The organism is Pedobacter sp. AK013 (assembly GCF_014205835.1).
Taxonomy (GTDB): Bacteria; Bacteroidota; Bacteroidia; order Sphingobacteriales; family Sphingobacteriaceae; genus Pedobacter.
In genome coordinates, this window is the sequence record NZ_JACHCQ010000018.1 from 57,672 (window position 1) to 115,342 (window position 57,671).

General features: G+C 37.4%; 40 protein-coding genes and 2 tRNA genes (2 of these 42 cut by a window edge). 36 read left to right on the plus strand and 6 right to left on the minus strand.

Annotation, left to right across the window (positions count from 1 at the left end; genetic code table 11):
• Window positions 1–1,905 carry the 3' portion of a TonB-dependent receptor gene (locus HDC90_RS13390; RefSeq protein WP_184467139.1) on the plus strand. It extends 531 nt beyond the left edge of the window, so the window shows 1,905 of its 2,436 coding nt (coding positions 532–2,436); its start codon lies beyond the left edge, outside the window; it ends in the stop codon at window positions 1,903–1,905.
• A gap of 132 nt (window positions 1,906–2,037) precedes the next feature.
• On the opposite strand, the gene HDC90_RS13395 is transcribed toward HDC90_RS13390, so the two are convergent.
• Window positions 2,038–3,258: a metallophosphoesterase gene (locus HDC90_RS13395; RefSeq protein ID WP_184467141.1), complete on the minus strand. Its 1,221-nt coding sequence runs from the start codon at window positions 3,256–3,258 to the stop codon at window positions 2,038–2,040.
• A gap of 276 nt (window positions 3,259–3,534) precedes the next feature.
• On the opposite strand from HDC90_RS13395, the gene HDC90_RS13400 reads away from it, so the two are divergent.
• The 13 genes from HDC90_RS13400 to HDC90_RS13460 all read left to right on the plus strand — a co-directional run bounded on the left by HDC90_RS13400 (window position 3,535) and on the right by HDC90_RS13460 (window position 20,391).
• Window positions 3,535–3,981: an Rrf2 family transcriptional regulator gene (locus tag HDC90_RS13400; protein WP_184467143.1), complete on the plus strand. Its 447-nt coding sequence runs from the start codon at window positions 3,535–3,537 to the stop codon at window positions 3,979–3,981.
• 483 nt (window positions 3,982–4,464) lie between these two features.
• Complete coding sequence (locus HDC90_RS13405) at window positions 4,465–6,555, plus strand: HEPN domain-containing protein (protein WP_184467145.1); 2,091 nt, start codon at window positions 4,465–4,467, stop codon at window positions 6,553–6,555.
• Window positions 6,556–6,649: 94 nt separating this feature from the next.
• Window positions 6,650–7,420: a uroporphyrinogen-III C-methyltransferase gene (gene cobA / locus HDC90_RS13410; protein ID WP_184467147.1), complete on the plus strand. Its 771-nt coding sequence runs from the start codon at window positions 6,650–6,652 to the stop codon at window positions 7,418–7,420.
• Complete coding sequence (locus tag HDC90_RS13415; protein ID WP_184467149.1) at window positions 7,404–8,915, plus strand: TSUP family transporter; 1,512 nt, start codon at window positions 7,404–7,406, stop codon at window positions 8,913–8,915. The genes cobA (HDC90_RS13410) and HDC90_RS13415 overlap by 17 nt, the downstream gene beginning before the upstream one ends.
• A gap of 2 nt (window positions 8,916–8,917) precedes the next feature.
• Window positions 8,918–9,619, plus strand: a complete 702-nt coding sequence (locus tag HDC90_RS13420) for a phosphoadenylyl-sulfate reductase (protein ID WP_184467151.1) — start codon at window positions 8,918–8,920, stop codon at window positions 9,617–9,619.
• Window positions 9,620–9,871: 252 nt separating this feature from the next.
• Window positions 9,872–10,777 (plus strand): sulfate adenylyltransferase subunit CysD, encoded by a 906-nt coding sequence (cysD, locus tag HDC90_RS13425; protein WP_184467153.1) that lies wholly within the window; start codon window positions 9,872–9,874, stop codon window positions 10,775–10,777.
• A 98-nt stretch (window positions 10,778–10,875) separates the two neighbouring features.
• Window positions 10,876–12,126 carry a sulfate adenylyltransferase subunit 1 gene (locus tag HDC90_RS13430; protein ID WP_184467155.1) on the plus strand — a complete coding sequence of 417 codons (1,251 nt, stop codon included), beginning with the start codon at window positions 10,876–10,878 and terminating at the stop codon, window positions 12,124–12,126.
• Between the two features lie 377 nt (window positions 12,127–12,503).
• Window positions 12,504–13,514: a bestrophin family protein gene (locus tag HDC90_RS13435; RefSeq protein WP_184467157.1), complete on the plus strand. Its 1,011-nt coding sequence runs from the start codon at window positions 12,504–12,506 to the stop codon at window positions 13,512–13,514.
• A 75-nt stretch (window positions 13,515–13,589) separates the two neighbouring features.
• Complete coding sequence (locus HDC90_RS13440) at window positions 13,590–14,054, plus strand: hypothetical protein (protein WP_184467159.1); 465 nt, start codon at window positions 13,590–13,592, stop codon at window positions 14,052–14,054.
• 175 nt (window positions 14,055–14,229) lie between these two features.
• On the plus strand, window positions 14,230–15,024 hold the full coding sequence (gene cobA / locus HDC90_RS13445; RefSeq protein ID WP_184467161.1) for a uroporphyrinogen-III C-methyltransferase: 795 nt from the start codon (window positions 14,230–14,232) through the stop codon (window positions 15,022–15,024).
• Between the two features lie 357 nt (window positions 15,025–15,381).
• A complete protein-coding gene (locus HDC90_RS13450) occupies window positions 15,382–16,794 on the plus strand; it encodes a glycogen synthase (protein WP_184467163.1) in 1,413 nt (470 codons plus the stop codon).
• 8 nt (window positions 16,795–16,802) lie between these two features.
• A complete protein-coding gene (locus tag HDC90_RS13455) occupies window positions 16,803–18,071 on the plus strand; it encodes a glucose-1-phosphate adenylyltransferase (RefSeq protein ID WP_184467165.1) in 1,269 nt (422 codons plus the stop codon).
• Window positions 18,072–18,606: 535 nt separating this feature from the next.
• Window positions 18,607–20,391 carry a glycoside hydrolase family 15 protein gene (locus HDC90_RS13460; protein ID WP_184467167.1) on the plus strand — a complete coding sequence of 595 codons (1,785 nt, stop codon included), beginning with the start codon at window positions 18,607–18,609 and terminating at the stop codon, window positions 20,389–20,391.
• Window positions 20,392–20,641: 250 nt separating this feature from the next.
• On the opposite strand, the gene HDC90_RS13465 is transcribed toward HDC90_RS13460, so the two are convergent.
• From HDC90_RS13465 to HDC90_RS13475, 3 genes are all read right to left on the minus strand, one after another.
• Complete coding sequence (locus tag HDC90_RS13465) at window positions 20,642–22,831, minus strand: bifunctional alpha,alpha-trehalose-phosphate synthase (UDP-forming)/trehalose-phosphatase (RefSeq protein ID WP_184467169.1); 2,190 nt, start codon at window positions 22,829–22,831, stop codon at window positions 20,642–20,644.
• 84 nt (window positions 22,832–22,915) lie between these two features.
• The gene (locus HDC90_RS13470; protein WP_184467170.1) at window positions 22,916–24,268 is read right to left on the minus strand and encodes a PAS domain-containing sensor histidine kinase; all 1,353 of its coding nucleotides are present in this window, start codon (window positions 24,266–24,268) and stop codon (window positions 22,916–22,918) included.
• 67 nt (window positions 24,269–24,335) lie between these two features.
• On the minus strand, window positions 24,336–25,706 hold the full coding sequence (locus HDC90_RS13475; RefSeq protein ID WP_184467172.1) for a sigma-54 dependent transcriptional regulator: 1,371 nt from the start codon (window positions 25,704–25,706) through the stop codon (window positions 24,336–24,338).
• A 242-nt stretch (window positions 25,707–25,948) separates the two neighbouring features.
• Here HDC90_RS13475 and HDC90_RS13480 point away from each other — a divergent pair, with 242 nt between their 5' ends.
• The 19 genes from HDC90_RS13480 (at window position 25,949) to HDC90_RS13570 (ending at window position 53,732) form a co-directional block, all read left to right on the plus strand.
• Window positions 25,949–27,193 (plus strand): efflux RND transporter periplasmic adaptor subunit, encoded by a 1,245-nt coding sequence (locus tag HDC90_RS13480; RefSeq protein ID WP_184467174.1) that lies wholly within the window; start codon window positions 25,949–25,951, stop codon window positions 27,191–27,193.
• Between the two features lie 250 nt (window positions 27,194–27,443).
• The gene (locus HDC90_RS13485; protein WP_055903687.1) at window positions 27,444–28,142 is read left to right on the plus strand and encodes an ABC transporter ATP-binding protein; all 699 of its coding nucleotides are present in this window, start codon (window positions 27,444–27,446) and stop codon (window positions 28,140–28,142) included.
• Between the two features lie 218 nt (window positions 28,143–28,360).
• Window positions 28,361–30,727 (plus strand): ABC transporter permease, encoded by a 2,367-nt coding sequence (locus tag HDC90_RS13490; RefSeq protein ID WP_184467176.1) that lies wholly within the window; start codon window positions 28,361–28,363, stop codon window positions 30,725–30,727.
• A 74-nt stretch (window positions 30,728–30,801) separates the two neighbouring features.
• Window positions 30,802–33,162 (plus strand): ABC transporter permease, encoded by a 2,361-nt coding sequence (locus HDC90_RS13495; protein ID WP_184467178.1) that lies wholly within the window; start codon window positions 30,802–30,804, stop codon window positions 33,160–33,162.
• A 153-nt stretch (window positions 33,163–33,315) separates the two neighbouring features.
• Window positions 33,316–35,688, plus strand: a complete 2,373-nt coding sequence (locus HDC90_RS13500) for an ABC transporter permease (RefSeq protein WP_184467180.1) — start codon at window positions 33,316–33,318, stop codon at window positions 35,686–35,688.
• A gap of 69 nt (window positions 35,689–35,757) precedes the next feature.
• The gene (locus HDC90_RS13505; protein ID WP_184467182.1) at window positions 35,758–38,139 is read left to right on the plus strand and encodes an ABC transporter permease; all 2,382 of its coding nucleotides are present in this window, start codon (window positions 35,758–35,760) and stop codon (window positions 38,137–38,139) included.
• Window positions 38,140–38,288: 149 nt separating this feature from the next.
• Window positions 38,289–40,688, plus strand: coding sequence for an ABC transporter permease (locus HDC90_RS13510; RefSeq protein WP_184467184.1), 2,400 nt, complete (start codon window positions 38,289–38,291; stop codon window positions 40,686–40,688).
• A 75-nt stretch (window positions 40,689–40,763) separates the two neighbouring features.
• Complete coding sequence (locus HDC90_RS13515) at window positions 40,764–43,160, plus strand: ABC transporter permease (protein ID WP_184467186.1); 2,397 nt, start codon at window positions 40,764–40,766, stop codon at window positions 43,158–43,160.
• Window positions 43,161–43,236: 76 nt separating this feature from the next.
• On the plus strand, window positions 43,237–45,660 hold the full coding sequence (locus HDC90_RS13520; RefSeq protein ID WP_184467188.1) for an ABC transporter permease: 2,424 nt from the start codon (window positions 43,237–43,239) through the stop codon (window positions 45,658–45,660).
• A 173-nt stretch (window positions 45,661–45,833) separates the two neighbouring features.
• Entirely contained in the window at window positions 45,834–46,517 is a 684-nt protein-coding gene (locus HDC90_RS13525; RefSeq protein WP_184467190.1) for an ABC transporter ATP-binding protein, read from the plus strand.
• A 55-nt stretch (window positions 46,518–46,572) separates the two neighbouring features.
• On the plus strand, window positions 46,573–47,376 hold the full coding sequence (locus HDC90_RS13530) for a helical backbone metal receptor (protein WP_184467192.1): 804 nt from the start codon (window positions 46,573–46,575) through the stop codon (window positions 47,374–47,376).
• A 76-nt stretch (window positions 47,377–47,452) separates the two neighbouring features.
• A complete protein-coding gene (locus HDC90_RS13535) occupies window positions 47,453–47,755 on the plus strand; it encodes a hypothetical protein (protein WP_184467194.1) in 303 nt (100 codons plus the stop codon).
• Between the two features lie 264 nt (window positions 47,756–48,019).
• Window positions 48,020–48,101 (plus strand) — tRNA-Leu (locus HDC90_RS13540).
• Between the two features lie 660 nt (window positions 48,102–48,761).
• Window positions 48,762–48,843, plus strand: a tRNA-Leu gene (locus tag HDC90_RS13545).
• A 175-nt stretch (window positions 48,844–49,018) separates the two neighbouring features.
• A complete protein-coding gene (gene tig / locus HDC90_RS13550) occupies window positions 49,019–50,368 on the plus strand; it encodes a trigger factor (RefSeq protein ID WP_184467195.1) in 1,350 nt (449 codons plus the stop codon).
• A gap of 60 nt (window positions 50,369–50,428) precedes the next feature.
• The gene (locus HDC90_RS13555) at window positions 50,429–50,788 is read left to right on the plus strand and encodes a four helix bundle protein (protein ID WP_184467197.1); all 360 of its coding nucleotides are present in this window, start codon (window positions 50,429–50,431) and stop codon (window positions 50,786–50,788) included.
• Between the two features lie 57 nt (window positions 50,789–50,845).
• Entirely contained in the window at window positions 50,846–51,553 is a 708-nt protein-coding gene (gene clpP / locus HDC90_RS13560) for an ATP-dependent Clp endopeptidase proteolytic subunit ClpP (RefSeq protein WP_057932889.1), read from the plus strand.
• Entirely contained in the window at window positions 51,507–52,775 is a 1,269-nt protein-coding gene (clpX, locus tag HDC90_RS13565) for an ATP-dependent Clp protease ATP-binding subunit ClpX (RefSeq protein ID WP_370576629.1), read from the plus strand. The genes clpP and clpX overlap by 47 nt, the downstream gene beginning before the upstream one ends.
• A 93-nt stretch (window positions 52,776–52,868) precedes the next feature.
• Window positions 52,869–53,732, plus strand: a complete 864-nt coding sequence (locus HDC90_RS13570; protein WP_184467201.1) for an AMP nucleosidase — start codon at window positions 52,869–52,871, stop codon at window positions 53,730–53,732.
• 309 nt (window positions 53,733–54,041) lie between these two features.
• Here the strand turns inward: HDC90_RS13570 and HDC90_RS13575 are convergent, their stop codons facing one another.
• Complete coding sequence (locus HDC90_RS13575; RefSeq protein ID WP_010601359.1) at window positions 54,042–54,902, minus strand: RNA polymerase sigma factor RpoD/SigA; 861 nt, start codon at window positions 54,900–54,902, stop codon at window positions 54,042–54,044.
• A 452-nt stretch (window positions 54,903–55,354) separates the two neighbouring features.
• On the opposite strand from HDC90_RS13575, the gene HDC90_RS13580 reads away from it, so the two are divergent.
• From HDC90_RS13580 to HDC90_RS13590, 3 genes are read left to right on the plus strand one after another with little or no spacing between them, the layout of a single operon-like run.
• Entirely contained in the window at window positions 55,355–55,912 is a 558-nt protein-coding gene (locus HDC90_RS13580; protein ID WP_184467203.1) for a hypothetical protein, read from the plus strand.
• Between the two features lie 3 nt (window positions 55,913–55,915).
• Entirely contained in the window at window positions 55,916–56,524 is a 609-nt protein-coding gene (locus tag HDC90_RS13585; protein ID WP_184467205.1) for a DUF2975 domain-containing protein, read from the plus strand.
• A 4-nt stretch (window positions 56,525–56,528) separates the two neighbouring features.
• Window positions 56,529–56,735, plus strand: a complete 207-nt coding sequence (locus HDC90_RS13590; RefSeq protein ID WP_184467207.1) for a helix-turn-helix transcriptional regulator — start codon at window positions 56,529–56,531, stop codon at window positions 56,733–56,735.
• Between the two features lie 541 nt (window positions 56,736–57,276).
• Here the strand turns inward: HDC90_RS13590 and sucC are convergent.
• A protein-coding gene (sucC, locus tag HDC90_RS13595) for an ADP-forming succinate--CoA ligase subunit beta (RefSeq protein ID WP_184467209.1) crosses the window boundary here: on the minus strand, window positions 57,277–57,671 show its 3' end. Its footprint extends 805 nt past the window's final position; the window shows 395 of its 1,200 coding nt (coding positions 806–1,200); the start codon falls outside the window, past its right edge; it ends in the stop codon at window positions 57,277–57,279.

A 57,671-nucleotide genomic window follows, 5' to 3' on the forward strand; every position in this document is an offset into this window, starting at 1 on the left:
TCGTTAAACAGTACCCGTGGTGTAAGCCGCCAGTTCGAATCGATAGATCCTTTCAACATCGAAAGAATTGAAGTTTTATCTGGCGCAAGTGCTGTTTATGGTGGTGGTGCAACAGGTGGTATCATCAATATCATTACCAAGAAAGGACAAGACAGCCAGCCAAGTTTTACTACCCAGGTAGGTGTACGTAGTGGACTGAAAGAAAAAAGTGATCATGATGTGCGTGTAGCACAGGCCATTTCGGGCGGTAGCAAAGATTGGAATGGCCGTATCGGCATGGCTTTTCAAAAAAACAATGCAGCTTATGGCACAGATGGAAAACAGATTTTTACCGATATTACGCAAACAGATTTACAGTATAACCAATCGTTCGATTTTTTCGGAAGTACCGAATTTAAATTGACTGATTACCAAAAACTATTTGTGAATGGCCAATATTACAACTCAGGCTACCGTGGCGATAAAGACCTGTTTTTAGGAACAAATTATGCTGGATTATTAGCGAATCCGGGTCTTTTAGAGATGAGAAACGGTTACTCATCGGATGTTGATCCCAAAACAAGCAGGGCAAATATCAATGCCAACTATCAGGCAAGTGAGATTTTGGGCGGACAAACACTTTATGTACAGGCTGCTGCAAGGAGCGAACAATTTAGCTTTCACCCCTTTCCTGGAACAGCGGCAATACCTGGTGTACTTTACAGCGGGTCGTCAATCCAAAATACAAATTACAGCGCCTTAAAACTGGTTTTGAATAAAGATTGGAACCGATTAAGTCTTACCTATGGTATCGATGCCGATAACGAAAATTTTAATGCGCAGCAAGCCTTGTTCGATAGGACAAAAGCTGCAACATCTGGCGGTTTAAACAATGCTACAGTAACCACTATTACCCGTTATCCCAACTTTAGGGTAAATGGTTTATCGGGTTTTTTACAGGCTCAGGTTAAAATAGCCAATTTTCTAACTTTATCAGGAGGTGTGCGTCAACAACGTATGTTTGTTAAAGTTGGCGATTTTGTGGGTACTACCGCTGCTGTGCCTTTGGCTTACGGGGTGGGTAAAACCGCTACTGCTATTGCAGGTGGAGAAAACCATTATGATGTGAACCTATTAAATGGTGGTTTGGTATTTAAAATCAACACCGCCCAACAAGCTTGGGTTAATTTTTCGCAAGGATTTAACTTGGCCGATCCGGCAAAATATTACGGACAAGGTGCTTATACATTGGCAGGTACCAACTGGAATTTGGGTAACTCCATCAATGTTGCAAGTTCTCCTTTAACGGGTATCAAAACAGAACAGTACGAAGCTGGTTACCGTTACCGTACCGGTGTATTTAATGCACAGGTAGCTGGTTTTTATGCCTTATCTGATAAAAACGTAAAAACCAATAGCACTTTCAACATTGAGGTTTATGATGAAAATGTTAGGAATTTAGGTGTTGAAGGCTCATTGTCATTAAACCTGAAAAATGGTTTCGAAGCTGGTGTAAACGGTCTGTATATTAAAACACAGAAACAAAATGCGGATGGTACATGGTCATTACAGGACGTAACTGTTGCAAGTCCGTCTAAAATTGCAGGTTATTTGGGTTATAACGGAAAAGTTTTTGGAATAAAAGCACAGGCTTTCCATTCATTTGATTCGAAAGGTTATGCTACAATCGGAAATGCTGTTGTACAAAACGAGTTAAAGGGTTTTACTACTGTTGATTTATTAGGTTCTGTGAAATTATTTACCGGAAGTTTATCATTTGGTGTACAAAACCTGTTGAACAAAAACTACCAGACTATCTGGAGTCAACGTTCGCAATTTTTATACCAATCGTTAGCTAAAAAAGAGACCTTTTATTATGCCGGCCGCGGCCGCACGTATAATTTAACATATACGCTTAATTATTAAGTGGTTCGTCATTCCCAATTTGATTGGGGATCGTAATGCTATAGCTGGACTTGTAGCTTGCATTAAGATTCCCGCCTGCGCGGGAATGACGATCGCGTAAATAACAAATGCCCCAATATGGGCATTTGTTATTTACTTTCTCTTCAATGCTATAACCGTAATTTCCGGCCAGATACCAATCCGCCCTGAAAAGCCAAGGAAGCCGAAGCCTCTATTTACATTCAGATATCTTCCATTTTCAGTTTTAATGCCTGCCCAATGTTTGTAACGGTATTTCACCGGACTCCATTTAATGCCAAAGGCTTCGATACCGAATTGCATGCCGTGTGTATGCCCCGCCAGCGATAGTTGAATTTTTGAAGGATAATTTTTTACCTGTGCATCCCAATGAGAAGGATCGTGCGATAACAGTATTTTAAAATCGTCGACATTTGTATTTTGCAAAGCTTTACTTAAGTCTCCACGTTCTCCAAAACCAATTCCCCAGTTTTCTATTCCGGCCAGTATAATTTTCTCGCCATTTTTGTGCAACTCAACATGTTCATCCAATAAAAGCTTAAAGCCAAGTTCTTGATGATAAGTTTTTAACCGATCTAGGTTCTGTATTTTATCTGCTTCTGTAGGCCATTTGATATAATCGCCATAATCGTGGTTACCCAAAACCGAAAATTGTCCAAACGGAGCTTTAATCTGTGAAAAATGGCCGATGTAGGGCACAATTTCGGAGGCTGCATTATTTACCAGATCGCCTGTAAAAACAAACAGATCACTTTTTTGCGCATTAATCAGGTCAATTCCTTTTTGTACTGCTTTAGGGTTGGTAAAACTTCCGGCATGTACATCCGATATCTGCGTTAGGGTAAAACCATCAAAACTGGCAGGCAGATCATCAAAATATAAAGTGTGTTTAATTACGCGGTAAGCATATTTCCCTTGCGTAATGCCATAAGCAAACAAGGCGATAGTTAAACAGAACATCACAAATGCAAAATATACCCAGTGATTGTTACGGCCTAAAATGTGAAAACCTTCGGGCTGAAAATTAGTCGACAAGCCAATTAGCAAGCGGTAAATATCGCCGAGAAGGAGGAAAAAAGCGAATACAAGCTCTGCACTAAAAACAATTAAAAAAGCATGACTGATAATCTGGAAAAACCTGTTCATTCCCTGGATTCGCATCTGCTGTATGGCATAGAGTAAAGCAAAAGTTAGCCCCACAATAAAAACCCAGAAAATAGGACTGAGCCAGGTAGATTGATTGATGGCGCCCAGACCAGATAAAACATAAGCATTAAGGGCCAAAAATATGATTGCAACTGTGATGAGCGGCAATAGATTGAGTTTTCTTTTCATTATTGAAATCTGTAATTCAGAATATGGGTAAAAATAGATTTTTAACGTTGATAAATGTTGTTCTGTTTTGTGTTGTGGTTATTTTTACGCTGGTTTGATTAATGCCACAATACAGCACCACCTCCTGCTGAACTCGTTTTAGCGTCTTTTACGGTAGGAAAGACCCTGATCCCGAAGTTTCGGGGCAGGATGATGGCCGTTTATGCAATTTGTTGTTCAATCAACTTCCTGTTGCGTATTTTATAATTTACTTTCTTTTATTAGCTTTGTGAGAATATGCTGTCCAAAAAAACAAAGTATGCCATAAAAGCGCTTGTTGCGCTTGGTAAAAATTTAGATAAACCACCAATGCAAATTTCTAAAATTGCAGAGGAGGAGCATATCCCGAAAAAATTCTTGGAGCAAATTCTGCTCGATCTGCGTAACGCTGGCTTTTTATACAGTAAAAAAGGTGCAGGTGGTGGGTATAGCTTAAACAAAAAGCCTGAAGAGATTTTATTGGTACATGTAATGCGGGTAACTGATGGGCCTATTGCAATGGTTCCCTGTGCAAGTTTAAATTTCTATCACAAATGTGATGAGTGCATAGATGAGAAAACATGCGGAATCAGAAGCGCTTTTATCGATGTAAGGGATGCTACGCTAAAGGTTTTAACCGAAACCAGCATTGCAGATGTAATCGGCCGTGAAGATAACCTGAAAATCGGTATCGTTAATTTATAATATTTATTTTCTACATCTAATGCGTCATGCTGAATTTATTTTAGCATCTATTATGATAGGTCTTAAGCCGCTCATGTTTTAAAATATTAATCCCAAATTCGTTTATTGAGTTTGGGATTTTTTTTGCAGATAGCAGCTTTCTGTTTCAATTTACAATTTTCAATTGCCGGTTTTTAGCTAAATAATTAAATAATTAAAGAATTTAATTCATAGATTTCTCTCCCGATTTAACATCTTGACTGTACTTCAGTCGAAATGACGTTTCTTTTATGTAAAATTTTTTATAATAAATTACGACTATTCCTATATACTTTATATATTTGGCGTATGAATTTCAATTTTATACCTAACAAGTTAATCGCTATGCAAATGATGTGCTGTTGTAAAACGCAATAATAGAGGCCTACAGATAATTTTAAGTATAAAATATGGAATGCTTCTCGGTAATAGGGAAGCATTTTTAGAATAAAGCTAACAACACATATGCAAAGTTTCAGAACAGAACTCGAAAATCCGATTGTCGAGCAGGACATTATCGATTTAGAGAATAAGATTAAAGCTTTTAGAGATGGGACCATCCACGACGAAAAGTTTAGAAGCCTCCGTTTAGCACGCGGTGTTTACGGTCAAAGACAGCCTGGTGTACAAATGGTACGTATTAAACTGCCATTTGGTAAGATAACTTTTAAACAGTTATTGCGTATTGCCGATATTGCTGATGAGTACGGAAGTGGAAATTTACACTTAACTACCCGCCAGGATATTCAAATTCACTATGTGAGTTTAGACCGCACACCAGAACTTTGGGCTAAATTAGAGCAGGATGATATTACGCTTCGTGAGGCTTGTGGAAATACGGTACGTAATGTAACCGCTTCTCCAAATTCTGGAATCGATGCGGAAGAACCTTTTGATGTTTCGCCTTATGCTCAAGCGGTATTTGCTTACTTTTTGCGTAACCCGATCTGCCAGGAAATGGGTAGGAAGATTAAAATCTCCTTTTCTTCGAGTGATCGAGATACTGCGTTTAGCTACATTCACGATTTAGGTTTTATTCCTAAAATTAACGAAAAAGGCGAGCGCGGATTTAAAGTTTTGTTTGCTGGTGGTTTAGGTGCACAGCCTTTCCTTGCAAACGCCGTTCACGAATTTTTGCCCGAAGACCAGTTAATTCCTTTTACCGAATCTGTTCTTCGCGTATTCGACCGTTATGGCGAACGTACCAACCGTAACAAAGCACGGTTAAAATACCTGGTTCAAAAACTGGGTTTAGAAGAAGTTTTACGTTTGGTTGCCGAAGAGCGTATTGCCAACAAAGTAAAAACCTTTAAAATAGATCTTAATACTGTACCACAGCCACTCTTACCTTTAGAACAAGAATATCCTGCGGTAGAAATATTAAACGAAGCTCATTACAAACATTGGTTAGCCACCAATGTAATTGAGCAAAAACAGGCCGGATTTTATGGCGTTTACGTAAAAGTTCAGGTGGGCGATATTAAAACAGATAAAGCAAGGGCATTTGTTGATGCCATCAGGTTATATGTAGCTGATGAAATCAGGATTACGCAGAACCAGGGATTGCTGCTAAAGTTTGTGCGTAAGGAAGCATTGCCTTCATTGTATGCAGCGCTAAATAAAATTGGTTTTACCACCGCCGGATTTGATAGTTTGGCTGATATTACCACGTGTCCTGGTACCGATACCTGCAATTTGGGTATTTCCAACTCAATGACCTTGGCGGAAGTTTTGGAAGAGGTAATTTATACTGATTTCCCTGAGTTTATCTACGAGAAAAACATCAAAATCAAAATCAGTGGATGTATGAACTCTTGCGGTCAGCATGGTTTAGCTGAAATTGGTTTCCACGGAAGTTCTGTAAAGGCTGAAGGAAAAGTAGTTCCGGCAGTTCAGGTAATGTTGGGCGGTGGTACCGTAGGTAATGGTGTAGGTAGAGTTGCAGAACGTGTAATTAAAGTGCCTTCTAAAAGAGCAACGAGTGTTTTACATTTTATTTTAAATGATTTTAAAGCCAATAACCTGGAGGATGAGAACTTTCACCAGTATTATGATAGAAAAGGTAAAGATTATTTTTATCAGTTGTTAAAACCATTGGCCGATTTAACCAATCTTAAAACAGAAGAATTTGTAGATTGGGGACATGTAGAAGAGTTTGTTACCGCAATTGGTGTGGGCGAGTGTGCCGGTGTAGTAATTGATCTGGTAGCCACCTTGTTGCTAGAGGCTGATGAAAAATTCGATTGGGCGAAACAAAACCTGGAGAAAGCTGCTTATGCAGATGCCGTTTATCATACTTACAGCACTTTTGTAAGCGCTGCAAAATCGTTATTGTTAGATAAAGGCGTAAATAGTAGTACACAAATTGGTGTGATCCGCGAATTTGATAACCATTACGTTGAAACTGGAGAATTTAATTTATCGACCAATTTTTCTGACCTGGTTTTACAGATTAACAAAAACGAACCAACAGCAGCATTTGCGCAGAAGTATTTTGAAGAAGCAAAACAATTTTTAAATCAGATTAAGGAAAAAAGGGGCGTATTAGCGAAATGAGATTTGAGATAATAGATTGGAGACAGCAGATGCTAAACGCCATGCGCCAAATAGTCTCCATTTAGACTTCAAAATTCAATAATTAAAAAGAAAGATGGTTAATCAACATAAAGAATCAAAAATTACCCTATTAGGTGCTGGCCCTGGAGATCCTGATTTATTAACACTAAAGGGCGTAAAAGCATTGCAAACCGCTGATGTGGTTTTATATGATGCTTTAACCAATGAAGCTTTATTGGAGCATGCTCCGGCAGAGGCCATTAAAGTTTATGTAGGAAAACGTTCAGGCGAGCATTCTTACCCTCAAGATACCATCAATAAGCTAATGATCGATTATGCCTTAAACTACGGTCATGTAGTGCGTTTAAAAGGTGGAGATCCGTTTGTTTTTGGCAGAGGTTACGAGGAGCTGGATTATGCCGCATCATATAGCATTCCCGTAAGCGTAATTCCGGGTATTTCGAGTTCTATAGGTGTACCAGGCTTGCAACAGATTCCTGTAACACACCGTGGTATGAGCGAAAGTTTTTGGGTAATTACCGGAACAACCACTTCTGGCGAAGTTTCAGCAGATATTTACCAGGCAGCACATTCTAATGCAACTGTTGTGGTACTTATGGGACTTAAAAAGTTACCCAAAATTGTAGAGATTTTTAAAGCCGCGGGAAAACATCATTTACCAACTGCCGTGGTTCAGAACGGATCGGCAGAAGATGAAAGATTAGTAGTAGGTGTGGTTGAAACAATAGAAGGTTTAGTGCAACAAGAAAATATTAAAGCACCTGCTTTATTAATTTTTGGAGAAGTTGTATCATTACATCCATCATTTAAGAAATTAATTAAACAATATGCAAGTATTGCCTAACCAACCTAATAATGAAACGTCTTTTTCTGAAGAAGAAAAAGGTAACCAGCTTTTTCCGGTTTTTGTAAAGCTGAATAAGCTGCGTACATTATTAATTGGGGCAGGAAATATTGGACTTGAAAAGTTAACTGCGATTGTAAATAATAGCCAACAGGCTACCATTACAATCGTTGCAGAGCTCGTATCGCCAGAAGTCTATGCGCTTATTGCAAATTATCCACAGATAAAAATTAAGCAGAAAAGTTTCGATGTTGATGATCTGAACGATATTGATATCGTTTTTACCGCTACCAATAACAATATTTTAAATGAAGAGATCAGAAAGGTTACGCATGAGCGTGGCCTATTGATTAATGTGGCAGATAAACCAGAACTGTGTGATTTCTATTTGGGGTCAATCGTTCAAAAAGGCGATTTAAAGATAGCCATTTCTACAAATGGAAAATCGCCTACTATAGCCAAACGTTTAAAACAGATTTTAAATGAAGGTCTGCCCGCCGAGCTTGATGAAACGTTACAGAATATGAGTGCTTTGCGTCAAACTTTAAATGGCGATTTTTCGGCAAAGGTTAAAAAACTGAATAAGGTTACCCAAAGTTTAATTAATCCTAAAAAAAGCTTCGCCGAGAGGAATATTAAGTGGTTGATCTGGGTGGCGTCGGTTTTATTGATCGGAGCAATCGGACTTTCGCTTTGGAACACCGAACCTGAATTTCAGACGTTTTTGATCAACATCGATCCGTTGTTCTATTGGTTTTTAGGGGCAGGGTTTTTATTCGCCTTAATTGATGGCGCAATTGGAATGTCTTACGGTGTTACAACAGCTTCTTTTTCACTTGCAATGGGTTTACCACCCGCATCGGCAAGTATGGCCATACACATTTCAGAAGTAATGAGCAACGGTATTGCCGGCTGGATGCATTACCGCATGGGCAATGTAAACTGGAAACTTTTTAAAATATTAATCCTTCCTGCAATTGTTGGTGCAGTATTGGGTGCCTACATTTTATCATCATTAGAGCACTATAGTAGTTATGTTAAACCGGTTGTTGCCGTTTATACGTTGTTTTTAGGTGCTGTTATTTTAATGAAAGCTTTTAACATTAAAAGAAAAAAAGCCGATCATAAAATCAAAAAAATAGGCTTGTTAGGCTTTTTGGGTGGTTTTATCGATGCCGCTTTTGGTGGTGGATGGGGATCGATCGTTTTATCGAGTTTAATTGCAGGTGGCCGCCACCCTTTGTTCTCACTGGGTACCGTAAAAATCAGCCGTTTTTTTATTGCTACTTTAAGTTCGCTTACCTTTTTTACCATGTTAGGGGGCAAACACTGGGAGGCCGTTGTAGGCTTAATTATCGGTAGTGCAATCGCATCGCCGATTGCTGCAAAGGTATCGAACAAAATTTCGGCAAAAACCATTATGGTTGCCGTGGGCATTATTGTGATGATTGTAAGCTTACGCAGTGTAATTATGTTTATTTTAAAATTAATTTAGTGATGGAGAACCTAGAGGAGATTAAAGCAGAATTGGCAGGTTTAAATATAATTGATAAACTGAAGTTTTTGGCAGATAAATATGCCGGCCGTATTGTATTTTCGACCAGTTTTGGGTGGGAAGACCAGGCAATTACCCATTTAATTTTTTCCAATAATATTCCGATCACGGTTTTTACTTTAGAAACCGGACGTTTGTTCCCAGAAACCTATTACGTTTGGAACCGTACACTGGAAATTTATAACAAACCCATTCATGCCTATTATCCGCAGAATGAGCTGCTGCAGGATATGGTAAATACAAAAGGCCCGAGCAGCTTTTACGAATCGGTAGAAAATAGAAAAGAATGCTGTTACATCCGTAAAATAGAACCTTTAAAAAGAGCCTTAAAAGGAAACGAAATCTGGGTGACAGGAATTAGGGCCGATCAAAGCGCAAACCGTGAAGATATGCATGATTTAGAGTGGGATGAAGGAAACCAATTGATTAAATTTCATCCTATTTTTGATTGGACTTTAGATGATGTGAAAGCATACATCAAAGAAAACAACATTGTTTACAATACCCTGCACGATAAAGGTTTCCCAAGTATCGGTTGTGCCCCATGTACAAGAGCAGTACAGCCGGGCGAAGATTTTAGGGCAGGAAGATGGTGGTGGGAAGACCAGAGTAAAAAAGAATGTGGTTTGCATGCAGCATCCTAATGGCTCACCAGTCGTCATTGCGAGGCTAGGTAGGAGCGGGCCGAAGCAATCTTTTTGAGAAATAGAATAAAAACAAATGTCATTACGAAAAGCGAGATAGATTGCCGCGTCGGCAGAAAAAGCCTCCTCGCAATGACGATAGTAAGAATTTAACAACAACACAACAACAGCAAATATAAGCAGTTGAAAAAGGAACAGCGCTGGCAGGCAATTTTCCAACATTTCAACAATCAAACATTTCAACATTTTATAATGAGTACATATAATTTTGATTATTTAGATGAACTAGAGGCTGAGGCCATTCACATTTTACGTGAAGTAGCAGGTCAGTTTGAAAAACCAGCCCTATTATTTTCGGGTGGAAAGGATTCAATTACTTTAGTTCGTTTGGCAGAAAAAGCTTTCCGTCCAGGAAAATTTCCGTTTCCTTTAGTTCATATTGATACAGGCCATAATTTTGAAGAAACCATTACTTATCGCGATCAGATGATAGAGCGGATTGGCGAAAAACTAATCATAGGATCTGTACAAGAATCAATAGACCAAGGTAAAGTTGTAGAGCAAACAGGTAAAAATGCAAGTAGAAATGCTTTACAGACCGTAACCTTACTCGATACCATTGCAAAATATCAGTTTGATGCCTGCATTGGTGGCGCGCGTAGAGATGAAGAAAAAGCAAGAGCAAAAGAACGTATTTTCTCTGTTCGTGATGAATTTGGCCAATGGGATCCAAAACGCCAACGTCCTGAACTTTGGAACATTTACAATGGTAAAATCCACAAAGGAGAAAATATCCGTGTATTCCCGATCAGTAACTGGACAGAATTAGATGTTTGGAATTATATCCGTAGAGAGAAAATCGAATTACCGAGTATTTATTTCTCGCACGAACGTGATGTAATTACTAGAAACGGACAGCTAATGGCTGCTTCGCCGTTTTTAAATATGGATGATGAAGATATTGTATTCCGCAAGCAAGTACGTTTCCGTACAGTAGGCGATATGTCTTGTACTGCTGCTGTAGAATCGGATGCCACTTTGATCGATGATATTATTGCTGAAATCAGTGCTTCAAAAATTTCAGAGCGTGGTGCCCGTATGGATGATAAAGTTTCTGAAGCCGCAATGGAAGACAGAAAAAAGGGAGGATATTTTTAAAGGAGTATCAAGATTAAAAGTATCGAGTAGCAAGATTAATAACCGTCTTGATACTTGATGCTAATAACTTAATACTTATGTCTTAATACTACAATAAAATGAACATATTAAAATTTTTCACAGCAGGCAGTGTAGATGATGGTAAAAGTACCCTAATTGGCCGTTTGTTATACGATACAGATTCTATTTTAGCCGATCAATTAGAAGCTTTACAGAGCTCTAACCGCAAAAATGATGACGGAACAATAGATTTAGCCATTTTAACTGATGGTTTAAGAGCAGAGCGCGAGCAAGGTATTACTATTGACGTAGCTTATAAGTACTTTCAGACCGAAAAACGCAAATTTATTATTGCCGATACACCTGGGCACATTCAGTATACCAGAAACATGGTTACAGGCGCTTCTACAGCTAACCTCGCCATTATCTTAATCGATGCGCGTAACGGTGTGGTAGAACAGACCATCCGCCACTCGTATATTGTTTCCTTACTGGGCATTAAACACGTGGTTGTTTGTATCAACAAAATGGATATGGTTGACTATAGCGAAACCGTTTACAGCGCAATTATAGAAAAATATAAAGTTTTGGCCCAGCAACTAAAGCTCGCCGATGTAACCTATATTCCGGTTAGTGCCTTAAAAGGCGATAATATTGTACAAAACTCGGGCAATATGGATTGGTACGAAGGAGAGAGCTTATTACATTTCCTAGAGAAGGTTGATACCGACAACCTGGACAAATCGCAATTGGCCCGTATGCCTGTGCAATGGGTTGTGCGCCCACAAACAGAAGAATTGCATGATTACCGCGGTTATGCCGGTAGGGTATTAAGTGGAACCTTTAACTTAAATGATAAAGTTACGGTTTTGCCTAGTGGTGCAAGTTCTACTGTCGAGAAGATCGAATTTTTTGATCAAACGCCTGATGCAGCGCATGCTGGTCAGTCGGTTATTATTCACTTAAAAGACGATGTAGATATCAGCAGGGGCGATACTATTGTAAATGCATCGGCTTTACCACAGGAAACAAAATTGATTGAGGCTGATCTTTGCTGGATGGATACCCGTGCTTTAGATACCTCGATCATGTACAACATTCAGCACAATAGCAAAATTACGAAATGTAAAATCAGCGAAATTCTGCACAAAGTGGATATCAATACACTAGAGAAACATGCCGCAGAAGAATTTAAACTGAATGATATTGGCCGTGTGATTGTGAAAACAGCTGATACCTTAGCTTTTGATTTATATGATGATAACCGGGCAAATGGTTCAGCCATTTTGGTCGATACGCGTACAAATTTAACTGTTGGTGCTTTAATGTTCAGGGCAGCAGTAGAATAGAATAAGTTGGATGATGGAAATAGATCAATGACCAACAGCGAAAGCTTCAAGGAATATAAATAAAATCTTAATCTTCTTAATTCCTTAATGGTGGAAAAATGGATAATGAAAATTGTGAAACGATGAGATCTTTATTTCAGCTTATTGATCCTGAAATCCTACAATCCTGAAAATCTTACAGTAGAGAACCACAACCAAATATAATAATGAGAACTTTAGGTTTTTTAATCTAAAGTGAAAGCAATTTCAGCGGGGCGCCAGATAGGACAGCCCCGTTTTTCGTTTGACGATTTTTTGAACATTTTAAGTATTGGCGCTTTAAATTTTTTATATCTTAGTTTAAATCCCCAGATAATTTTCCGAATAAACCATAAACTATGCACGCTGGAAAGAAATATACCTTTTTCGAATTTATTGTATGGACCCGACGAGATATTTACCGCTTAACTATTCTCGCCATTATCCCTACTGTACTTTATCATTTTTGTAAATTCACGTTCCTCTCCATTTCCTGGGTTCCAGTAGCCCTTTTAGGTACGGCTGTTTCTTTTATCATTAGTTTTAAAAACAATGCTAGCTATTCGCGTCTTTGGGAAGCAAGACAGATTTACGGCGGAATTATAAATGCGAGCCGCGCTTTTGGGGTAATGGTGCGCGACTATCTGGCATCACAGGATAAAAGGACAGCGGTCCAGATTATTTTTTACCGTCATTTTGCCTGGTTAACTGCACTTCGGTTTCAGTTGAGAGAGCCAAGGGCCTGGGAAAACTCGAATGATCCCCGTAATATCGAATATGCCAGGCTGTATCATGTTTCTGAAAAAACAGATAACTTAGAAAATATCTTATCAAAATATCTTTCAGCAGATGAGCTGAAATACGTGCTAACAAAAAAAAATAAAGCTACTCAACTAATGGCTTTACAATCAAGTCATATCAATAAACTGTTTGTAGAAGGTTATATATCCGACTTGCAATTACAATCATTGCAAAGCTCTATTACTAGTTTTTACGATAGCCAGGGTAAAGCCGAAAGAATTAAAAACTTTCCATACCCACGCCATTTTTCGTCAATAGCTACTATTATGTTAAATTTATTTGTGTTTTTAGTGCCCTATGGTTTATTAAACGAATTTAACAAATTGGGAAATGGTACTTTGATTGAAGGTTATTCTATTTGGTTAAACGTTCCATTTGCCATTTTACTTACCTGGGTTTTTAACTCTTTGGATATTGTTGGCGAAAGTTCTACAAATCCTTTTGAAGGTAGTGCCAATGATGTACCAATTACCAATATCTCGCGGACAATAGAAATCGATATGAGGGATATGCTTGATGAATCTGATCTGCCTCCTGCACTAACACCCGAAAATAGTATATTGATGTAAATTTTCATTATGGAAATGATAGAAAATAATCATCGTATTTGTATATTGAATTAGAAAACAATAAATCACAATACCATGAAAAGAAATCTTATATACCTCGTTTTTGCAGCTGTTCCCTTTGTTTTTGCCTGTAATCAATCGGATAAAAAGGCTGATGCAGGAAAAAAGGACTCCGTAATCAATCAAACTTGTTATGCTGCGGTCTTTGAAAAAGATAGTGCCGCCATGATTGTTAAAACTTTGGCTTCTGGTAAGGTAACCGGTTCATTATTGGTTAAATATGCTGATAAGCCCGAAAATAACGGCAAAATAAATGGTAAGTTCAATGGCGATACTTTACTGGTTGATTATCGGTTTAACACGGGTAAAGATACTACTAAAGCTTTCACCAATCCACTGGCTTTTTTAAAGAAAGATGGAAAACTCTTTATGGGCGTTGCACAGATTGAAACCACCTTGGGTAGATCGTATTTTGTTAAGGGAAAGCCCATTAATTACGAAGCTGGTAAATTTACTTTTGCAGAAGTAGATTGTAAGTAAAGACCTAATTAACGCAGCGAAAGCTCTTTAAAGAGCTGATTTTCATCGTCTACAGATTTTTCACTGCATCAGAATGATAATAAATAAAAATATTTTAAAATAAATTACTACAATTCCCATAGACTTTATATATTTGTGCTATTAACAAACGTATAACGAGCTTAAATTATCTGTTATGATTTTGAATAAAGTAGAAAAAGCGAACATTGAACCAAGAATTACTTTAATAGGTGCGGGTCCAGGCGATCCGGATTTATTTAGTTTAAAAGGTGTTAAAGCATTAAAAACAGCTGATGTTGTTTTGTATGATGCAAATGTGAACGAAGCTTTATTATGTCATGCGCCCGATGGTATTCCAAAAGTTTATGTGGGTAAGCGTAGCGATGATGAATCGTTTTCTCAAGATTCAGTGAACAAACTGATTGTTGATTATGCATTAAACTACGGGCACGTGGTACGTTTAAAAAGTGGCGATCCGTTTTTCTTTGCAAAAGGATACGAAGAAATAGATGCTGCAGAATCATATAGTATCCCTACTGAAATTATTCCGGGTATTTCGAGCGCAACTGGTGCACCAAGTTTACAAAAGATCCCGATGATTTATAAAGATTTGAGCGAAAGTTTTTGGGCAGTAACCGGAACAAACTCAAAAGGTGAAATTTCGGAAGATTTATACATTGCCGCAAAAACTAAAGCAACTATTGTTGTTTTAAACGGAATTGAAAAAGTAAAAGAAATTGCGGCCATATTTCAGGCAGAAAATAAAAACCTTTTACCGGTAGCTGTAATTCAAAATGGTTCTACTCCAGAGGAAAAAATTGCAGTTGGCATTGTTGATACCATCGCAGAGATTGTTGAAGATAAAAGAATAAATGCACCGGCTTTGTTGGTTTTTGGAGATGTAGTATCGTTACACCCACAATTTCAGCCAATCCGCGATTTCTACGAGATTATCGCCGAAGAATATTAAGATATTTTTTAAACCAAAAATATATTTGTTTTGTTGTTAAAAACCGCTTATGGATTTAAGCGGTTTTTTTGTTTTTGATAGGAACCAACTTTGTTTCTAAGCCTGATTGCAGCGGTAAGCCCGGAACGTAGTGAGGACTTATAGCGTAAAGCAGGAATGCAGATTGCTACAGAAAACTGAATATTCACTTTCTAATAAAAAAACAATTAAATTAAGAATTAGAACTCTCCATTCCGCTTTGCTCCAGTCGAGAAAACGATTTTTCCGTTAAAAAAATCAACTAAAAATATAATTTTCATTATTTGCAAAACTCAAAACAATTAGTAACTTACTAAGGTTATCTACACCAAATATTTGATGGAAATTATACATATAAGTGCCGAGTGTTACCCTGTTGCAAAAGTAGGTGGTTTAGCCGATGTAGTAGGGGCTTTGCCAAAGTATCAAAATAAATTAGGCCACATTGCCAAGGTGGTTGTTCCTGCGTACGATACAAAATTTATCCGCGAAAGCGAATTTGAAGTTACTTACGATGCCTGGGCAAACTATGGCAATAACCATTTTAGTTACCGCATTTTAAAAGAGAAGACCAATAAATTGGGCTTTGATTTATACGTGATCCATATTCAGGGCTTAACCGACCGCCCGAATGTATATGGTTATAATGACGATACGGAAAGATTTGTGGCTTTCCAGATTGCTACACTTGATTGGATTGTACAATGGAAGCATCGCCCGGATGTACTTCATTGCCATGATCACCATACAGGTTTAATTCCTTTTATGGTTTCAAATTGCGTAAAATATAAACCAATTAGTGGTGTTCCAACGGTCTTAACTATTCATAATGCGCAATATCAAGGTCAGTTTGGATGGGATAAATTATACTATATACCGGCATTCGATTTATGGAAAGGTGGTTTATTGGGCTGGGATGATGCCATTAACCCTTTGGCGTCGGCCATTAAATGTGCATGGAAAGTAACCACGGTATCGCCAAGTTACCTGGATGAGATGATGAGCAATGCCCGTGGATTGGAAAGTTTGTTAAGGCAGGAACGTTGGAAATCTGTTGGGATATTAAATGGAATTGATAGCGAGGTTTGGAATCCAGAAACAGATCCGATGTTGAGCAAAGGTTATAATGTAAAAACGGTTGAGGCTGGGAAACTGGCAAACAAAACAGCACTCTGCGATGTTTTTCAATTAGATCCGTCTAAACCACTGTTTACTTTTATCGGTAGATTGGTTGATGAAAAAGGAGCCGATTTATTGCCCGATATTTTTTATACTGCTCTACAACAACATGGCGATAACATCAATATCCTGGTTTTAGGATCAGGCGATAATTGGGTGGAAGGCCGGTTAAATCAACTGAAAGACATTTTTGCGGGTAGATATAATGCCTATATTGGTTACAATGAGCAGGTTTCGCACGAGATGTATGCTGGTGCAGATTTCCTGATCATGCCATCGAGAGTTGAGCCTTGTGGCTTAAATCAGCTTTATGCATTACGGTATGGAACTGTCCCGATTGTGCGCCGGATTGGAGGATTGAAAGATACAGTAATTGATATTGGCGACAATGGTTTTGGGATTTGCCACGATCAAACAAGTATTTGGGATGTTACCCACGCCATTAACCGTGCTGTTGAATTATATAATGACAAAAAAGCTTTTAAAGCAGTTAGAAAAACGATGATGAAGATAGACCATTCGTGGGATAATGCTGCATTAAATTATATAGAATTATACCAAATATTAAAATAAGCTTAAACATGACCGACAAAGTTTTAGGCGTTATCCTTGGCGGTGGCCAGGGCTCTAGATTATCGCCACTAACACAAACACGTTCTAAACCAGCAGTTCCGATTGCGGGTAAATACCGATTGGTAGATATCCCGATTTCAAATTGCCTAAATTCTGGTATTCATCGAATGTTTGTGTTAACCCAGTTTAATTCAGCATCGCTAAACAAACACATTAAAAATACTTATCACTTTAGCCATTTTAGTACGGCCTTTGTTGATATTTTGGCGGCCGAACAAACTGTACAAAACTCAGGTTGGTTTCAGGGTACGGCAGATGCCGTGCGTCAGTGTATGCACCACATTGTTTCGCACGAATTCGATTATATCTTAATCTTGTCTGGAGATCAATTGTACCAGATGGACTTTAAAAATATGATCGAAAAACATATCGAAGCTAATGCTGAAATTACCATTGCCACTATTCCGGTAACGGCGAAAGATGCGACAGATTTTGGTATTTTAAAAGCCGATGATGAAAACATGATTACCTCTTTTATCGAAAAACCTAAAACAGGTTTAGAAGATTGGATATCGGATACGGGTGAAGAAATGCAAGCTGAAGGGCGTAACTTTTTGGCATCGATGGGTATCTATGTTTTTAACCGAGAATATCTGATCAATATTTTAAATGAGAATGAGGACGAAAAGGATTTCGGTAAAGAGATTTTACCAAGAGCTATTACGCAGAGCAGGGTTTTAAGTTATCAATATGAAGGTTATTGGACTGATATTGGTAATATTTCATCTTTCTTTGAAGCCAATTTAGGCCTAACGGATGAAATACCTAAATTTAATATGTTCGATAGTAACCATGCTATTTTTACAAGAGCAAGGATGTTACCGCCATCGAAAATTTCGGGTACTACTTTGGATAAAACCATTATTGCTGAAGGCTGCATTATTCAGGCCAGTAGGGTAGAACATGCCGTTTTGGGGATCAGATCGAGAATTGGAAAAGATACCGTAATTACCAATGCCTATATTATGGGCAGCGACAGGTACCAAACGCTCGAAGAGATACAGGATGAAACAGGTAAAGGAAATTCATTAATCGGGATTGGAGACCGTTGTTTTATCAATAATGCCATCATCGATAAAAATTGCCGTATCGGTAACGATGTTAAAATTAATGGTGGCGATCATTTAGAAGATGGCGACTTTGAACTTTATGCTGTTAAAGATGGCATAGTTGTAATTAAAAAAGGTGCTGTTGTACCAAGTGGAACAGTAATTTAAGATAATCATTATTCATTAACTAGGCCAGTCGCGATTTTTCGGGGCTGGCATTTTTTATTGCTTGATTGTCATTCTGAGCGCAGTGAAGAATCTTTTATCGGGCCTCCAGGTTTTAAAAAAAATAAGCCGTTTTAACAAAATACTAACTGAAAACTGCAAACTGCAAATTGATTTGGGCGTTCCCCAAGCTACGCTAGGGGCGGGCTTTTCAGGGCTGCGCTACGCTTCGGTGCCGGTGAAGAACCGGCACTGAACCCTTATAATCTAACGCAAAATATACTTAATCTTTACTGTTTTGGATAGAAAAATCGTAGTCAATAAACCTGATAAAGCGTAAAGAGCACAGTGAGGCAACGAGGAAAGAAGTGATAGCAGGACTACAGGCTGCCATCAGCACGAAGCCTTACATTTCCAAAAAAAGTAACAAGAATTTCCTTTCCAAGCCTGCAGGTTTTTAAAATCTGCAAGGTCTTTTTATTTTTCTACCCAACATTTTACCCATAGGCTTGTTAGTAAATAAACAAAATTATAGTCTATGGCCGAACAGCATCTTTATCAAACAGGAATTATAGGGAATTGCGCTTTCATTGCACACGTAAACAAAAACACTGATATATCTTGGCTTTGCTGGCCCCGTTTTGATAGCCCATTTGTATTTGGCAGTTTATTGGATGAGAAAAAGGGGGGCGAATTTTCAATCTTACCGCAAGGTAAATTCACTTCTACTCAATATTACATCGAAAATACCAATGTATTAAGAACAGAGATTACCGCAGAAGATGGAAAATACCGGATTACAGATTTTGCACCACGTTTTCATCTATACGATCGCTATTTTAAACCATTAATGTTTATTAGAAAGATCGAACCTTTAGCTGGTAATCCACGCATTACCATTAAATGTGAACCGGTTTGCGATTATGGAAAAGGTAAAATGAAATCGAGCAGGGGCAGTAATCATATCGATTATCAGGGCTGCGATGAAAATATCCGCTTAAGCACCAACGTGTCACTTACCTATATTTTTGACGAGAAAGCATTTGTACTAAATGAGGCTAAATACCTCATTATGACCTATGGACAGAATCTGGAGGCTCCCGTAGTAAGTACCGCCGAAAATTTTTTACGGGAAACGATTGCATACTGGCGATTATGGATTAAACATTCATCTATTGCCGGTTTTTACCAACCTTTTGTAATCCGCTCGGCCCTGGTGCTCAAAATTCATCAATATGAAGATACAGGTGCAATTATAGCCGCAAGTACAACCAGTTTACCAGAATCGCCTGGCAGTACCCGAAACTGGGATTATCGATATTGCTGGCTGCGCGATTCTCACTACGTATTAACTTCATTAAACCATATTGGACATTTCGAAGAAATGGAGCGATATTTTAATTACCTGTCCGATATTTCTCACGCTGAAGATATACGTTACCAACCCTTATATGGTATTGCAGGTGAAAGGGAAATTACCGAGCATACGTTAAGTCATTTAGAAGGTTATAAAGGCGAACAACCCATTAGGATAGGAAACCAGGCTTACGAACATATTCAAAATGATATTTATGGTCAGGTTTTAATTTCTATGTTACCACTTTATACTGACCACCGCTTTGTTTTCTCTGAACGCAGCGATTCGGTAAGATGGATTGAAAGTGTACTATCTAAAATTGAACGCACCATTGACGAAAAGGATGCCGGCATTTGGGAATTCAGAAATATTGCCAATGTGCATTGTTATAGTAACCTATTTCAATGGGCAGGAGCACAGGCTGCTTTAAAAATGGCCAAAACTATTGGAAATGAGGATTTCGAAAAGCGTGCGGAGATTTTAATCGATAAGGCCGCTGCACATATAGAAGCCTGCTACGATCCGGAAAGAAAAGTGTACACCAACGCCGTAGGAAGCCCGCATTTAGATGCCAGCACGCTACAATTGATCATGATGAATTATCTCGATCCAGCTTCAGATCGGGCAAAAGATCATTTAATAGCTTTAGAAAAGGAGTTGAAAACTGAAGACGGGCTATTTTACCGATATTTACATGCTGATGATTTTGGTAAACCAAAAACCACGTTTTTAATCTGTGCTTTTTGGTATGTAGAAGCTTTGGCCTGTGTTGGCCGAATAGATGAAGCAATAAAAGAATTCGAAAACATTATTAAATATTGTAATCACCTTCTTTTATTCAGTGAGGATGTTGATGCTAAAACGGGTAGCCAATGGGGTAATTTTCCACAGGCTTATAGCCATGTAGGTTTAATGAATGCAGCTTATCGTATCGCAATTAAACTGGATAGGCCGATATTTTTGTAATGAAAGTGGATTGCAAATTCGAAGGGTCTGATTATAAATCCCAACTAACTTAATTTAAAAAGGTTTGTGGAGACACAGACCTTTGCGTTAGCTCTTTAAATTATGAACCGTCACCCTGAATTCATTTCAGGGTCCTTCCTGCAGAAAAGATGCTGAAATAAATTCAGCATGACGACTTGAGTTGGGAGACGCAGCTAAAAATTGATCATTTTTCAATCAGTGATCTTACAGACAGAAAATACTAAATGGGTTAACTCCGTCCCACAAATGCCTCTTTTACTAAACTCCAAAGCAGTTTTCTGACCTCTCTAAAATCATTTAGGTAATACTTTGCTTCCGAAATGTTATTGCCAACTTTTATAGTAAAAGCATCATCTGGTAATACCCTGAAAATGTCTTCGTCGGTATGGTCATCGCCTAGAGCCAAAATAAAATCTGGTTTCTTATCGTACAGCCAATTTAGGGCTGCTTTGCCTTTGTTAACCTCCATGTTTTTGAATTCAATTACTTTATTGCCCGGCATGAGTTGAAGACCTTTATCTGCAGCTAAGATTTTCATATGACTGATAATTTCATTGGCTCTTAAATCGCCAAGTCCTTCTTCTGCCTTTCGGTAGTGCCAAACCAGTGAGTAACTTTTTTCTTCAATAAACGATCCCGGAGTGCGGTCTGTATAAGTTTCTAGTAATGTTTTTATTTCTTGTTTCCACTGGTCGGTTAAAAGTGGCAGGCTGTTCCATTTATCTTCGAACGATTTTTGCCAGGCGCCGTGCTCCGCAATCAAATCTACCTTTAGGTGTCCGAACCACTTTTCGAGGGTTTCATTTCTTCTCCCACTAATAATTACCACTTTATTTGCTTTATCAAGTGTCAGGTTCTCAATTAAATCGTACAATTCTGCATCTGGCGAGGCGTCATCAATATTTCCGGTAAAATCTACAAGGGTGCCATCATAATCTAAAAATAGTACCCTATCTTGTGTTTGTGTATATTTGGTTACGATCACTTCATTAATAGCATTTACTGCATGTTTTGTTAATAACGATTTTTGAGAATCTTTCACTTCGTTTAATCTTAAAATAAAATTATTAACCCAATGTTTAACATTGAATTTTTCTACTATTGCACGCATGGCTTTCATGCGCAGTTTTTGTTCAGCCAATGGCATTTTAAGTGCAGTTACAATAGCTTCCATAATGTCTCCCAGATTATTTGGATTAACAATAATTGCATCAGTTAATTCCTTGGAAGCTCCGGCCATTTCACTTAAAATCAATACACCATCATTATTGTTCCGGCTGGCTACATATTCTTTACTTACCAAATTCATTCCATCGCGCATGGGGGTTACCAAACAAATATCAGCTGTAGAATAAAGCGCTGACAAAACTTCAATGGGGAAGGAACGATAAAAATAGTTTACTGGAATCCAGTTCATCGAGCGGTACCTTGCATTTAGATTTCCAACAAACTGATCAATTTGATCTCTTAACTCGCTATATTTTGGTACGGTATCTCTTGAAGGAACAACAATCATGAAAAGCTCAATTTTGCCAATATATTCGGGATAGTGCTGGAGTAGTAGTTCTAAGGCTTTTAACCTTTCGAGTATGCCTTTGCTGTAGTCGAGCCGATCGATAGATAAAATTACTTTCATATCTTCTTTGCCTGCTCTGAAATAGTTAATTTCTCTTTGAACGGCTTCAGTTGCGGTTAAATCTGAAAATTTATCATAATCAATTCCCATTGGAAAAGCCTCTACAACAATTTGCCTTTCGTTGCTGTTAAGTACATTTGATGATGAGTTTACCGGAAGCAAACGTGTTGCTGTACTAATAAAGTGGCGAACATCGTCAAAAGTATGGAACCCGATTAAATCAGCGCCTATAAGTCCATTTAATAGCTCTTCACGCCACGGGATCAATCTGAATATTTCGTATGATGGAAAGGGGATATGCTGGAAAAAACCGATGGTGGCATTTGGGAGTTTTGCTCTTAAAATACCTGGTAAAAGGAGTAGTTGATAATCTTGAATCCAGATTTTATCCTTTCTGTCTAATACCTGCATAGCGCTTTTTGCGAATTTATCATTAACAGATTGGTAACAATCCCAATAACTCTGTTCGTAATGTGCGTATGTAACCAGATAATGAAATACTGGCCATAATACTTCATTTGAAAAACCTTCGTAATATAAATTGATTTCGTTTTGAGTAAGGTAAACCGGGTAGAGGTTTAATGCCGTAAGTTTTTGGGTAACTTCTTCCTGGCGCTCTTCCGGCACTTCGATTCCGGGCCAACCGATCCAGATGGAATTACCTGATTTATAAACGTCTCCCAGTCCGGTAGCCAGGCCGCCTTCGCTCGGAATAAATGTATATTCGTTGTTTTCTTCGATGATTTTAACGGGTAGTCTGTTCGATATTATAACTGTCTTCATGCTTGTATTTGATGTATCCACATCAATAAAAGCATATCAAACTGGTTTTGTTTGAATTTTTAGGTCAAAAAAACATTCAAATGATTAAACGTAGTTAAATACCAATGAAAAAGTTGTACCACTTTCGCGGGTAGAAATTACTTCGATACTGCCTCTGTGCATCTTCATAATGTTGCGGCTAATCGTTAATCCTATTCCCGATCCATTTTTTCTGGTGGTGTAAAATGGAACGAATATTTTTTCAAGGTCATTGGCATCGATACCTTTTCCGTTATCACTAACATCAATATACAGTTTCGTGTTTTCTAAGCGGTAATTTACCTTTATGTGTGGATATTCACTGTTTTCTACAGCATAAATACTATTGGTAATCAGGTTAATCAGTACTTGTTCAACTAATTTTAAATCAAGTTGGACCGTAATTTTTGAAGAAGTTTGCTCTACATCCAGTACTACATTTTTAACTTTGGCAAATGGCTGCATCAATACCTTAATATGTTTCAGTATTTCACCAATGGTATGCGCTTCGAGGTTTGGTGTAGGCAGCTCTGCAATCAAACGATAGTCTTTTACGAAATCCAATAAACCCGATGATCGCCTTTGTATGGTTTGCAAAGCTGTTTTTAAATCCTCCATTTCATCCTCGGTAAGCATTTTTTTGTCTGTTACCATTTTGTTTATAGTGTCTGATAATGAGCTTATTGGTGTGATTGAATTTAAGATCTCATGAGAAATTACCCCAATTAATCTGTTCCACGCTTCCGTTTCTTTTTGCTCAATTTCATCCTTAATGTTTTGAAAACTGATAATGGTGTAATTATTTCCGTAAAGATTTAAAGGGATTACCTCTGTTGACAATTGAATCAGTTTATCCTGGATTTTTAACTCTAAAAATCTTTTCCCCCCTGTAGAAATCTGCTCTACCTCATTAGAAAAATTAGGCAGGTGTTCTTTTAACCGATGCCAATATTTATAAGCAGGAACACCTAAAAGATTAGATGCTGCCTGGTTAAAAAATGCAATCTCTTCTTTTTCCTGCCCTGTATTATTCACCACAATTACACCTACTGGAACCTGTTCCAGAATAGTTTTTATCAGTTGAAACATGGCTTCCTGCTCTAATCGGATCTGCTTGTGAACCTGTAAAATATCACTAAACGATTCATATAACTCAGGAAAACTTCCTTTAGTTGCCTTATTTTTAAAGTTTAAGGTATGATCTCTTGTTTTAACAGCTAAAATGAAACGGTTAATATCTGATCGAATCTGATTGATATAGTAATAGAGGGAAATAATAGCTCCCAATAAAATCAGTGCAATCCCCGCTATGGTAAACCAAAGCTGGGTATTTTTAATCAGGTAAAACAAGAGATAGCCTAGCAGATTAATAATCAGTAGGCGAAATATTAAACGGAAAGTAAAACGTTGATAGAACATGTTTTTAAAACTGAAAGCTTAAAGGCGAAAGACTAAAGCGTTAAGCTTTGGTCTTTCAGCTTTCAGCTTAGATTCCAAATTTCTCAATTCTTCTGTACAATGCAGCTCGAGTTAAACCAAGTTCTGCTGCGGCTTTTGATATATTTCCTTTGTGTTTATCAATTGCTTTCTGCACCATCATTTTTTCCATATCCTCAAGTGCCATTTCATCTGGTATAGCGTTGTTCTGCGCATAACGCTGCGGACTTAACTGTAAATCTTCTTCGGTAATATCAGCTCCATCGCTCATAATAACGGCTCTTTCTAAAACGTGTTGTAACTCGCGTACATTGCCTGGCCATTTATACTGTAAAAGCGCTTCCTGGGCTTTAGCATTAAGCTTACGGATATCTTTATGATATTTTGAGCTAAAAACCTGCATAAAGTGAGTGGCCAAAAGTAAAATATCTGTTCCGCGTTTACGTAAAGCTGGTAATAAAAGTTCAACGGTGTTAATGCGGAACAGTAAATCCTGTCTAAATGTATTTTTAGCGACCATTTCATTTAAGGGCATATTAGTGGCTGTTATTAAGCGAACATTCACCTTGCGCTCTTTACTTTCACCTAAACGGGTAACCGTACGGTTTTGCAAAACGCTTAAGAGTTTAGCTTGAAGCGGTAAAGTTAGATTTCCTATCTCGTCTAAAAATATTGTTCCGCCATCGGCCAGCTCAAAGCGGCCGGGTTTATCTTCTTTGGCATCGGTAAAAGCACCTTTAGCGTAACCGAATAATTCGCTTTCAAATAAATTTTCGTTTAACGAACCTAAATCGACATGCATAAAGACCTGGTTTTTCCTTTGTGAATTACCATGGATTTCATAAGCGAAAACTTGTTTCCCCGTTCCGTTTTCGCCCAGAATAAGCACATTTGCATCAGTAGGAGCTACTTTTAAGAGTGTGTTTTGCAATTGCTTTATCTCATCTGCCTGTCCAACAATATTTTCGAAACCTCGTATAAGGTCTTTTTGGAGCGATGAATGTATTTTTTCTAATTTCTTTACCTTTTTGGTCGATTCGCGGAGTTTAGATGCCGATGAGATAGTGGCAAACAGCTTTTCATTTTCCCAGGGTTTTAGAATAAAATCGGTTGCTCCTTTTTTAATCGCCTTTACCGCCAGTTCAACATTGCCAAAAGCTGTCATTAATATGACCACATAATCCTTATCGATCGATAAAATATGTTCTAACCAATAAAGACCTTCTCTGCCATCACTGGCGCCTTTTTGATAGTTCATATCCAGCAAAATGATATCAATTTCGTTTTTGCTCAATAAAACATTGATCTCCTTAGGAGATTTACAGGTAATTACCTGCTTTACCTGTTGTTTTAAAAACAAACGGGCACTAAGCAGGATATCATCGTCATCATCGATAATTAAAACTGTGGCGTCAAGCATAACCTTTCCCTATTAAAGTTAATATATATTTATTCTTTTTTGCTGTCCCTCTCCTTCAGGAGAGGGATAAAGGGGTGAGGCAAAAATACCAAAACTGTCCGCTCCCGCACACCAACTGTCCGATAATGAACATGTAAAAAATAAATTAACTGTTAATTTGTTGATTATTAGTGTTTTAAATTTATTTCTTGCTTTTGGCGCAGGCTTGGTTATTAGTGAAACCAAACAGTACAACCGAACACATGGATAAGAAAATAGAGAAAAAAAGATTTAGCACTAAAACCCTGTTAATTATGGGTGGAGCAATTGCTTTCATAGCAGTTGTAATTTATGGCTATACTTTATCCCTCAAAAAAGTTTACAGTGCAGATGCCGATAAATTAACCATCAGTAAAGTAGAATACGGCGATTTTGAAGATGTGGTACTATTAAATGCCAGTGTAGTTCCCTTAACTTCTGTAATTGTAAGTTCATCGGAAGGTGGAACGGTTGCCGAAATTTTTACTGAAAATGGTGCTTCTGTAGTAAAAGGTACCCCATTATTGCGGATAGCAAATTCGAACGCCATGTTGGGTTATACTTCGCAACAAACAGCCGCTACCGAGCAAATAAATCAATTACGTAAATCGAGATTAGATTTAGAACAGAACCAAAGAATCCTGAATCAGGATGTATTAGATGTAGAGAATAATTTGCGTACGGCAACCCGCCAATTTCGATTAGATAGCTCGCTTTTTGCCAAAAAAGTAATTACGCTCCAGGAGTTTAACAAGTCGAATCAGGATTATGAATATTATCAAGGCAAATTGAAAATTGTACGTCAGGCCATTAAGCAGGAAAATCAAAGTCGGAAGATGCAACTGGCTCAAATCGATCAATCGATGGGGCAAATGAACGAAAGTTTAGAGATGATCCGCAAAAATATAGAAAATATGACCATCAAAGCTCCAGTATCTGGTAAACTTTCATCTTACGATCCTGTAATCGGTAAATCATATAATTCTAACGAAATGATTGGAAAGATTGATGTGTTGCAGGGTTATAAACTTCAGGCAGGTGTTGACGAATATTATATTAACCGGGTAAAAGAAGGACAAACCGCTAACTGTGAGTTTAACGGTAAAACTTATAACTTAACGGTGAGTAAAGTGATACCTGAGGTTACAGCCGGCCAGTTTCAGGTAGAAATGGTTTTTAAAGGAGCTACGCCCGAAGGTTTACGCCGTGGATTATCGTTACAGACCAAACTAACCTTATCTGATAACAGCAAGTCGTTACTTTTGGCCCAAGGGCAGTTTTTCCAGAGCACAGGTGGCTCTTGGGTCTTTGTGGTAAACAATGGTAAAGCCACCAAGAAAAATGTTAAAATCGGGCGGAAAAATTATCTGTACTACGAAATACTGGATGGTTTGCAGAAAGGTGATGAAGTAATTACCTCATCTTACGATCAGTTTAACCAGTACGACCAGGTGGAGATCAATAAATAGAGCGGACTGAGGAGAGCGTTAAATACAAATAAACAATTACCAATGATCAATAAACTAAAATTAATCAATAACCATTTAGGAATTTGTGGTTTGGAACTTAGAATTTGAAATCATGCGGTACCAGTTAACGAATGACTAATGAACCAAAATAACCAATAATATACTCTGGTCTTAATACTTGATACTCATTACTTGTACAAGTCTTGATACCTGATACTAAATACTTGATACTAGAATAACACTTGATAAGATGATTAAAATAGAAAATCTGGAAAAAGTTTATAAGACCGAGGAAGTAGAAACTACGGCACTTAATGGCATTAACCTCCATGTTGCAGCAGGAGAATTTGTTTCTATCATGGGACCTTCGGGTTGCGGTAAATCTACTTTGTTAAACGTAATGGGTTTGCTGGATAAGCCTGAAAGTGGAAGCTACAAATTTATAGATACGGAGCTTTTAACGCTTAACGATAGAGAACGTTCAAATTTCCGTAAAAGAAATATGGGATTTGTTTTTCAGAACTTTAACCTGATCGACGAATTAACGGTCTTCGAAAACATTGAACTGCCCTTAATTTATAATAAGATTCCTGCCGGAGAACGTAAGAAACTAGTAAACGAAATCATCGAAAGGATGAACATTGTAAACCGTAGCGGCCATTTTCCTCAACAGTTATCGGGCGGGCAGCAGCAACGTGTAGCGGTAGCAAGAGCTTTGGTTACCAAACCCAAACTGGTTCTGGCTGATGAGCCTACCGGAAATCTTGATAGCTCGCATGGTAATGAAGTAATGGAACTGCTCTGTGAGTTGAACGAAACCGGAACCACCATTGTAATGGTTACCCACTCCAGTCATGATGCTAGTTTCTCTAACCGGATCATTAACCTGAAAGATGGTCATGTGATATCCGAGAAGATCAATAAAAGCAGAAATGAGGAGCTGATATAAGGAAAGAAGGCTGAAGGCTTTAAGGTAGAAGGTCTAGTGGTATCACCTTTTAATCCTCCTAGCTTCAACCTCTAAAAAGATTTTAGTTTAGTTAATAATAAGTCTGCCCAAAAATCTTCCTGGATGGGAAGATTGGGTGCAGGCATAAGAAAGATAAAGGTTCAAAGCTACGGCATATGGTTGATGTGCCAAACCTTAAATCCTAAACCTCAAAAAATATGTTTAAATTAAATTTAAAAATCGCTTTGCGAAACCTTTGGAAAAACAAAGGATTCTCACTGATTAATATCGGAGGATTGGCCATTGGCTTAGCCAGTTGTATGATTTTGCTTTTATACGTGGCTTACGAATGGAGTTACGATAAGCAATTTAGCAACAGCAACAAAACTTATGTCGTATATCAAAATATGGTGGCAAATGGCAAAACTTTTAGTTGGGCATGGACACCTAATGTGATGGCTAAAGAAGTGCAGGAAAAAATCCCTGGTGTTAAGTATGCCGCTCATACTACTTATCCGAGGAAACAATTAATTACCGTTGGTAACAATAAAATAAATAGCAGTGCAATATTTGCCGACCAAAATTTTATTAAAATATTGGATTATAAATTTCTTGAAGGTAATTCAGCAAGCGTTTTAAAAGATGTAAATACCATCATTCTTACTAAATCTTTTGCAACAAAATTATTTGGAAATGAAGATCCCATTAATAAAATGGTAAAGCTGGAAAATCAGGAAGTATTAAAGGTTGAAGCCGTAATAGAAGATGCACCTGCAAATAGTAGTTTAACTTTTGAATGTATAATGCCCTGGGCACTGTTCGAAAAACGAGAAACCTGGGTGAAGGAAGGCAATTGGGGAAATAATATGTGTTTAACGCTCGTTCAATTACAGGATAATAACTTTTTTACTGCAGCAAATGATTTGATGCATGATATTTACAAACGCAATCAGAAAGATAATTCAGCAGTAGCTTTACTGCACCCTTTAACCAAATGGCATTTATATGATGATTTTGTAAATGGTAAATCAATAGGCGGTAAAATAGATCAACTCAAAATATTTTTATTACTCGCCTTTTGCATATTGCTAATTGCCTGTGTAAATTTTATGAATTTATCTACAGCGCGCTCAGAGCGCAGGGCAAAAGAAGTTGGCGTGCGTAAAGCAATTGGATCAACACGTAAATCATTAATTAATCAGTTCTTTTTAGAATCACTGCTCATTACATTTATTGCCACCGTTTTAGCTTTTATCTTAATTGAGGTGAGTTTACCATATTTTAATAGTTTGTTGGATATTAAATTAACAATCGATTACTATAATGGCTCATTTTGGTTAGCATTATTTGGTTTGATGATTTTAACCGGATTTATTGCGGGTAGTTATCCGGCTCTGTATCTATCTTCTTTTGAGCCTATCAAAGTTTTAAAAGGTTTTACACTTAAAGCAGATTCATCCGCTTCGGTGAGGAAAGTATTAGTGGTTGGCCAATTTGTTTTTGCCGCAAGTTTAATTATTTGTACAGCAGTAATTTATCAGCAACTTAATTATGTTAAAAATAAGCCTATTGGTTACGATCAATCCAATTTAATTCAGATAGCGGTATCCGGTAAAATGAATGATGCTGTTAAATTAGAATTGCTTAAAACGCAACTGTTAGAATCAGGTGCTGCGAGCGATGTTACTTTTTTTAGTACAGATTTTACTGAAGGTGGCGATAATACTACGGCTGTAAATTGGGAAGGTAAAAACCCGAACGAGGCTATTTCTTTCAACCATAGAACAATAGGATATGATTTTGTTGAAACTATTGGAACTAAGATGGTTAGTGGCAGGGAGTTTTCTGCGAAATTTCATGATACAAGTAGCGTATTGTTAAATGAAGCGGCTGTGAAAATGATGGGATTAAAGAATCCGATTGGTAAGATTATTACTTTCTGGGGAAAAAAATTAACCACAGTTGGCGTAGTAAAAGATTTTGTAGTAGAAAGTGCTTATCAAAGAGTGGCTCCAATGATTTTTAGAGTAAATCAAAGAGACGACGCGAGGGTTATCATTGCGCGGTTAAATCCAAATCAAAACATCAGTTCATCATTGGCTAAAATTGATGATATAGTAAAGCAAATGGAACCCAATTATCCTGTTAACCGCAAATTTGTGAACGAATCTTTTGAAGTGAAATTTAAAAATGAAAAACTTTTAGGATCACTTTCCAACTGGTTTGGTGGTTTCGCAATTTTCATTTCCTGCCTGGGATTATTAGGCCTGGCACTTTTTATGGCAGAGCAACGCAAAAAGGAAATTAGTATCCGTAAGGTTTTAGGAGCCAGCACTGGCAATATCCTCGTGTTGCTAAATAAAGATTTTATAAAATTGGTGGCCATTGCCAATCTTATAGCGTTTCCATTAGCCTATATTATTGTAAATAAATGGCTTTCAAGTTTCGAGTATCGCATCGATATATCTGCACTGCCATTTATAGTCGCTATTGCTTTGTCGGTACTCATTGCCATACTTACGGTTAGTGTTCAGTCAGTTAAAGTGGCGAAGGCAAATCCTATTGATGCATTAAAATATGAATAAATAACACGTTTAGTACATGGCAATCAGCATGGATTACCGCTACTGACAAATGCTTTACGTTAAACCACACAAATATGTTTAAACTCAACCTTAAAATAGCATTACGCAACCTCTGGAGAAACAAAGGCTTTACCCTGATCAACCTTGGTGGATTAGCCATCGGCTTGGCCAGCTGCATGATCTTATTATTGTACGTAGCTTACGAATATGGATACGATAAGCAATTCAAAGATTATGATAAAACCTATGTACTTTATAATAACCAAAAAACTGCTACAGAAACTTTTAGTTTTATGGCCTTTCCAGGTCTGTTGAGAGATGAAATAAAGGATAAAGTGCCCGGTATTGCCAAAGTGAGCCGTTTATCGTATGCAGAGCAGATGCTCATTTCTTATAACCATAACAATTTTAAAAAGAACGCCGTTTTCAGTGATCCTGATTTCACAAGAATATTCGATTATAAAGTTTTAAAGGGTGATAAAAATACCATGTTGAATAGTGTTGATGGAGTAGTTTTGACAGAAACACTGGCGAAAAATCTATTTGGGAATGAAGATCCGATCAATAAAACCGTAAAACTTGATAAAAAAGAAAATTTGAGGGTCGAAGCTGTAATTGAGGATTCGCCTAAAAATTCCACAATCCATTTGGATTATATCATGTCGTGGAAATTGTATGAAAAATTAAATCCATGGACTAAAGAAAGTGGCTGGGGAAACAATTATTGCATGTTGTTTGCACAACTTCAGGATAACTCCTTTTTTGATCGCGCCAATAACCAGATGAAAGGTATGATCAAAGCACATGATAAAGAAGCAAATGGCGAACCTTTTATGCATCCTTTATCCAAATGGCATTTATACGATAAATTTGAAAATGGCAAAAATGTAGGCGGAAAGATTGATCAGTTGAGAATCTTTTTCCTTTTGGCTTTTTGTATCCTGCTAATTGCCTGTGTTAATTTCATGAACCTTTCTACCGCTAAATCAGAAAAGCGGGCGCGTGAAGTTGGTGTACGTAAAGCCATTGGTTCTTCAAGGAATAATTTGGTCCGTCAGTTTATGTTCGAATCAGTTTTACTTACCACTTTAAGTATGTTGTTGGCTTTTGTGCTGATCGAAATAAGTTTGCCTTACTTTAACAATCTTTTGGGAATTAATCTAGATATTAATTACAGCGATTATAAATTCTGGACCGTATTTTTAGGTTTAACCCTGTTAACTGCTTTTATTGCCGGAAGTTACCCTGCATTTTACCTGTCTTCTTTCGATCCGGTTAAAGTTTTAAAAGGTTTTAAAATTTCGGGAGGATCTACCTTGTCTATCCGTAAATTTTTGGTGGTTTTTCAGTTTGTGTTTGCAGCCTGTTTAATTGTATGTACAGCAGTAATTTATCAGCAATTAAACTATATTAAAAATAAACCGATAGGTTACAACCGCGCAAACCTGGTGCAGATTTCTACTGAGGGCGAATTTTCGAAAAAAGAAAAACGCGAAATCCTGAAAGACGAGCTGCTAAAATCAGGGGCCATAACTGCCTCAACAGAATATAGTATGTCTTTAACCTCCGGAGGGAACAATACTTATGGCGTGAGCTGGCCTGGCAAAAATGAAAAAGATAAGATCCTGGTTAATTTTAGGTTTACCAATCTCGACCTCATCAAAACTACGGGAATGGAAATTTTACAGGGCAGGGATTTCTCAAAGGATTTCGCAGATACCGCCAATGTAATTGTTAACGAAGCACTGGTTAAGGTAATGGGAATGAAAGATCCTGTGGGCAAAATGATCACCTGGGATCAACCCTTGAGAATTATAGGGGTAGTTAAAGATTACGTAATGGAATCACCTTATCAAAAAGCCGCACCATTACTTATTGCCCAAAATCCTGGCCGTGCCACCACTATTATTATGCGGTTGAATGATAAAAACAACATTACCACGTCCATCAGCAAAATTAATGAAGCAGTAAAAAGGTTAAATCCATCTTACCCAACCGAAATAAGATTTGTTGATGATAATTTTGAATGGAAATTCAGAGATGAAAAGTTGTTGGGAACGCTTTCCAACTGGTTTGGAGGCTTTGCTATCTTCATTTCCTGTCTCGGATTGCTGGGCTTAGCTTTATTTATGGCCGAGCAGCGCAAAAAAGAAATCAGCATTCGCAAAGTTCTGGGCGCAAGCACGGCAAACATACTAACCTTATTGAACAAAGATTTTATAAAACTGGTTGCCATTGCCAACCTGATTGCATTTCCATTGGCTTATATTATTATAAACAAATGGCTTTCAGGCTACGAATACCGGATTCCGGTTTCAACATTGCCATTTATTGCCGCTATAAGCCTATCGGTTATTATAGCAATACTTACTGTGAGTGTGCAATCAATTAAGGTAGCAAAGGCAAACCCGGTAGATGCACTTAAATATGAGTAAAGCGGAGGGTTTAAGGTAAAAGGCTTAAGGTAAATAAGCCAAATCCCTAGACCCAATAATACTTTAAATATGAATAAGGTGTAAGGTTAAAAGGTTGAGGGCGTAAGGTTAAAACGCCAAACCTTAAACCCTATACCTCAAACCTTAAACCTAATGTTTAAACTCAACCTAAAAATCGCACTGCGTAACCTTTGGAAAAATAAGGTAAGCTCATTCATTAACGTAATCGGCCTGGCTATTGGTTTGGCTGCCTGTTTAATGTTGCTCCTGTACGTTACCTACGAATGGAACTTTGATAAGCAAGCCAAAAATTCAAATGATGTTTTTACAGCGATGACTAATATCCCTGGTGATAACGGTAAAATTGCAGGAACATTCGAAGGCTCGACAACTGCTTTCGGTCCGACGATTAAACAAGAGTTGCCAGAGCTTAGATACGTGGCAAGAATGGATTACGGTGGCAAGAATTTAATTGCCAACGGTCAAAACGCATTTAAGCGTCAATCTAAATTTGCTGAACCAGACATCTTGAAAATGTACGATTACGAATTTATTCATGGTGATGGAAATACAGCTTTAACCAACCCTAATTCTGTTATTTTAACTGAATCTACCGCTAAAGTATTATTTGGAACTACTGATGTCTTGAATAAATCGGTACGTTTTAAAGATTATTTAGATTTAAATATTACCGGTGTAATTAAAGATCAGCCCGATAACAGTTCAAACAAATTTGATTATTTAATGCCCTGGGCTTTATACGAAACCATTGATAGAAGTGCTAAAGACCTAAACTGGAGAAATTATAGTTTTGTAACGCTTGTAATGTTGAAAAGCGGCGTGAATTTAGACTTGGTTAACCAAAAGATAATTCAGATTGAGAAAAAGAATAACACAGACAACCAGCAATCTCAGGTATTGTTTCCATTGGCAAGTTTACATTTGTACGGCAAGTTTGAGGATGGCAAAAGTATTGGCGGTGCCATAGAGCAGATTTATCTGTTTGTTGGACTCGCTTTCGGCATTCTATTGATCGCCTGCATCAATTTTATGAACATGGCTACAGCCAAATCAGAAAAACGTGCAAAAGAGGTTGGCATAAAAAAGACCATTGGTGCGAATAGAAGATCGCTGATTCTACAGTTTTTAACCGAGTCGATGATGTTGACATTTATTGCGGTGATTTTTTCCATTGCCATCCTCGAATTATTTCTACCAACCTTTAATAACCTTTTGAATATTAAATTAAACATCTCGTACTTTAACAGTGCCAGCTGGGTAGGTATTTTAGGAATTGTTATTGCTACAGGCCTAATAGCGGGTAGTTATCCTGCATTTTATCTATCATCTTTTAATCCCATACAAACCTTAAAAAGAAAAATTAAGTCAAAAGCGTTGTTTTCGGTAAGCTTAAGGCAGATATTGGTGGTAGGGCAGTTTTGCTTTGCTATTATCCTCATTATTTCCACTTTGGTTATCTACAAACAGATCCAATATATTAAAAACAGACCGGTAGGCTTTGATGTGAATGCTTTGGTAGAAATGCCGCAAGATGGGGAACTGAAAGTAAAATATGATTTGCTACGTTCGCAGTTGTTAAAATCAGGTGCGGTTACTTCAATGTTCCAATCATCAGTTAGCTTATCTCATCATGGACGCAACTTTTCAGGTATAGAATGGGAAGGTATGTTGAAAGCTACAAACAACCAACTGTTTAACCAGGTAATTACCACTTACGATTTTATCAAAACCAATGGTATCAAATTAACCACTGGAAGAGACTTTTCGGAAAACTTCGCTTCAGATACCAGTGCGGTGATGGTAAGTGCATCCGCTGTTAAAATTTTTGGCTATAAAAACCCGGTGGGTAAAACAATTACCATTTTTGGTGATAAATTTAATATCATAGGTATTTTCGACGATTATGTTTGGGATTCGCCTTACAAATCGAACAACCCGATGGTGGTATTTTTTGATAAGAAACAAACTGGAAATATCACGATGCGCTTAAATGAAAATAACAGCCTTCAAAATAATATTGAAACCATCAGTAAGATTACAAAAGCTTTAAATCCGGCTTATCCTTTAGAAATTAATTTTTTAAATAATGTATACTCCGAAAAATATAATACCGAAAAAACTTTAGGTATACTTTCAAATCTTTTCGGTGGACTGGCCATTTTTGTTTCCTGCTTGGGGCTATTCGGTTTGGTATCTTATAGTGCAGAGCAGCGGACAAAAGAATTTGGTGTGCGCAAAGTATTAGGAGCTTCGGTATTTAATTTAATGCAACTGCTGTCGCTTTCTTTTGTAAAAATGATAGTGGTTTCTATTATAATTGCTATTCCATTGAGTTATTTTTTAATGAATAAATGGCTGATGAAATTCGAGTTTCATACCGAAATATCATGGTGGATTATGCCAATTGCAGGATTTGGAACTTTGATGATGGCATTGATTACCGTGAGTTTTCAGGCCTATAAAACAGCTAATGCCAACCCTGTTGATGCACTGAAATATGAGTAATTCGGTTGGCAGTTTTCAGTTAGCAATATAACAATTAACCATTTTAACAATTTATACAGTTAATCTATCATGTTCAGATTAAACCTAAAAATAGCATTACGTAATCTTTGGAAAAATAAGGGTTTTACTTTAATTAATGTTGGCGGACTTGCTATTGGAATGGCCTGTTGTTTAATGTTGCTGCTTTACGTAAATTATGAGTGGAGCTTCGATAAACATTATAAAAATGCTGATAAAGTATATTTAACGGCTTTAAATTTAAAGTTTAACGGTAAACTGGCTACCACAATGGCAGTTCCCAATAAACTGGCCAAAGCTGGAGTTTCAGAATTGCCTGGTATTAAAAGTGCAGCGCGTATGTCGATGAATAACGGGCAAAAGTTGTACAGCCGGAACCAACACAACTTTAAATTATCAGGGATAAATGTTGACCCTGATTTTTTAAAGATTCTCGATCATAAATTTATCTATGGAGATCCAAATACAGCGCTAAATGAACCAAATAATGTGCTTATTAGCCAATCTACATCAAAAAAGTTATTTGGTGATGAGAATCCTATCGGGCAGCTCATTAAATACGATAACCGGGTTAATTTAAAAGTAAGTGCCGTAATAGAAGATCTTCCTAAAAATCAGAGCATGCAGTATGATCTGTTACAGCCATGGGCTTTTTTAGAGCAGGAAAATCCTTCAGAAAAAGAAAATGGGTGGGGAGCAATTACCTGTTTAACTTTATTTCAACTCAAAGATAATGCTTCTTTGGCGGCCACAAATTCGGTTTTAAAAAACTTTATAGTAAATAAAGAACCTGATTTAAAAGAAATGACCTACGAGCCTTTTCTTTTCCCTTTAAGTAAATTTCATTTATATGACGATTTTGAAGGCGGAAAAGCGGTTGGAGGTAAAATCGATCAATTGAGGCTGTTTGTATTTCTGGCCATTTGCGTGCTGTTTATTGCCTGTATCAACTACATGAATCTTTCCACCGCCAAATCAGAGAAGAGAGCCAGAGAAGTGGGGGTTAGGAAGGCTTTAGGTTCTACCAGAAATACCATAATGGGACAGTTTATAATAGAGTCGTTACTATTATCGTTTTTGGCCATGTTAATTGCCTTTACCTTGCTCGAAGTATCTTTACCTTATTTTAATAATCTGCTCAATATTTCAATCAAGATTGATTATCATGCTTATCAGTTTTGGAGCATATTGCTTGCTATGGTACTGATCACCGGTTTACTTGCGGGCAGTTATCCTGCGTTTTATCTTTCCTCATTTATCCCGGTAAAGGTGTTAAAAGGTTTTAAAGGCGCTACGGGTTCATTATCTATCCGTAAAACTTTGGTAGTGGTGCAGTTTAGCCTTTCTATCTGTATGATTATTTCTGCCATTGTAATTTACAGCCAAATTCAACACCTTAAAAATAAGCCCCTCGGTTTTGATCAAGCCGCGCTTGCGCAGATAGATTTAGAAGGAGAATGGACCAAGCCGGAGAAGCTACAAACTTTTAAAAATGAATTAGAAAGGGCAGGTGCAATAACTGCCGCAACAGAATATGCAAGCTCATTTACTGATCGCGGTTCAATTACTAGTGACATTCAGTGGCCAGGAAAGCCGAAAAATGATGTTTCGATTATTAATTATAGAAGTACAGGTTTCGATTTTGCCAAAACAACCGGTGTAAAGATTATTGCAGGGAGAGATTTTGATCCTAAATTTTCGGCTGATACCTCAACATCACTATTGCTTAATCAAACCGCTGTTAAAATAATGGGATTAAAAAATCCTGTAGGTACCGTTATCCATTGGGGAGATAACCCGCCACTTAAAGTAGTGGGTGTTGTACAAGATTATTCAAACGAATCATTAGCTTCAAAAATACAACCAACAGTTTATTATTATAACATTAAAACAAGTCGTGTTTTATTACTTAAACTAAATCCTAAACAATCACTTTCCAACTCAATTGAAGCTATAAAATCGGTGAGTCAACGTTTAAATTCTGCATATCCGATAGAAGTAAAATTGGTTAGTCAGGGTATGGCCGAAAAACTTCGGAGCGAAAGATTGCTCAGTGTACTTTCGAATATTTTTGGCGGTTTTGCCATTTTCATTTCCTGCTTAGGTTTATTGGGTTTAGCATTATATACTGCTGAGCAACGTAGCAAAGAAATCAGTATCCGTAAAGTGCTGGGTGCCAATCTTTCCGATATATTGGTGTTGTTGAATAAAGATTTTATGAAATTGGTGGTCATATCCAATATCATTGCTATACCGGTAGCCTACATTCTCGTTACCAAGTGGCTGGAGAAGTATGATTATAAAATTACGGTTAATTTATGGCCCTTTTTACTTGCTCTTTTAAGCTCTGTAATTATTGCCGTTTTAACAGTAAGCCTGCAAACTTTTAAAGTGGCCAAAGCCAATGCCGTTGATGCTCTTAAATATGAATAAGGCTAAAAGGTTTAGGGCCTAAGGTTAATGCGCCAAGGTCTTAAACCCAATTAGTGTATTTGAATATGAATAATGTTTAAGGTTAATGTTAATTGGCGTAAAGTTGATACGCCAACCCTTAACCCCCTAATCCCTAATACTTAAACCTTATGTTTAAATTGAACTTAAAAATCGCTTGGCGAAATCTTTGGAAAAACAAAGTCAATACTTTTATTAATGTTTTGGGGCTTTCCATTGGAATGGCCAGTTGCATTCTTATTTTTATTTTCATTCGTTACCAGTTAAGTTTTGATGAAAATTTTAAGAATGAAAGCCGTATATATCGGGTAGTAACCAATTGGACCACTGCAGATAGTTTTTTCGAATCGCAGGGAACACCCAAGCCTTTACCTCCGGCAATGCGTAATGATTTTAAACAACAACTAGATAAAGTTGCAGCCATTCAAGGTGGTGGTGGAATCATCAAAGTAAAAGACGCGTTAGGGAAAAATAAGATTAAAACAGCAGAAGATGTACACTATGTTGAGCCCGAATTCTTTGAGATTTTCGATTTTAAATGGCTTGAAGGAAATCCACGTCAGTCGTTAAGCCAGCCAAATACTGTTGTTTTATCAAGTGATATGGCCGATAAATTTTTTGGAGACTGGCACAAGGCAGTAGGGCAAAGTATTAATTTTCAAAACAAAACCGACCTTAAAGTTACAGGCATCATAGAAAAAATGCCAGATAACAGCTCTTTTCCTCTTAAGGTGCTCATTTCTTATAAAACATACCTAAACCGTGCACTACCTGAACTAAAGGCATGGGCTTCTGTTTCGTCCAATTCCGAATGTTATGTATTATTAAAAGAAGGTATTTCTGTTGAAGATGTTAGTGCAGGTATTCCCCAGTTTATTAATAAATATTATGAAAAAGACAAAATTTCAAAAGAGGGACATAAACTTCAACCATTAAGAGATATTCACTATAATGCCAACCTTGGCAACTTTGCTAATAAAACAACGCCTAAAAAAGAGTTGTACGGTTTGGCTATTATTGGTGTTTTTTTACTACTTACTGCATGTATCAATTTTATTAATTTGGCAACGGCACAAGCAGTAAGCAGAGGAAAAGAGGTTGGTGTTCGTAAAGTAATGGGTAGTTTACGTAAACAATTAATTTTTCAGTTCTTAACTGAAACTTTAACCATCACGGTTATCTCGTTGTTGGTGGGGTGTGTCTTAACGGAAGCTGCCTTACCGGGAATGAAAAGCTTATTTAAAGAAGACATTTCATTTAGTATTACCGAACACCCGATTATCCTTTTATTTATGATCTTGCTGATGCTTGTGGTAAGCTTTTTGGCAGGTTTTTATCCTGCTATGATCATGTCAGGCTACAGCCCGGCATTAGCAATTAAAAATAAAATTACAGCAAATGCTGGTAGCTTAAGTTTGAGAAAGATACTGGTAGTGGTTCAATTTGCCATCACCATTATACTCATTATAGGCACTTTAGTTGTACTGAACCAAATGAACTACATGAGAGAGAAGCCTCTTGGTTTTAATCCATCTGCGGTAGCTTTGGTAGATATACCTTCTGATAGCATTGCAATTACACGATATCATACTTTACAAGATCGAATTAATAAAATACCTGGCGTTTTATCTACAAGTTTTTGTGCTTCCGGGCCATCTTCATCCTCTAATAATGAATATAATTTTAAATACAACGGAACGATAAATGCAACTTTTCAAGCCAATACTAAAGATGTAGACGAAAATTATTTTAAAACCTTTGGTTTAGAAATTATTGCAGGTAAAGGACTTTCTAAAAGCGATACATTAAAAGACTTTGTGGTGAACGAAACGATATTAAAAAAACTTAATGTAGTTAACTACAACGATGCTATTGGGAAAGCCATCAGGCTTCATGGTAAAATGGGTTATATTGTTGGAGTGGTAAAGGACTTTAATAATATGAATTTGCATGAACCTATTTCTCCGATTATTATTAGCAGTGATAAAAACTCATACACTAAAATAGCGGTTAAACTGGATAGTAAAAGCATTTTGTCGGCCATGAAAGTAATTGAAAGTACCTGGAATAGTGTTCTTCCTGAGTACGTTTATGGTGCCTCTTTTATGGATGATGAAATTAACCAGTATTATCAAACCGAGCAAATTATGGGTACGCTTTTTAAAGTATTTGCAGGCACCATTATTTTTATTTCATTTATCGGCCTATTTGGCTTAATATCATTCGTTGCTGCACAACGTACTAAAGAAGTAGCCATTAGGAAAGTTCTAGGTGCTTCGACAATTGAATTGGTTAGGATGCTTAACGGATCGTTTCTGGTAATGGTTTTTATTGCCAACTTGGTTGCATGGCCACTCGCATACTTATTTATCTCAAAATGGTTATCTGGCTTTACCTATCGCATTGATATCAGCATTTGGCCTTTTGCACTTGCTATGCTTATTTCGATGACAATTACACTGGTAACCGTAAGCATCCGCTCGTATAAAGCAGCCGCTGCCAATACAATTGATGCTTTGAAGTACGAATAAACTTGCTGATGGTGCCTGGCGCTAAGTGATTAATCCTCGCTAGGCGCCAAATAATTCACACTAAACCTAAAAACTATGTTTAGATTAAACTTAAAAATCGCCTGGCGAAACCTTCGGAAAAACAAGGGTTACACCATGATCAATATACTGGGTTTATCAATCGGGATGGCCAGTTGTATCCTCATTTTTATTTTTATCCGATTTCAGCTTAGTTTCGATGAAGGTTATAAAAATGCCGACCGGATTTACCGTGTAGTTACAGATTGGAAATACAACGCATTCAATGATTTCTCTGCAGGGGTGCCCATACCTTTTACAGCAGCAGCGAGAAATGAGATTGCTGGGATAGAAAAAATAGGTGCAATAGCTAAAGTTCAGGATATTGTGCATGTTAGGGATAATTCTGGTAGGGAAATTATAAAAAGCAACGAGGACATATACTTTGCTGAACCTGACTTTTTTGATATAGTAAACATTAATTGGAATTACAGTAAGCCTACCGAAGCATTAAAGGAACCAAACAGCACAGCCTTATCTGAAACGATGGCAATAAAATACTTTGGGAGTATACAACAAGCTATTGGTAAAAGTATTACACTTGGAACTAAAACACAGTTAAAGGTTACCGGGGTATTTCAAGATATGCCAGAAAACACAAGCTTTCCTTTAAAAATAGTGATCGCTTACCAAAATTTATACAATTATTATGGTAACCGCGACTGCTGGGATTGTATCAATTCGAGTTTAAGTAGCTATGTGTTGCTTAAAGACGGACTCAGCAAATCTGACCTTGATGGGGCAATGGCAAAATTTAATAAAAAATATTATGCAGATAAAAAGATAGAAGGGAATCAGGTCAACAGGCTACAGGCTTTAAAAGACATTCATTTTGACGGGCGTTATGATAATTTTGCAAATGCAACAATTGCCAGGAGTGAGATTTATGGCCTTGCCATTATTGGATTGTTTTTAATTTGTACAGCTTGCATCAATTTTATCAATTTAAATACAGCACAAGCGATCAACCGATCTAAAGAGGTTGGGGTGCGCAAAGTAATGGGCGGTAAGCGTAAACAGCTTATAGTACAATTTTTAACCGAAACGGTTGTACTGGTACTAATTGCACTGCTAGTTGCCTGCATCATCAGCGAATTGCTTATACCAGCTATGCAAAACCTTTTCAAAAATCAAATTACGTTCAGTTTGTTTGGTCATCCGGTTATTTTCTTATTCATGGCCTTATTGGTGGTATTTGTAGGTTTCCTGGCAGGCTTTTATCCTGCAATGATTATGTCGGGTTTTAATCCGGCCCTTGCCATAAAAAATAAAGTTGCGCTTAATAATAACGGTTTAAGCTTACGCAAAATTTTGGTGGTTGTACAGTTTACAATTACCATTATACTCATTATTGGTACAATTATCATAGTAAAACAGATGGATTACCTTCAACAGAAACCGCTGGGGTTTAATTCTTCGACTGTAGTAATGGTGGGCATGCCTGGCGATAAGATAAGCAAGGGCAAACACAATGTTTTCAAAGAAAGGGTGTTGAAAATTCCTGGCGTTCAATTGTTAAGTTATTGCCAGTCGCCACCTTTATCTCAGGATATCAACTCCACTAATTTTACCTTTAATGGGACGAAGAACAAAGATTTCGAGGTAAGGACCTGTAAGGCAGATGAAGATTATTTTAGGCTTTTTGATTTAAAAATAGTTGCAGGTAAAATTTTTAAGAAAAGTGATACTGCAAATGGTTATGTGGTTAACGAAACCTTTCTTAAAAAAGTAGGTATTACGAACCCCGAAAATGCATTGGGTAAAATGATTAATGCTTCAGGTGTTAACATTCCTATTGTAGGAGTTGTAAAAGATTTTAACGACAAATCATTAAAAGAAAGGATTTCTGGTTTGGCCATTTCGGCAGATAAAAATCAATATTGGCAAGCTGCAATAAAGTTAGACGGCACACAGCTGCTATCAACCTCGAAACAGATACAAGCTTTGTGGAGTAATACATTTCCAGACAATGTTTATGATGCCAATTTTGTAGATGACAAGATAAAAAGCTACTATGAAAGCGAGCAGGTAATGGGCACACTTTTTAAGGTTTTTGCCTGCGTAATTATTTTCATTTCTTTTATTGGTTTATTTGGGCTAATCTCCTTTGTGGCTACGCAAAGAACCAAAGAAGTTGCGATCCGGAAAGTGTTGGGGGCGTCAACCATTGAGTTGGTGAAAATGCTCAATGGTTCATTCATCGCCATGGTTTTTGTTGCCAATTTGGTGGCCTGGCCATTAGCTTATCTTTTTGTAAGTAAGTGGCTGGATACCTTTGCCTACCGGATCCACCTGAGTATCTGGCCATTTATATTGGCCATGCTTATTTCCATGACCATTACTTTAATTACCGTAAGCATCCGCTCGTATAAAGCGGCAAACGCCAATACTATAGATGCATTAAAATATGAATAACCGTGTAAGGTTTAAAGTAAAAGGCGTAAGGTTAGTACGCCAACATCCTAAACCAACACCTTAAGCCTTAACCTGTATGTTTAAACTGAATTTAAAAATTGCACTGCGCAACCTGTTTAAAAACAAAATTTATGCCGCCATCAATATTGGTGGTTTGGCCATTGGCTTGACTGCTTTTGTGTTAATGCTGTTATACATTAACCACGAAGAAAGCTACGATACCTGGGATTCGGCACTTAAAAATGTTTATCAGATCAGGGAGCGCCATAGTTTTTTCACGCCAGATAATAAAGAGCACCTGCAAGAATCGAACGAAAGCAGGGTAGGGAGCCTCATCCGCCATAAGGTTCCACAGGTAATTGCTGTTACGAAAGTGGATCCCGATTGGGATTTTAGGACTGGTTATTCTGTTAGGGTGGGCAATGCCGATCCCATTACAGTTAACAGGATGAAAGATTCTGATAGCAGTTTCTTTCATGTTTTTAAGTATAGGTTTTTGCAGGGCAGCGAAAGTAATGCATTAATTGCACCAAAATCAGTTGTATTGAAGCAGAGTCTGGCCAAAAAAATATTTGGCGAAGGTAATGTTCTGGGTAAAGTGATCAAAGTAGCTGTCTGGCAAGGAGATAAAGGCATGGATTTAACGGTGACCGGAGTGGTAGAAGACCCTCAAACGCCCGAAACGGCGGGTTTCACAGCCATTATGCGTACAGGAAATAAAGATAAGGACCCGGTTAATCCAACAAATAACAATTATTGCCAGGTTTATGCCAGGGTAAATGAAGGAACCGATCCTGAACTTTTAAACCAGACCCTTAAAAGGGTTTATACTGATTATAAAAAGTCAACAGCGCCACTTAAAAAAATTGAATACAAAAGTTATTTTGCCGATGGTAAATACCTTCAGTTAAAAGCAATTCCGTTAGCTGAAGTTCATGGCAACCGTCCGTTTGAGTTAAGCTGGCTTGAAAAATTAAAGCCTGTAATAGCTATCTGTGTGTTTCTCCTGTTGGTGTCTATTATTAACTTTGTTAATATGGCAACTGCCCAGTCAGTTCAACGTGCTAAAGAGGTGGGGGTTAAAAAGGTGATGGGGGCCTATAAACAGCAACTGATCGCTCAGTTTTTGTTGGAGTGTGCATTACAGAGTATAGTTGCCCTGTTCCTGTCGGTGATATTGATTGAGGTATTATTGCCTTCGTTCAACACTCAATTTCATGTTGATCTTAGTTTTTGGCATAACCCACATCTTTTCAATATGCTTTTACAGCTATTCGGTCTTTTTACGCTGGTAACTTTATTGGCCGGTTTTTACCCTGCCTGGATCTTATCCAATTACGATCCTGCTTCTGTATTAAAAGGCAATTACAGCGGCAGTTTAAAGGGCATAATTTTACGCAATGTGCTCGTGGTTTTTCAGTTTATCATTTCGGTCACCTTTATTATTGCCATAAGTGTGATGCACCTGCAAACAAGTTATCTTAATAATAAGGATTTAGGTTTCGAAAGGAGCAATCTCATTAACATCAGAGCAGGTTATGATCAGGATCTTGCAGATAAGATAAAGCGTATTCCCGGGGTGCAGTATGTGGCTACCACAACCCAGGTAATGGGAAATGCCTTTAACGTTCCGGAGGAGATACAATATAACGGCAATAAAATTTCATTGAACACGGTAACCATAAGCATGGATGCACTTTCGGCCCTGGGTGTAAAACTTTTAAAAGGACGTGTTTTTTCAAGAGAATATAAGCAGGATACTATTAATACCGTTGTGCTTAACGAAGCTGCAGCAAAGCTGATCGATAAAAATCCGGTTGGTAAAAGTTATAAAATCGCTGACGAGCATAAAATGCTTAATTTTCAGATTATTGGTGTAATTAAAGATTATCATAACGAAGGTTTTGACAAGGAAGTACTGCCAACACTTTATAAAGTAACCACTTTAGGCGGCACATCCTCTACCAATAACCTGATTGTAAGGTTGAACAGCGATAAAAATGCTGCCATTATCGAAAAAATAAAGGCCGAATGGAAACATAACTATCCCGATTTCCTGATGGAGTACACCACTTTGGATAGTGCTTTTGATAAAGTGCTCGAAAATAATAAACGTTTTATCAGTATGATAGTGCTGTTCAGCATTGTTTCTGTTTCACTTTCACTACTAGGTCTGTTTGCCCTATCTACTTTTGTAGCAAAACGCCGTACAAAGGAAATTGCCATGAGAAAAATTTTGGGGGCATCCAATATACAGATTGTTGGTCTTTTAAATAAAACGTTCCTGGTTTTGGTAATCATTGCCAACCTCATCAGCTGGCCTGTCGCCTATATTGTGGTGAAAAAATGGCTTAATGGTTTTGCATATCGTATAGATTTACCGTTATACCCATTCTTTCTGGCTACTGTGGTTTCAATCATCATTGCGGTTTTAACCGTAAGTATACAGGCCCGGAGGGCTGCTTTAGCAAATCCGGTAAAAGCACTTAAATATGAATAAAGACATTTGGTTTAAGGTAAAAGGTTTAAGGTAACATACCCTGGCTCCTCAATCCTAAATAAATATGTTCTAAACCTTAAATATGAATAATAGCATAAGGTTTAATGTAAAGCGTTTAATGTTAATCTGCGTTAAACCCTAAGCCTTAAACCCTATGCCCTAAAGCTTAAAATATGATACAACTTACTAATATCGAAAAGTATTACGCCAATAAAGGTGTTAAAAACTATGTGTTACGTTTGGTAACCACTACTATTAATCAGGGCGAGTTTGTTTCCATTATGGGGCCATCGGGCGCCGGGAAATCGACATTGCTTAACATCATCGGCATGTTAGAAGAGCCAACTTACGGTACTTATAACTTCCTGGGCGAGGATGTAACCAGTTTAAACGAACGTAAACGCATCGAATTATACCGCAACCACATCGGTTTTGTTTTTCAGGCTTACCACTTAATTGATGAAATGACAGTTTACGAAAATATTGAAGCCCCATTACTGTACAAAAAAGTAGGTAGCTCCGAGCGGGCAAGTAGAATTGCCGACCTATTAGACCGCTTTAATATTGTGGCCAAAAAAGATTTATTCCCTAATCAACTTTCTGGAGGCCAGCAGCAATTGGTTGGTATAGCGAGGGCACTGGCCGCTCAACCGTCAATTATCCTGGCCGATGAGCCAACTGGTAACCTGCAATCGGCGCAGGCTGAAGAAATTATGGCGCTGTTTAAAAAGCTAAATCAGGAAGATGGTATTACCATTATCCAGGTTACGCACTCCGAAAAAAATGCCCAGTATGGAAATAGGATTTTGCACATTGCCGATGGTATAGTAAAAGAAGATGTGGCGGTAATAGCTTAATATAATTTCTAATAGTATTAGCCCTTTTTAGCTGTGGTTAAATTACCTTTGCGCTATGCAAAAAACGTTTACCGATCAGATGGGGCGGGAGGTTACTATTAATTTTCCACCTAAACGGATTATTTCTATAGTACCCTCCCAAACAGAATTGTTATTTGATCTGGGATTGGATCAGGAAATTATCGGATTGACCAAATTTTGTATCCATCCGATAGAAAAGTTTGCCGAAAGAACCAAGGTTGGCGGAACAAAAAAGCTCAACATCGAATTGATCAGGGATTTAAAGCCCGATTTGATTATTGGTAACAAGGAAGAGAATACCCAAAGTGATATAGAGGAGCTTGAAGCAGACTTTTCGGTTTGGATGAGTGATATTTTTACTTTAGATGATGCTATGAAAACCATCGGCCAGATAGGGGCGCTGGTAGATCGCGAACCAGAAGCCAGCTACCTTAACCATTTAATTTCTGCCGGATTTAATGATCTGAAAGCACTTGCACTTCAACATCGTATTGATAAAAAGGTAGCTTATCTTATCTGGCGTAAACCTTATATGGCTGCAGGGAAAAATACATTTATAAACGATATTCTGCTCTTTAATGGTATGACGAATGTAATTGAAGATGAACGTTATCCAGCTGTAACATTACAACAACTGAAAACAACCAACTGCGAACTGATTCTGCTATCGTCAGAACCTTATCCTTTTAGCGAAAAACATATGGAAGAAATACAAGCGGCTATTCCGGAAGCAAAAATTATACTGGTAGATGGAGAAATGTTTAGCTGGTACGGAAGTAGGTTAGTTAAAGCTGTTCAATACTTTTTTGAGTTTCAGAAGCAGATTACTAGCTTTTAAAGGCAAATTTTTATAATTTGTAGCATATAGCTAGATCATCCCGTTATCATAGCATTACTTTAAAAAACATAAACCGATGAAAAAAGTCTTAATTCTATCCCTGTTCGTAGCCGTAATTTCCAGTTGTGGTTCAATAAAAAACGGAGGGAACTCCAGTACCGTTACTGCAAGTGGAACAATTGAAAAATTAGGTATGACTACCTTTCAGTACGGTACACATTTATTAAAAGCAGACAATAAAACTTATGCCTTAAAAAGTGCAAACATAAATCTTGATACTTATTTAGATAAGAAGGTTACCATAAAAGGGAAAAAGGTTTCTGGCTATCCGCTGGAAGGCGGCCCAGAGTTGGTTGAGGTGACGTTGGTAAAGTTTTAAGAGACGTAATTGTTAGCTAAAATACGCCCTGCTGAACTTGTTTCAGCATCTTTTTAGATTGAACTTCTATTTGAATAATTAAGTCCCGATTGCAAGTAGCTTTAGCTCCTAAAAAACAACTGATAAAACAAGTTCTGGAAGACAATTTCAATGCGCTGTACTTCGCAGATTATTGTTAAGTAATTTTTGTTTCTTAGAAAGCAATACAAAAATTTGATTATTCAATTTAGTTTCTATCTTTGCAATCCTTAAAACATCCTATCTGCGGAAGTGGCGTAATTGGTAGCCGCACCAGACTTAGGATCTGGCGCTTCACGGCGTGGGGGTTCGAGTCCCTTCTTCCGCACAACAAGATTAACCGTTCCGATTTAACATCAGAACGGTTTTTTTTATGGCATAGGTAATTAATTCTGTAATTGGTGTTACTGTTCAGCTATTTTTAACCACAGAGGCACATGGACGGTGTATTTGTTATATATTCAATTATATAATTAATTGTTTTTCTTTCTATACACTGCAAAAAAATAGCTAAAAGAAGATTTCCTGGCCGTCCCAGAGGGACGATTCCACGGTAGCCAATTGTAAAATTGGTGTTTTCGTTCCGTAGGAACGTTTGGCGTTTTAACCATTAATTTTTCATCTATCCTTGCCACCTAAACCTGATCGCAGTGGTTCCGGTTTTTCATCGGAAAGAACGGAGAGCAGGGCTGCATTAGCCCAAACGCTACCGAACCTGCTTTCCAAAAAAATAAATGCTCATAATTTATGCTGAAAACAAAGGCTCTGTTTCATTACTGCGTTAATCCTGCTTTAAGTTACAAGTCTTCGTGGTTTGTGCCCCCTACAAATCGTTACAAAAACTTCTAATAGCCCTGTTATTAAAATTTTTCTCCTTAAAAATTAAAGAGTTAGCGGTTTTTGATCGAAATAATCAATAAAATATTACCGATGTCTTTTGATTATTCAATCTTGTTTCTATCTTTGCAGTCCTTACAACATCCTAACTGCGGAAGTGGCGTAATTGGTAGCCGCACCAGACTTAGGATCTGGCGCTTCACGGCGTGGGGGTTCGAGTCCCTTCTTCCGCACAACAAGATAAAGGCCGTTCCGATTTAAAAATCGGAACGGTTTTGTTTTTAAAAACATTGATTAATAAAAATTGATGTGCTGTTTTAATTGAAGCGATATGTGCTGTTTGTCTCAAATTTCATATCTCGATACTCAAGTCTAATCGTACATCTCAATACTCATATCTCAGAAAAAATGAATATTACACAGGAAAAAACCGGCAACTTAAATGCTGTTGTAAAAATCAAAATCGCACCTGCTGATTACACTGGAAAAGTAGAGAAAGCCATTAAAGATCAAGCTAAAAAAGCACAATTACCTGGTTTCCGTAAAGGAATGGTTCCTGCTGCCCACATTAAAAAAATGTATGGCAAAAGTATCTTGGTAGAAGAGGTTAACAACTTATTAAACGATACCTTATCTAACTATATCGCTGAACAGAAATTAGAAATTTTAGGTCAACCACTTCCTAAAATGGACGATGAACGCGAATTTAAATGGGACAATACAGATGATTTCGAATTTGATTATGAGTTAGGTTTAGCTCCAGCTTTTGATGTAAATCTTTCATCTAAAGATAAATTTACAGAATACGTAATTAAAGCTGATAAAGAAACTTTAGAAAGCCGTATCAAAAATATCCGTCGTAGCTATGGTAAAATGACTAATCCTGAGGTTTCGGCTGATGACGATGTACTTTATGCTGAATTAACCCAGGTATCTGCAGATGGTACTGCTGTTGAAGGGGGTATTACCAGTACAGCAAGTGTTCGTTTAGATCAAATCAAAGATAAAAAGATCCTTAAATCTTTAATTGGTTTAAAGAAAGATGATGAAGTAACCATCGATATCCAAAAAGCATTCGAAGATGCTGCTGTAATTGCAAAAGCTTTAAATATTTCGGAAGAAGAGGCTGCTGCTTTAAAAGCAAGCTTTAAACTTCACGTTAAAAACGTTAACCGTTTAGAAGAGTCTGACTTAAACCAAGAGTTTTTTGATAAATTATTTGGTGAAGGTACAGTAACCGACGAAGCTGGTTTCAGAGCGAAAATTACTGAAGAAGTAGAAAGTATGTTTAAGCAAGATGCTGAACGTAAATTATCGAACGATATTTATGAAGCACTTTTAACTAAACACAATTTCGAATTGCCAGATGAGTTTTTACGTCGTTGGTTAAAAGCTACAAATGAGAAACTAACTGACGAGGAATTGACAGAAGGTTACGATGATTTCGCTAAAAACCTTAAATGGACTTTAATCGAAAACAAAATCATTAAAGATAACAGCATCGAAATTAAATATGAAGATGTAGTTCAGGCTGCTAAAGCTAAATTGGATGCACAGTTCAGAATGTATAGCCCAAGTCCACTTCCAGAAGATCAATTGGCTCAATATGCTGTTCAGTTTTTGCAGGAAAAAGAAAATGCAAACCGTGTTTTCGAAGAAGTAAAAGCATTAAAAACTTTCGAGCAAATCAAATCTGTTGTTACTTTAGAGCAAAAAAATATTGATTACGATAAGTTTATCGCACTTGATAAAAAGTAATGCGTTTGGCGTAAGGCGCTAAGCGTTTTGAAAATGACTGTGCTATCCCTATATTTAGTGATGGCTCAATTTAAATTTCAATCGCTCGAAGTTTGGCAGTTATCAATCACATTAACTGATAAATTACTTGATATAGCTGACCGATTGTCAGTTGATAAAAAATACAGATTTGCAGAGCAGCTCAATGGGGCTGCTCTTAGCATATCCAATAATATTGCCGAGGGTTCAGGTTCCAATTCTAACAAGGAATTCGCTCATTATCTGAATATTGCACGTCGATCTGTCTTCGAGAACGCAAATATTTTAGTAGTTTTAAAGCGGCGAAAATATATTTCTGACACAGAACTGAATGATTATCTGGAAGAATTGGATAAATTGGCACGGAAATTAACCAACTTCAGGAAATATTTATTAAAATAACTTGCGTATTTGGTTAGGCGTTAACACGCTTATCGCAAAACGCCAAACTCATAACTCATGAACATAGATTCACAAGAATTCAGAAAATTTGCCGTTAAACATCAGGGAATTGGCGGTTTACATGTAGATAAATTTATTGCTCAGGCTAATCTGAACCCTAAGAGCATGACACCATATATCATTGAAGAACGCCAGTTAAATGTAGCGCAAATGGACGTTTTTTCAAGATTAATGATGGACCGTATTATCTTTTTAGGTGATGCGATTTACGATCAGAATGCGAATATTATCCAGGCGCAGTTGTTGTTTTTGCAATCAACAGATGCTGATAGAGATATTCAGATCTATATTAACTCGCCAGGTGGCTCGGTTTATGCAGGTTTAGGTATTTACGATACCATGCAATATATACAGCCAGATGTAGCTACAATTTGTACCGGTATGGCCGCATCGATGGGGGCAGTTTTATTGGTAGCAGGTGCGAAAGGAAAACGTGCTGCATTGCCTCACTCAAGAGTAATGATTCACCAACCATCTGGCGGTGCACAAGGTGTGGCGTCTGATATGGAGATCAATTTGAGAGAGATGTTGAAATTGAAAAAAGAATTATACGATATTATTTCAGAGCACTCTGGCCAAACATATGATTGGGTAGAGAAAGCTTCAGATCGCGATTACTGGATGACAGCTGACGAGGCAAAAGGATTTGGTATGGTTGATGAGGTGTTATCGAGAAACGCAAAAAAAGATGGCGAAACAAAATAAAGAATCCCGTTGTTCATTCTGCCATTCTGGCAAGCATGAAACGTTAATGTTGATTGAAGGCATGGATGCATTTATCTGCGATAAATGTGTAACCCAGGCCAATCAATTGCTTGCGCAAGAATTAGGGACCAAAGGGACAAAAAATATTCAAGAGGCGATAAACTTATTAAAGCCTCTTGAAATTAAACAACATCTTGATCAGTATGTTATTGGTCAGGATGATGCAAAAAAGGTATTATCTGTTGCCGTTTACAATCACTACAAACGTTTAAATCAAAAAGTTGATAAAGACGAGATTGAGATTGAAAAATCAAATATCATGTTGGTGGGCGAAACTGGTACAGGTAAAACACTTTTGGCTAAAACCATTGCGAAAATTTTGCATGTGCCGTTCTGTATCTGCGATGCAACTGTTTTAACAGAGGCAGGTTATGTAGGTGAAGATGTTGAAAGTATTTTAACACGATTGCTTCAGGCTGCCGATTATGATGTAACAGCAGCCGAACGTGGCATCGTGTATATTGATGAGGTAGATAAGGTAGCACGTAAAAGCGATAACCCATCCATTACGCGTGATGTATCAGGAGAAGGTGTTCAGCAGGCTTTATTGAAAATTTTAGAAGGTACGGTGGTAAACGTTCCACCGCAGGGCGGACGTAAGCACCCAGATCAGAAAATGATCCCGGTAAACACGAATAATATTCTATTTATCTGTGGTGGAGCATTTGATGGTATCGAACGTAAAATTGCCAATCGTTTACGCACGCAGGCTGTAGGTTATAAAGTAAAGAAAGATGAAACAGTTTTAGATCTTAAAAATCTTTATAAGTATATTACACCTCAGGATTTAAAATCTTTTGGATTGATTCCGGAATTAATTGGCCGTATACCGGTTCTTTCCCATTTAAACCCATTGGATAAAGAATCGTTAAGAAATATTTTGACGGCGCCAAAAAATTCATTAATCAAGCAATATGTGAAGCTTTTTGCTTATGAAGACGTAAAACTTGTTTTTGATGAAGATGTTTTAGACTTTATTGTAGATAAAGCAATGGAATATAAACTGGGTGCCCGTGGTTTAAGATCAATCTGCGAAGCGATTATGTTGGATGCGATGTTTGATACGCCAACGCAGACGGAGGTCAAGGAATTGCACATCAATCTTGATTATGCGATAGAAAAATTTGAAAAGGCCGACTTTAAAAAGCTGCAGGCCGCTTAAAAATTCAAATCCTTCCCGTAATCGGGAGGGATTTTTTGTAATACAGTATTGTTAACGCTAAGCGCCAAACGCTATGCTCAAAACTAAAAGAATATGAACGAAGAAAAAGACGTAAAAAAAGACGAGGAAATAGTAGAGAAATCGAAAAAAGTAAAAGAGGTAGAAACCCCAGTTAAATCAGGATTAAAATCGAAAGATGAAATTGTTAAAAACTGGTTACCACGTTATACAGGGAGGTCGTTAGATCAGTTTGGCGATTATATTCTGTTAACCAATTTCAGTAAGTATGTAACCATGTTTTCGGAGTGGAACGATAATGCACCGATTATGGGTTTGGATAAGCCCATGCAAAGTGTTACAGCCAATGGAATTACAATTATCAACTTCGGTATGGGAAGCCCTTTGGCTGCAACCATGATGGATTTATTAACAGCCATTAAACCTAAAGCAGTCTTGTTTTTAGGTAAATGTGGAGGTTTGAAGAAGAAAAACCAATTGGGCGATTTAATTTTGCCTATTGCGGCGATTAGGGGAGAAGGAACATCAAATGATTATCTGCCAGCAGAAGTACCTGCATTACCAGCTTTTGCCTTGCAGAAAGCGATTTCTACAACCATACGCGATCATGGCAGAGATTATTGGACCGGAACCTGTTATACCACTAACCGCAGGGTTTGGGAGCACGATAAAGAGTTTAAAAAATATTTGAAAACATTACGTGCAATGGCGGTAGATATGGAAACGGCGACGATTTTTACCACGGCCTTTGCGAATAAAATCCCAGCTGGCGCATTACTTTTGGTGTCCGATCAACCAATGATCCCAGAAGGTGTTAAAACCGCCGAAAGTGATAGCAGCGTAACCGAAAAATATGTAGAAACGCATTTGCGTATTGGTATCGATTCATTAAAGCAACTAATCAATAATGGATTAACGGTAAAACATTTGTTGTTTTAAGTTGGCAAAATCATCCTGTGGTCATTTCAGGGTTTTTTAATATCAGTTGTTGAAAGATAAGATGCTGAAATAAATTCAGCATGAAATGGTTAGAGTTAGGGTAATCGTCTTCCTGAACTTGTTTCAGGATTTTTTATTTGAGTTGTTGAAAGATAAGATGCTGAAATAAATTCAGCATGACGGTTAGAGTTAGGGTAATCGTCTTCCTGAACTTGTTTCAGGATCTTCGTAACCGCAATTAGCATAAAGGTATAAACAAAAAAAGATCGGCATCTGCCGATCTTTTAATATCTGTTAGGGTCAAAAATTCTATCCTAAATAAGATTTTAAGATTTTACTTCTTGAAGTATGACGTAAACGTTGTAACGCTTTATCCTTAATCTGGCGAACACGCTCACGTGTTAAATTAAATTTCTCACCAATCTCTTCTAAAGAAAGGGGGTGGTTAGAGCCTAAGCCGAAGAATAAAACGATAATTTCTCTTTCTCTTTCGGTTAAAGTAGATAAAGAACGTTTAATTTCTTCTGATAAAGACTCATTAATCAATGAGCTATCTGTATTTGGCTCGTGGTTTTCCAATACATCTAACAATGTATTTTCTTCACCTTGAACGAAAGGTGCATCCATTGATACGTGGCGGCCAGAGTTACTTAAAGTATCTGAAATTTTATCCACTGTCGTTTCCAGAATATCGGCAAGTTCTTCCGGAGAAGGCTCGCGTTCGTATTCTTGCTCTAATTTAGAGAAAGCTTTACTAATTTTGCTTAACGAACCTACCTGGTTTAAAGGTAAACGTACAATACGGCTTTGCTCGGCAATTGCCTGCAAAATAGATTGACGAATCCACCAAACAGCATAAGAGATGAATTTGAAACCTTTAGTCTCATCAAAACGTTTTGCCGCTTTAATTAAACCCAGGTTACCTTCATTAATTAAATCTCCTAAAGTTAAACCTTGATTCTGATACTGCTTTGCAACAGATACAACGAAACGCAAATTGGTCTTAGTCAATCGCTCTAATGCAGCCTGATCGCCCTCACGAATCTTCCTTGCTAAAATTACTTCCTCTTCTGCTGTTATTAAATCTACTTTGCCAATTTCGTGTAGGTATTTATCTAATGACTGACTTTCACGGTTGGTAATGGATTGCGTTATCTTGAGTTGTCTCATTTATACGAATTGTGTGCTCTTTAATTATTGAGTGTGCAAAGTTACGAAATTGTATAGCAATCCGAAAGGATAAAATGCTGAAAATGTTAATGTTTGCACAAGTTTTTTACAGTTTTACTTAGAGCAAAAATCATTCCAAATAAAATTATGACAGTAAATGTGTTATTACTGCCGTTATAATTGATTTTCGGATATTATTTATTGTAAATCAATAAATATATTTTGATTTATAATAATTTATTATTTATGTTTGTATTGTAAATAATTAAATAAACATGACGTTTCTTAAATTTTCAATAATTTAAGGTGAATATCAAAAGCCATTATTGTGGGTCGTTTTGCGTATGTAATTTTTGTCAGGTCATAGGTGCGAAAATTAAATCAAGAAACCGGCTTCATTATTAAACAGCAAATTAAATTGAAGGCATTACATTTTAAACTGGTATGTAATTATGGAAATTAAAATAACAACCAATCAGATTCTGAAAGTATTACAGATACTTTCGTGGGTAATTTTTATCGGCCTATGTGTTGAAGCAGGTGGGGTACTTGTTAATACAATTATTACCTCATTTATAAATCCGCAGGGCGTGAAGAACTTTTGGGATGGAGCAGATTATTTGTCAAGTGTTTACAAATTTGATCAGGGATATTTTCTGGTCATCACACTCGTGATGATTATCGTTGCTGTGTTAAAAGCAATCATGTTCTATCTAATTGTGAAATTGTTTGTCGATAAAAAGCTCCGTATTTCTCAGCCTTTCAGTTTAGAATTGAAGCATTTTATTTTGATACAGGTTTTTTTAGCTCTTGGGATAGGTTTTTTTGCACATTTAGGCTATAAATATACGATTTGGCTTACAAAACATGGGGTTATGGTTGCTGATCTTAAAAAGTTAAACATGGATGGGGCTGATGTGTGGTTCTTTATGGCTGTAGTGCTTTTTATAATTGTACAGGTTGTGAACAGAGGAATAGAAATTCAGCAAGAAAACGATTTAACGATATAATTTATGAACAATACTACTTACTTCGGTATAAAAGTAAAATGTTGGATCGCATTAGCTTTTATTATTTTGTATTCTCTTTTAACAATACCCAGGTTTTTTACTGCCAAATTTGTAGGGCATATGAATGTAAAGCCAGTGCCTTATGTGTATGATAAGGCTAACTTGGTAAAATTGAGCGACGGTAATACATTTGTTAAGCAAGATGTTGGAGGATTACAATGGAAGCCCAAAAATAAAAAAGAAATCTTTCTTTTAATGTTGGCCGATAGTGAAAGAACCACAACTCCTGATTTAGCTTATTTTTTGATTTTTGTAATATTGGCTATCATCCTGTTTAAAGATGTTGATGAAGCTGCTATTTTTTCTTCGAAAAGTATAACAAAGCTAAGGACTATTGGCTTTTTTATTTTGATATACCCTTTTCTTTTAATCTACTTAAAGCCTCTTTTAAGTAATCTGGCTATTGAAAGCCTAACGGAGGGTAACTATACAGGTATATATTCAATAGAGCCCAATTTAGGGTTTAATATTTGGATATTGCTTATTGGTTATTTTACTTTTATGTTGAATAAAGCAAGAGATTTACAGCAAGAAAACGATTTAACGATATAAGCTTATGCCCATAATTGTAAATTTAGATGTCATGCTTGCCAGGCGTAAAATGTCGCTTACAGAATTGAGCGAGCGGGTAGGGATTACGATGTCTAATCTATCTATACTTAAAACAGGTAAGGCAAAGGCGGTTCGTATGGAAACTTTAGAAGCGATTTGTAGGGCTTTGGATTGTCAACCTGGTGATATATTGGAGTTCCGAGGAGGATAATATATCTATCAGGTTTTTAATCGTTATTGCTAACAGAAAATGGTCTGGTTATATTGGTGTTACCCAATCCCATGGAATCCGGAAAAGGTCGGGCTCAGGGCTCCACTTTGTTACGGTACCGATTCTTCATCGGTATTGAACCTTTATAACCCCAAACAGCACATACGCAAATTAATTAAACCTGCGGGGTCTGATCGGACCCAAGAACCACAAAGTCTGGTTAAATAAACCTGATAGAACGGAAAGCCCGCATCCCGATTTTTCATCGGGAGAGGACTTGAAGAGATAGCAGGACTGCCTCTGCCATAAAAACAGGACCCTTCATTTTCAAAAAAAAATATTGACCACCTAAGGCACCTTAGCACACTTAAGCCAATTGCTATTAGACTTAACCTACGGATTTTCTGGTAAAACCGTTTAAAGGACACCCTGTCCTGCGGATACCCCTCTGGAAGAGGGGAATAAAAAAACCTTCCAGTTTGCACTGAAAGGTTTTAAATATGATATTGCTTTAAGCTTTAGTCTTTCTGCTTTAAGCTTCTTACGCTTTTTCAGCCAAAACTTTGGTCACTAAATCAGCTGCTTCTTTTAAAGCAATTGCTGAGTAAACCTGAAGGCCAGACTCATCAATTAATTTTTTAGCTTCTTCGGCATTTGTACCCTGTAAACGGCAGATAATTGGCACCGGAATATTACCGATTTCTTTATAAGCATCGATAACACCCTGAGCAACACGGTCGCAACGTACAATACCACCAAAAATGTTAATTAGGATTGCTTTAACGTTAGGATCTTTCAAAATGATACTGAAAGCCGCTTTCACGGTTTGTGCATTAGCAGTTCCACCTACATCTAGGAAGTTAGCAGGCTCGCCACCAGCCAATTTAATGATATCCATGGTAGCCATTGCTAAACCAGCACCGTTAACCATACAAC

Coding starts and splice junctions, on each gene's coding strand:
- HDC90_RS13490 (WP_184467176.1), top strand. CDS start 28,361: ATGTTTAAATTAAATTTAAAAATCGCTTTGCGAAACCTTTGGAAAAAC.
- cobA (WP_184467161.1), top strand. CDS start 14,230: ATGATTTTGAATAAAGTAGAAAAAGCGAACATTGAACCAAGAATTACT.
- HDC90_RS13525 (WP_184467190.1), top strand. CDS start 45,834: ATGATACAACTTACTAATATCGAAAAGTATTACGCCAATAAAGGTGTT.
- HDC90_RS13420 (WP_184467151.1), top strand. CDS start 8,918: ATGGAGAACCTAGAGGAGATTAAAGCAGAATTGGCAGGTTTAAATATA.
- HDC90_RS13440 (WP_184467159.1), top strand. CDS start 13,590: ATGAAAAGAAATCTTATATACCTCGTTTTTGCAGCTGTTCCCTTTGTT.
- HDC90_RS13495 (WP_184467178.1), top strand. CDS start 30,802: ATGTTTAAACTCAACCTTAAAATAGCATTACGCAACCTCTGGAGAAAC.
- HDC90_RS13570 (WP_184467201.1), top strand. CDS start 52,869: ATGAACGAAGAAAAAGACGTAAAAAAAGACGAGGAAATAGTAGAGAAA.
- HDC90_RS13535 (WP_184467194.1), top strand. CDS start 47,453: ATGAAAAAAGTCTTAATTCTATCCCTGTTCGTAGCCGTAATTTCCAGT.
- HDC90_RS13500 (WP_184467180.1), top strand. CDS start 33,316: ATGTTTAAACTCAACCTAAAAATCGCACTGCGTAACCTTTGGAAAAAT.
- HDC90_RS13460 (WP_184467167.1), top strand. CDS start 18,607: ATGGCCGAACAGCATCTTTATCAAACAGGAATTATAGGGAATTGCGCT.
- HDC90_RS13450 (WP_184467163.1), top strand. CDS start 15,382: ATGGAAATTATACATATAAGTGCCGAGTGTTACCCTGTTGCAAAAGTA.
- tig (WP_184467195.1), top strand. CDS start 49,019: ATGAATATTACACAGGAAAAAACCGGCAACTTAAATGCTGTTGTAAAA.
- HDC90_RS13590 (WP_184467207.1), top strand. CDS start 56,529: ATGCCCATAATTGTAAATTTAGATGTCATGCTTGCCAGGCGTAAAATG.
- HDC90_RS13585 (WP_184467205.1), top strand. CDS start 55,916: ATGAACAATACTACTTACTTCGGTATAAAAGTAAAATGTTGGATCGCA.
- HDC90_RS13405 (WP_184467145.1), top strand. CDS start 4,465: ATGCAAAGTTTCAGAACAGAACTCGAAAATCCGATTGTCGAGCAGGAC.
- cobA (WP_184467147.1), top strand. CDS start 6,650: ATGGTTAATCAACATAAAGAATCAAAAATTACCCTATTAGGTGCTGGC.
- HDC90_RS13510 (WP_184467184.1), top strand. CDS start 38,289: ATGTTTAAATTGAACTTAAAAATCGCTTGGCGAAATCTTTGGAAAAAC.
- HDC90_RS13455 (WP_184467165.1), top strand. CDS start 16,803: ATGACCGACAAAGTTTTAGGCGTTATCCTTGGCGGTGGCCAGGGCTCT.
- HDC90_RS13580 (WP_184467203.1), top strand. CDS start 55,355: ATGGAAATTAAAATAACAACCAATCAGATTCTGAAAGTATTACAGATA.
- HDC90_RS13415 (WP_184467149.1), top strand. CDS start 7,404: ATGCAAGTATTGCCTAACCAACCTAATAATGAAACGTCTTTTTCTGAA.
- HDC90_RS13575 (WP_010601359.1), bottom strand. CDS start 54,902: ATGAGACAACTCAAGATAACGCAATCCATTACCAACCGTGAAAGTCAG.
- HDC90_RS13430 (WP_184467155.1), top strand. CDS start 10,876: ATGAACATATTAAAATTTTTCACAGCAGGCAGTGTAGATGATGGTAAA.
- HDC90_RS13515 (WP_184467186.1), top strand. CDS start 40,764: ATGTTTAGATTAAACTTAAAAATCGCCTGGCGAAACCTTCGGAAAAAC.
- HDC90_RS13505 (WP_184467182.1), top strand. CDS start 35,758: ATGTTCAGATTAAACCTAAAAATAGCATTACGTAATCTTTGGAAAAAT.
- cysD (WP_184467153.1), top strand. CDS start 9,872: ATGAGTACATATAATTTTGATTATTTAGATGAACTAGAGGCTGAGGCC.
- HDC90_RS13400 (WP_184467143.1), top strand. CDS start 3,535: ATGCTGTCCAAAAAAACAAAGTATGCCATAAAAGCGCTTGTTGCGCTT.
- HDC90_RS13465 (WP_184467169.1), bottom strand. CDS start 22,831: ATGAAGACAGTTATAATATCGAACAGACTACCCGTTAAAATCATCGAA.
- clpP (WP_057932889.1), top strand. CDS start 50,846: ATGAACATAGATTCACAAGAATTCAGAAAATTTGCCGTTAAACATCAG.
- HDC90_RS13435 (WP_184467157.1), top strand. CDS start 12,504: ATGCACGCTGGAAAGAAATATACCTTTTTCGAATTTATTGTATGGACC.
- HDC90_RS13555 (WP_184467197.1), top strand. CDS start 50,429: ATGGCTCAATTTAAATTTCAATCGCTCGAAGTTTGGCAGTTATCAATC.
- clpX (WP_370576629.1), top strand. CDS start 51,507: ATGAGGTGTTATCGAGAAACGCAAAAAAAGATGGCGAAACAAAATAAA.
- HDC90_RS13480 (WP_184467174.1), top strand. CDS start 25,949: ATGGATAAGAAAATAGAGAAAAAAAGATTTAGCACTAAAACCCTGTTA.
- HDC90_RS13530 (WP_184467192.1), top strand. CDS start 46,573: ATGCAAAAAACGTTTACCGATCAGATGGGGCGGGAGGTTACTATTAAT.
- HDC90_RS13395 (WP_184467141.1), bottom strand. CDS start 3,258: ATGAAAAGAAAACTCAATCTATTGCCGCTCATCACAGTTGCAATCATA.
- HDC90_RS13475 (WP_184467172.1), bottom strand. CDS start 25,706: ATGCTTGACGCCACAGTTTTAATTATCGATGATGACGATGATATCCTG.
- HDC90_RS13520 (WP_184467188.1), top strand. CDS start 43,237: ATGTTTAAACTGAATTTAAAAATTGCACTGCGCAACCTGTTTAAAAAC.
- HDC90_RS13485 (WP_055903687.1), top strand. CDS start 27,444: ATGATTAAAATAGAAAATCTGGAAAAAGTTTATAAGACCGAGGAAGTA.
- HDC90_RS13470 (WP_184467170.1), bottom strand. CDS start 24,268: ATGTTCTATCAACGTTTTACTTTCCGTTTAATATTTCGCCTACTGATT.